Raw genomic sequence first — 57,671 nt, forward strand, 5'->3', positions numbered from 1 at the left:
TCAAGATTAGTCCCTCTTAAACGATAGTACTGATTATCACTCGCCACAAAGCTATAGCTCATAGAGTAGTACCCATCAGCATCAAGCTGCCAATCTTGTGCTACAAACGTTTTAACGACTTGAGTCGTATCGTTGGTTTCCTTGTGGTAGTAGCCGCTATCAGGCAGGGCTTTTGTGCCAACGCTCCCTGCTATCAAGTCAATATGGTGCACACCTGGGTTAAGGCCATTAAAGTTCTCATCACCAATATCCTGCTCTTTATTATTGGTTTCAGGACTCTTGAAGCGAATATCAATGGTCACCTTATCTCCAGCCTTCGCGGATAAAACACCGCCCATATATTCAGTGGTAGCCGTGCCGCTCATGGTAAAGTCCAGTTCATGGATCAAGTCACCATATACAGCAAATGTCTTACCACTTCTTAATCCATCGATAATTCCCTGCGGAGAGTTATCAAGCGCATAGGTATAGTTTTTTGCATATTCACCTGGAAAGTAGCTGCTGGAATAAGGTTCGCGAACTTTAAAGTGGATATCTGAATTCCCAACATTCCAAATTCTGCGCCCCTCACCAAGTAACGCATCCCACCAGCCACCAACTTCAGCAACGACAGGGTCAACACCACCATACACACCGCTACTTGCTTCGGCATAATCGCCTCGATTACCACTAAACTGACCACCGACCATCCCCTCAACTAAAAAGAATACGTCGGGTGCTGCGTCATGTAGATCTCTCACATCAGCAATACTGTAACTACTTAAATAACGCCTAGGATGATTTAACATGCCATAGCTCGTCGATGGGAAATGTTGCTGCAGCCAAGCCAAAGCGCTCACACCATCTTGATGGGTTTTATTCTGTCTAACTAGCCCTTGTGCGGTCCAGTTCGCGACATCTTTCGGATCAAAATCTTCAATGTCATTTTGATAGCTAAACAGGTATTCAAAGGTCTTAATCGCTTCAAGTGTTTCAGCTGAGTTCACCTCATCACCCAAAATACCGATATTGAAATGTTCATGAGTCGGCATATCCCACTCAAAAGTCGATATAACAGTTTGTTTCGGGTAGTGGCTGGCCTGCAACTCCGCAACCCCTGGCAGCTCATAATTCACTAGAGCATCATAAAATAAGATGCCCCCAAGGTCGTTATCATCATTATCCTGACTGCTATTGCGCATATGGTTTGATAGTGCGACATAATCCATCTCAAAGGTCTCAAAAGACCACTTTAAAACATCACTCAAGGTTTCTCTGGCATCAGACGAAATGGCCGTATGGACATGAAGGTCTCCCTTTAGCCATTGACCCTGCTTCTCCTCAGGTGTTTCTTCTGAAGAGTCAGAAGAACAGGCAGTAATGGCTAAACCAGCAAGACTCATAGCAAGAATAGGAACAGTTTTTTTAAACACAGCAGACTCCAAAGGATAAATTTCAGTGCTGCGAATCCTAGTGATGGCCTATTTCAGAAAGGTTGCTAAAGTGGATCAACTTGTATCAGCAACGTCGATATCACCTTTAATTATTTGATTTTATAAAACTAATAAAACCAACAGCAGTTTAAACAACTTAATCTTTATGTTTATCAGTGTGATAAGCTGTTAATTAAAACCCGTAATTGTTGACACCTTGAACCTATGAAAGCAATGAATTGGATTGTCGATTTTCTTGAATCTGAGTCTATTCCCTATTTTATGATTGGAGGGATTGCCGCCATTGCTTATGGAGCAAAACGTGAGATCTATGATATTGATTTGACCGTTCGTCAAAGGGACATAGAAAAAATAGCTAAGTTCGGCAAAGACTACCTCACCTTCGGGCCCCAGAGGTATAAAGATAACGAATGGGACGTGGTTGGGTTACAACTTATTTATCAGGGCATAAAGATTGAATTTAATACAGATGAAACGCCCAAAATTTATAGCCAGAAACAATCAAGATGGATTGAGCTCTCACCTGACTTTTCAGCCTCTTGTAGACGACAGGCTTTTGGACGTGAACTCTCTGTAATACCAATTAGCGAGCTTACACAATATAAAGCTCACCTTGCCAGAGAGGTCGATTTAGAAGATATTGCGCTTCTCAGCAAGACACCATAATCGGATAGGTAGAAATGCAGCCAACTATTGATATTTCATGGACTCAACTAGCTCTGTTTATGTTGGTTTTATCCATCCCCTTGCTCATCAATCGCTTTCTTAAATTAGCACTTGGCAAAGAGATAACCGTAGCGATTTTTCGCATGACGGCTCAATTAATCTTAGTAGGCCTCTATCTAGAGTTTTTATTTGAACTTAATAGTGTAGTGCTCAACTTGATTTGGCTTACTGTAATGCTGCTTATTGGTGCCAGCGCAATTATAGGAAGTGCTAAACTGCCAAAAAAACCACTGTTTTTACCAATAACCACTGGCCTTTTAGTTGGTATAACGCCATTAATGGCAATTCTATTATTAGTATTATTAAAACCTTCACCAGTTTATAGTGCGCAGTACCTGATCCCTATGGCTGGCATGCTTTTAGGGAATTGTCTTAGCGGTAATATTGTCGCTCTTCAGCGGCTCTTCAGTGCTTTTGATGAGAAGAGAGATCAATATGAAGGAGCCTTAGCCCTAGGAGTCACTCCCTACCAAGCCGCATTTCCTTTTATGCAGTCTGCATTAAAGCAATCTTTTGCACCTATACTCGCATCGATGACCACCACGGGCTTAGTTACCTTGCCCGGCATGATGACAGGCCAAATACTCGGTGGCAGTGACCCTATGGTGGCCATTAAATATCAATTAATTATATTAGTCGCCATATTTGTGATGTTGACTGTTTCAGTCGCTCTCTCATTAATACTGACCATTAAAACCTGTATTGAGCCAACTGGGCTTATTAGGATCAGCATAAAAAAGTAACGCCCTACAGTGCTTAATATAGCTAGCATCATATGGGCGTTATATCGATCACTATCACTTGGGCACTGGTTAACGCCACCAGGGTAAACGCCTCGCTTCGCACCAGCGTACCGGCCTCAAAACGCTCTGTGTCTATCTCAACCTCTCCATCGCTGACATACACCAGACTTGCTGTATTCTGTTCGAAGCCATGATCCGCTTCTAGGTTGGCGACACTAATCTGTGTATGACTATCGAACGTTTCATCTTGTCCAATTTCACCACCGTAGATCCGTGTTAACTCGCCAGTTTTGGGGCTATATAACTTGTAACCCGCCTTCTCTCCACTACGTTCGGGGAGAACCCAGAGTTGTATCATCTGGTTCTCTACATCGTCAGGATTGACCTCATTATGAGAGAACCCTTCTCCACCCGCCCTCTGGACTTGAGCTTGTTTAGCATTCATCATCTGACCATGCTCAAGGGAGCCTTCATGATTGATACGGCCTTTGACCATCACAGAGATAACATCGACCTCTTTATGCCCATGCATTAAGGTCTCACCTTTAGGCATAAATCTCGCGTCTGCTAGGTAGACAAAATTGCCTAACCCGCCCCAAGTCTGAGGGTTACGATTTGGACCGAAGGCTTTCTTGTCCATCACAAGTTGGTGCTCTTTTAATCCGGCAAAACCACCTTCGCGTAGATCTGATTTTGTTAATACTTCCATCTTGTGACTCCTTATCTTTTCCAGCCCTTAGTGACTGTTGATGGATTAATAATAGCCCTCGAATCAAATGGGATAAACATGACAAAATAGAAACAACTGTTCTGTTTTAGGTTACAATTGTTTTTGACGAATTGGCTAGTAGCAGAGGAGTGCTGAAGTGCAAAACATTAATGATATGTTGGTATTTGCCGAGGTGATTAAGGCAGGTAGCTTTACCAAGGCAGCCGAAGTGCTGAACTTACCTAAGTCCAACATCAGTCGTAAGCTCACTCGGCTAGAAACACATCTGGGGGTGAGACTTATCGAACGCACGACTCGTAGTATTCACCTTACCGAAGTAGGTCAAATATACCTGCAACATTGTCAACGTATTCAGGAAGAAGTTGAATCAGCCGAGTTATGCGTCGACCACTTAGTTGAAAGCCCGAGAGGCCAACTAAAAATCTGCGTCTCTGTCACCATAGGACAGCAGATCATCAGTAAATATCTGGATGAATATATTGAGCAATATCCGGATGTGGATGTGAGCCTCGAGCTGACAAATAGGCGTATCGACCTCGTTGAGGAAGGATTTGATCTGGCGATCCGAATTGGAGAGCTAGAGGATTCGAGCCTTATTGCTAAATACTTAGGTCAATTAGAGAGAAAGCTATGTGCAAGCCCATCACTCATAGATAAACATATGTTACCGCTTCACCCCATAGATTTAGCACAACTACCCAGCCTGTTTATGACCAGCGGTATGGCTAAAAATCAATGGCTATTACACCAAACAGATATCTTGGAGCAGATACAGGTAAAACCAAAAGTGGAAGTGAATGATTTTCTCTCACTGAGTCAGCTTTGCATTTCAGGCTGCGGCGTGACTATGTTGCCGTCTTACCTTTGTGATGAGGCTATTGATGAAGGAAACTTGTTACATATATTACCTGACTGGCAGTGCCCTCCTTCGAAAGTTTATGCCCTCTATCCCAACCATAAGAGCATAACGCCTAAGGTCCGTTCTATGTTGAGCTTCTTAGAGAAAGTATTCAAAGAATGACTGATTGAGGATTACGGATAAATAGAGGTAGAACCGATATAAATCAGGCAAATAACGCAATGACACTGCCAATAGATGCCGCTGCCTTTAAGTATTTTCCCACAGTGCAAGAACAATCATCTTCTGTACCTGCAGAATCATCAGCGTCATCAGGAAGAATTGAGTCCAATGCATCATCGAACCAAGATGAACTCTCCTTCACAGGAGCCACTGTGCTATTGGAGTTTGGCATTGTTGATGGTGACATTGCTTGAGCATTTAGCTGTTTAGCTTCTGGCGAAAGACGCACTTGTGAAGATTCAGTAACATGAGCAACGGCTGTGGCTCCCCCTTGACTGCTTGGAGGCAAGCTCACTGAATAGTTATTTAGCCCGCTGATTGGGGCTCCAACACTGGTTATGGTCATAATTACCACCGATACATTCATAGTACAGAGCGATAATACTATTTAACATCTACAGCAGTAAACAACCCACTTGATACAGTTTGTATCACCGCATGCCAACACCAGTTTAAAATCTATAGTCCAGGTATATCCCAAGCTGATCGAATCCATCTCCTTGTATTTCTAAGTGATGCCAGTCAAACCTTACATTCGCCTTATCTGATAATCGATATTTAACGCCTAAGCCTAGGTAAGGAGAAAGTCCATCTTCACTGCGGCTATCCGATATGCTGCTTGTCCTCTCATCTCGCCAACTATAGGCTCCTAGATAAACCTGACTTGAAATTGCAGACGATAGATCCAAGTTATAACCTAAGTTTGCTCCCCAGCCTGAGTATAATCGGGTTTGATAAGCGGGGGACGTGTAAGGGATATCACTGCTATTAACGAAAGTGTAACTATCCAGCGATGACCTGACTCCACCAACTTCAATTGATTCAAATGAAACTTGCCATTTTGGCGTGAATTTATAACCAATCTCTAAAGGGCTACGACCACCATTGAGTTTAAGATCTAAGGTCAACTTCTGCTGTTGGTCATTAGGCACGTCAGAAACTAGATATGGAGTCGATCCCAAAATAAACCTATTAACTCTTGTCTCATTGGCTGAGGTCTGAAAAATAAACAAACAACATAAGATCCCCAACCAAGCAAAGGGAAAGGATAACCATTTATTGCTTGGTGATTCTTTGGCAGCTTTCTTATTCAGAGCCATATTTCTACGGGTATGGTTGACTAGAATCAAACTAAGAACCGAGAGCCCCCTGACAATATAGTTAGGATTATCTCTGCTGATTATTGACGTTTTCATGATGCACTCCATTGGCAATATGCAGTTAGATAATACGTTGCAATAGCTAAGCCAACTCGGTAGCCCGTCCAATTTTCAATAGCTTACTTGTAAGGTAAATAAATCGACAAAATTCTTACACCTTATGGAGTGGCAAAATGCAAAATGAGGAGCCAGAAAGACTCCTCATAAAAATGTCAACCAACACTCTAAGTGTTAGGGTTGATGAACAGCTTGATTGAGTCCTCGACTAGCTTTAGACGCTAACTCAATATCTCTAATCTGATACTCTAATTTCCAGGCTCGGCCTTCACTGAGTTCACCGTTAATATCCACTGCCCGACTAACATTTAGAGATGTTAAATCAGCTAATGTGTCAACAAAATGCTTCTCTAGTCGCCCAGAGGTTAGGTTGCATCCATATAAGCTTAATTCGGTTCCTTGGTTGAAATATGTCGATACTTCACGCATTAGAGGTGCTTTCTCGATAATGTAATATTTATCGACCCACCTGCCGGCAAGTAAAAGAGCGCTCGTAGAAGCGTGGGAAATAATGGAGATACTTGACACTCGTCCAGTCTGTTCAACGGCAGTTAAAATCTGCTGCAGAGGTTCCAGACTTGGCTGAAGGAAAACAACTTTGGGGTAACTTATTATCCCCCGCTGCTGCTTAGCCTTAGTATCAAGCGCTGCGACTAACATCTGCGGATCATGCACTGCGAGATCGATAATAATAAGATCCCTTTCCAAGTACTCATGTTTCGCATGCTTCGAATCATCGACCGCCAACAGCGGCTGACTATAAAAAAAGCAGGTGGCAATCAAGAAAGTACAAGTAAAGAGTCCTATACCATGAGTATCTTGAGGAGGTGATTGAGTGAGAATCTTACGAGTGTCAGCAAAGATCACTCTAACTACATTCACTACTTTTAGGTGGATTAAGCTTGAAATGCATCTGAACCATTGACTCAACAGAGACTTCATAGTCAACTCCAATAATATTGTGTTATCTACTCCTCATTAATGTGCATAGACCATACCAAAATAACCAATTCAATAGTTTTCATTAACTTAGGCGAAACACCAATAATTAAAATTGGTATTCCGCAACAGAATGCACAGCAAATTGCAAAAAACGTCACCAATATTGGAATTTAGTAGACTCAACTCAGAAAGCGTACCAGCAGATGTCAGATCAGCTTAGCCACCTAAATAGTTAAAGTGGTGCGGCCTTATACTCTAGTGAAATGACCCAATCGCGCCTTTGCTCCTGTTCATTCACCCAAGTAAAGCAGTAGGTTTGATCTGATTGAGTATTAAAATGACTGCTTAGACTCGACTGCTCATCCTCATCAAAAGCGAGTAAAACCTCTTCGCCTTGGTGATAGTGCACGCTAAACAGTGTTACCTCAGCCGATGTGTAATTAAAACTTACTCTGTACAGGGAAGGAATTTCGACACACTTTTCAATCATGGTACCCGCCGACTTTCGCATTAGCAGCTCCACATGTGAACTAATTATTTGTCCTGTTTCCATGTCATGAGACGCTTCATGGGCATAGCCTTTCAATGCAAGCATACCCACACAAAGTGCACCAGATAAACTAAATAACGCTGACCCAGAAACTATTCTCATCATCATCCCTAATTTTCTTCTAATAACCATTCGCCTCTATATATGCCGTAAATCTAAAATAGAAATTGCATACCTGCACCGATCAAATCACGGCTCGTATCATCTAGTTCAACATGGCTCCATTGCACTGAGAAACGAATAGTTTTAGTTAATGCATACTCTAAACCTAGTCCTCCATAGAAAGAATTTCCATCCTGTTCACTTGTTGCAACCTGCTGAGTATCAATATCATAGGATTTATAATCTGCTTGCCAGCTCAGCAGTCCCCCGTGCAACAACACGCTAAAATCACTAGCAAACTGATATCTATAACCTAAATTAAGCCCTACTCCCTTTGCTGAGTTAGGGTAAAACTGACTCGCCGCGGCATAAAATGCTTGTGGGTTATCTGTTTCACCTTTAATTCTGACACTCACCTCACCTAAGTCGACATACTCCAACGTTGCAGACCAATTAGCAGTAAACGCATAACCTATACCTAACTTCCAACCTGTAGTAGAGCTATCTAATTCAATAACTTCAGCCGTCAACTCGGCATCGGCAAGCAAGGTATTAATGTCACTTGTCCCTTCAGATGTTTGAGACTGTCCATATAAGCCAGATATAAACCAGCCCACCAGCTCGTCATCCCCAGATTCATTGTCTGCGGCTGTGGCGTTTAGAGAAAATACGGAGACGAAGAAGAACAGGGGCAAATAGGCTAATCTGTGCAAATATTTATGCTTGTGAGTCAAAAGCTGTTTATTCAGTAGCAAGATTATGTTCAAGGTTTGATTTCTAAATAAGCCAGTTACCAGCAATAAATACAAAATAATGATCTGCATGCTTCCTCCAGATGAGGCTCCGCCTCCCTCGGTTAAAATTTCGACTTCAACACTGGTATCAGTTTCAGTGGTTACAGGCTCTGACTCCTCTTGGATCAAGCAACCAGTGATACTAACTGCACCATTAGCTATTTCATCGGCGTCATTAACACCACCATCCAGAATGATCAGCTGTAAACACCAATCTCCTTGATTAAGCCCTTCTGAATACTCATCCGAACCCGGCGGTGGACAATAACCTGCAGACCCAGGTGCAGACATAAGTTGGTTATCTCCATTAGTTTCAAAGGTAAACCAGCCTTTATCATGAATAAAGTGGCGATAACCTGAGTGCTCAGGCACTGGATTTCGCTGTGGAATAACAATACTCACGACTTGGCTATGCTCAGACAGTTCAATCGCTTCTATATTAAACACACCACCAACATCGACGAAGCCCCCGGGCGCTATACCTTGTAAGTTAGCTTGAATATCAGAGCCAGCCACTTGTGCCCCTAAGTAAACTCCCGACATGGCATATTGACCTAAACGACAATCGATACCCGATTCACACTCCACCAAATAGGATTCGGTATTGGCGATTCTTTCAGGTAACACATTTCCTGCGCTGATAGGATCTAAGTAATCGGGGATACCGTCGCCATCAGAGTCCACTAAACCTTCCTCAATATCAGTGACTCCATCACCATCAGAGTCCTCAGAAGTTAACACGGGTAATTGCTCTGAGACTCGAACTCTAAGCTCATTAAAATGGCTCAAATTAGGCACACCATCATCTGTTACTGTCACTCTCACGGTATAGACCCCCTCAACTAATCCACTGGGGTCAAAGTACCAAGTCTCTAACTTAGAACCGTTAACTCCTGATTGGGAAACGTTTTGTATAACGCCTTGGCCTTCAAAGAGTTGAACATCCTGTAGTTCACTGTCTGTCAAACTCCAATCCAGTGTATGGCTATTTAGGCTATTGGGATCGGTATAATTAGCCTTAATTTCAACGGCGCCATCCACTTGTGCCACCCAAGTCCTCTTCTCATCAAATTGGTAAGAGGAAAGCTGTACCTCTGGTGCCAGATTATCTAAGGTAATCGTGACATAGTGTTCTTTCTTACTGCCCAGATTGAATTGGTCATCCAGATGAATAGATACCTGCTCATTCTGTTCAATATCAAAAGTATTAAACTCTAAGGTCTGTGCAATTTGCCCCGACTCAAATACCACCACACCGCTATTTAGATCATGATGTAACCCCTCAACTGCATTTCCACCAACCTTGTAAGCAACCGTTAGAGGGTATTGGGGAGATAACCCATTGAGGTGAACTGAAACAGAGACTCGATTACCTTGGCTAACGATTTGATCTTGGGCTAAGGAGATAAGCGGACGAACATAGATATTCTGCAGCTGCTCACTCATATTTCCGGCAGCATCGATTGCAGTCCACAGCACTTGATAGCTACCAGGTTTAAGCAGAGGCTGATCACTTACCATGCTGTGACTTAAATCTTGGCAGCAAGCCTGCCTTACACCATCAATGTAGTCATATGCTTGCGCAGTCCCTAAGTCCACTTGAGTAAATAGACCTATTGCATCTAGCCAAATATCTGCAGGAGCAATTAACTCAGGCGCCACATCATCAATATACAGATCTGTACCTGCCAGCCACTCATCATAGTTACTCATGCCATCACCATCAGCATCTCCAGCAGCATCACTGCCGTCAAACGGATCGAGTCCAAGCTCAAGCTCGACTGCATCAGGTATGCCATCTCCATCAGAATCTAAGATTACAACTTCAATATAGAATGACTCCAGAGTGACAGTTTCCAGCCCATCAGTGACTGAGATCACTATCGGTCCATAATCTCCAACATCTTGATACTCAGGGCTACCTGACACCATGCCAGTTTCAGGGGTAAATGTGGCCCATACAGGTAAACCAGAGATGCTAAAGGCTAAAGTATCATTGTCTATATCTAGGCTTACGGGAACAAATTGATACCCCTCTCCTTGCAACACTTGAGTCGCTGGAGAACCCGATATTTCTGGTGAATCATTGACGGCGTTAACTTCAATGAAGACAAGTGCAGGAGATGAAATATCACCAGAGTCATCACTCACTTGATAGCTAAAACTATCACTGCCATTGAAGTTGCGGTTTGGTGTGTAATCAACACTTCCATCACTATTCACCTCAAGCTCACCGTAAGCAGGCATACTCAAGATAACGACACTGCTGATATCCAAACTACCGTCTAGGTCCGAATCATTAGCTAAAATGTTGATTGTTGCAGCACTGTCCTCATCAACCACAGCCAAGTCATCTTGGACTATAGGTTTATCATTGATGCTATCGATACTAATTTGGACTTGCGCTTGACTACTAGCAGCTTGATTATCTTCAATTTGATAACTAAAACTGTCTGGTCCATAGTAGTTTTCATCGGGGATGTACCTCAGCAGTCCGCTAGGCAACACGCTCACAGAACCATGCTCAGGCTCAGTAATGACTCTCAAGCTAGCAAGTACTAATTGACCATCAACATCACTGTCATTACCCAGTACATTGATATCATTCACGCCATCTTCAACCAGCTCAGCAATATCATCTTGCAGTCTCGGTGCATCGTTGACAGATGTAACGCTTATATTCACATTACCAGGTAAAGAGACGGCGCCTTCATTGTCTTTAACTGTGTAGCTAAAGCTATCATTACCAAAGAAATCAGCGCTTGGTGTATAGCTCACCTCACCCGCTTCAGAGATGCTCACGACACCATGAGCCGGCGCACTAAAGAGTACGACTGAGTCTGTATCGATTATCGAATCTAGATCTGTATCATTATCGGTGAGCGTGAAGCTAATGCTTTGATCTTCTTTGGTGGAAGTTGAATCTCCAACTGCAACAGGTGCATCATTGATGCCCTCAACATTGAGCGTGACATCGACGGCAGGGCTGATGGCACCAAGCATATCCGCAACGGTATAACTGAAGCTGTCAGGTCCAACATAGTTGCTATCAGGCTGATAACTGAGCACACCGTCATTATCAACTAGTTGCCCATGAAGCGGTGCTTGAACTATCGCGACGGAGTGAATATCTATCGAGGAGTTTTCGCTATCCGCATCATCAATATCGATATCGTTTTCCAGAACAGCAATATCTAAGATGATATCTTCATCGACGTTAGCAAAATCAGGCTGCGGCCTCGGCGCATCATTCACCGCTGCGACCGTGATACTCACTGAGGCGATATTAGACACCTCACCTTCGGCATCAGACACTTGATAGCTAAACATGTCACTACCGTTAAAATCGGCAATGGGAGTTAAGGTCACTACACCATTTTCCACACTTGCACTCATATGCTCAGGAGAGTCGATCAAAATTGCACTTGCTGGATTGAGGGAAAACTCAACATCACTATCATTGTGAAGCAGGTTAAACTGTAGGCTAGTATCCTCATTAACATTAATTAGATCATTTTCGGCAACAGGCTTATCGTTCACCGACACAATATCGATAGTGACGACCGCACTTGCTTGCCCGCCATTACCATCTTCAACATGGTAATTAATCGTATCACTGCCGTTATAGTTTACATCTGGGGTGTAGCGCACGCTTCCCCCACTCAGCTCAACCAGCTCGCCGTGTGCTCCCAGCTCTAGTATCAGAGTAAGCTCATCGTTATCCACATCGCTGTCATTGGCTAATAAATCGATGGTAACCGATAAGTCCTCCTCGACACTGACATAGTCATCCAGCGCAATAGGTAGGTCATTGATTGGCTCGACGGTAATGGATAGTTGAGCTTGCGCAGTGCCGCCATGACCGTCATCAAGGGTGTAAGTTAGGCTGTCGACTCCATAGAAATTCTGTTCAGGGATATAATGAATACTGCCATCTAGCCCAACAGACACCTGCCCATGAGCCGGTGATTGCGCCGATACCACCAGCAGATCGTTATCAAGGTCGCTATCATTTTGCAGGACTTGTACCGTCACACTCGTATCTTCATCCAGGGTTACGGCATCGTTTAGCGCAAGTGGAGCATCATTAATACTCGTCACTAAAACAGAGATAGTCGCACTTGCAGTGCCACCATTGCCGTCATCTATGCTGTAGCTGAAACTATCTGAACCATTAAAATTAGCATTTGGCGTGTATAGAACCAGATCAAATGCAGTCACAGAAACACTGCCACTTGAAGCGCCCTGTACCGTTACCGTTAAACTGTCACCGTCAATATCTGTATCATTGAGTAAAACGGGTATTGATACTGAAGCATCTTCATCTAGCGTTGCACTGTCATTCACCGCGATGGGGTTATCATTTACCGCATTCACTATCACGCTTAATAACGCCGAATCCTGCCCACCATGACCATCGTTTATGGTATAGGTTATAGCGTCACTACCATTGAAATCAGCATCCGGTACGTAGTTAATGCTGCCATCTGCTTCTACACTGGCTTGTCCGTGATCTGGTTGAGTAACCGATACCGTTAAAGGGTGGTTTTCTAAATCGCTATCATTGTCTAATACTGCATAATTTAGTGAACTATCCTCATCAACACTTGCTGTATCAGCATTAGCAATTGGAGCATCATTAACACTTAAAACCGTTAAACTGACGCTAGCTGTATCGCTGCCACCGAGCCCGTCACTGATGATATAACTAAATGAATCTGTGCCATAAAAATCTGCATTAGGCATATAGGTCACGATATTATTGACCAGACTCAACTGCCCAGAATTCGCTGCTGTCAATGTAATAGCCAAGGCATCGCCATCGGGCTCACTATCATTATCCAGTAAATCGAGAAGGGTAATAGTATCTTCATTAATATTGAAAGCGTCATCGACAGCTACTGGACTAGCATTCACTGTGACTAAAATATTGGCACTTGCCACCGAGCCGATGCCGTCGGAAATAACATAAGAGATAGTATCTAAACCACTGAAGTCCGTATCCGGTGTATAGGTGATAGTGCTATCCGCATTTAGCACTACAGTGCCATTAGGTGCATTATATTGGGTGATAGTTAGAGGGTCACCATCGGGATCTGAGTCATTAGATAACACATCTAAGGTTATCGCCTCGCCTTGCTGAGTAAATCCAGCATCGTCTTGTGCAATAGGTGCTTCATTGACGATAACTAAGTTAACTGAAGCTTCTGAGCTAATGCCATTGCTATCTTTGGCACTAAATATCACCGCATAAGCCTTACCTAACATCTCATCAGACGGTGTAAAGGTCACCTCAATAACACTGGTCCCAGTTGCAGGATCTTGGCTTACTATGCTGGTACTCCAGATAGCTGGATCGGTTGATGGCGGATTTAACACACTGAGCGTCGGGATATCAGGATCGCCATTTTCATCGACATCTGAGGCTGAAAGCGTAAAGCTAGTAGTTTGATGCAGTTGAATATATTGCGTGCCCGTTATTTCAGGACCAAGATTAAAACCAGGAGAAGCATTATCGGGATCGCTAATAACAAATACAAAATCCAGTGGCGCTTTAGACTTAACCACGCCATTGATATCAAGATCTTCTAAAACTATAGCCGCCTGCCAACGGTTGCTAGTCACTGTACTTGGGTTAGTGTGTTCCGTATAAGTAACAAGATCGCCATTGGCTTTATCAGCGGCTAAATCCCAAGTGATCAAGCCTTCAGCTGAAAGTTGCATCCCTGTGGGAATTTTGACCTGTGAGCCACTATTACCCGAATAAAATTCCCTCTTCTCCCCCCAGCGATACTGAATCTTATCACCATCTTGATCGACGCCAGACACTTGCATGGTAAACGGGTGGTCATCTCGTACATAAACCAATGCCGATACAGCTGTTACCGGCGAAGCATTGGTAACTTCACCATTGACGACAGAGGTTGTCAGCTCACCACGCCAATAGGAATTATCCTGACTCATGGCAGGACTTCTTGCATAGGAGTCCCAAGATAACGTGTAATCACCATCAGCCTGATATTGATGCACTATGCCGGGCTCATACCCATTAGCCCCTTGGCTGACAATCTCTACCAAAGAGTCATTAGTGGCACTGTCTTTAGAAAGTAACTGCACACAGATACTGGCTTCACCTTGTCCATCTCCCCAAGTAAAACCAGCCAAATAATTTTTATCACAATTGATTGTACCGACCGCTGAGTTCACCAACTTATTCATGATGTTGTGATCTAAAGTGTAACCAATCTGAACCTTCAGGCGCACCTTGCCGCTTTCTCCTGCTATAGGCTCCACAGCCATAGTACCGTAACGAAAGTGATTCAAGGTGGAAGAGTAGAAAGTAGGCAAGGCTTCAGAAAACAAGGAACGGGTATCTATGCTGCCAACCTGATACTCCAACTCCCAGTTATGACCTTGTTCGACTCCTCCGGTCGTATCGGTAGAAGCTGCGACATCCAGCTGAGTTAATTCAGCAACCCGGTTGATGAATTTTTTACCTGATCCGCCCGAAGCCAAATTACAACCATACAACTTAAGATCTGCCCCCTTTTTTAGGCTAATCCCAATCTCACTCATCAGTTGTGCTTGTTGATCGATATACTTCTTGTCTATCCATCTTCCCGAGAGAAACAGCGCACCGTTTGAGGCATGAGAGACGATGGATAATTGAGATAGATTAGTCCTGTCTTTAATCGCATTCCTTATCTGTAGCAAGGGTTCCATCCCCGGCTTAAGGAAGACAATTTCTGTTTTGTGATTCTGACCTAAATGCTGTTTAAATTTGGCATTTAACGCTTGATAAAGCATATAAGGATCATGAACTGCTGGATCTATGATGATCAGCTCTGTTTCAGCTTTATCAGGAGATATATAACCAGTATCACTCTCTGCCGCACTCGCCTGTTGCACAGCGAATAAACAGGTAATCATTACCACAAAACCGTTCAAAAAAGTGATCTTGTCACTATCCCGAACGATAAACTTGGATATGTATTTAAAGAGATGAGTTCGAATAAAAAGTACTGACCGGAAGGATCTGAAAGACCAGCGAGTTACCAGGAGAACAAATAAATATATGAGATCAAGTTTCATCGCTCACTCCAAGTTGAAGAGGATACTATCAACTTGGATGCATAGAACAGGCCATAAATTTTAGCCTTTATTTTCAGCAGGTTACTCCGGACTCATTCGGGATATTATTCAACTCAATCAAACTGCATAGCAAAATGCGAGAGTAGTCATTGGTTTATTACAGTAAAACCTTCTGATAAATATCAACAACACACTGAGCATGATCCTTAACATGCTCCCAGGCAATCTGCCCTGGTTTTTGCTGCAGGGTTAATCTATGGCTTTCATCACGTAGAAAAAAATAGGCCTGAGTAAGGGACTGTACATCCATCAATGGTAAAAGTTCGAGTTCACCTAAGGTTTCAAAAATTCTTAAATTATCGGACCAAGTTGATAGCTCACTGTATTCATGTGAATTCGCCAGAACTAAATACTGAGCAATAAACTCAATATCGGCTATGCCTCCTTCGCTTTGCTTAAGGTCGAACATGCCTTTGTCTACTTTTAGCAGGTGCTCCCGCATCTTAAGCCGCATTTCTCTGACCTCTTTCGCCAGTTGCTTCTTATCTCTTTGTGCTTCAATGACCTGTGATCTAAGATGGCTGAATCTGCTAGAAAGAGTATTTGAGCCAAACATAAACCTAGCTCTCACTAAAGCTTGATGCTCCCATGTCCACGCCTCTTCAGCCTGATATTGACCGAAATTTTCAATTTCACTCACCAACAAACCAGATGCTCCCGATGGACGCAAACGCATATCAACTTCATAAAGCTCTCCAGAAGTTGTTCGAGTAGAAAATAGGTGCAGTATTCGCTGAGCGAGCTTTAGATAGAAATGGCCGATCTCAATAGCCCGCTCGCCATTAGTCTCAGTGTTATTAGGAAATCGTTCGCGGGAGTAATTATGCAGAAACACCAGATCGAGATCTGAACCATAACCAAGTTCAGTACCACCCGCTTTACCGTAACCCACAACGGCAAAACCCATATCACCCGCTTCAAGATGAGTCGGTACACCATGACGGGCGCTCACTTGTAACCATGCCTGTGTAACAACTTGCTCAATAATGGCCTCTGATAACAAGGTGAGATGATCACTCACTTGCCTAACAGGCAATACGCCAGTGACATCCGCAGCAGCTATTTTCAGTTGCTGGGCTAATTTAAATTGGCGTAATACCTCCATCTGTTGCTCCATATCTTCTTCAGGAACCCGAAGGAGATACTGCCTCAACTCACTACCATAATCATCCAGTGAGGTCGTATCATATAGCTGAGTCGGATCGATTAACTCGTCGAGTAACATAGGAAATTTAGCTAACTGCTGTGCTATCCATGGACTCGCCTGACAAAGACTGACTAATTGTTGTCTGGCTCCTGGATTTTCATAGAGCAGTTCTAGATAGGTTGTCCGTGTCAGAATTTGATCTAACACCTTAGTCACTGACTCAAAGGCCTTAGATGGCGAGGATAAATGGGTAAACTCACGTAATAGCCAAGGCATTAGCTTGTCTAAGGTATCTCGACCACGTGGCCCGATACTGCGTTTTGATACTGTTTCACGCCATTGCTTGAGAATGGGCCAAAGCAGAGGATCATCAATAGACTGGTCAACGATTAATCCTTGAGCATGGTCATCTTCCTGAACGTTCCACAGATCTTGAGTCCATAGATCTGTGATCTCATCTTGCTCATGTCCACCGACCGTATCTTGAAAGTGGCGGTGGATCTTAGCCATAGCTGACTCGATATGGGTCCTAAGTTCAGCTTCAGAAGCCATGCCCAGACTGTGACATAGGCGATACCAGTCTACAGCATTATCAGGTAACGTCTGAGTCTGCTTATCTCCGATAGCTTGCAATAAGTTCTCAACTCTTCTTAACAACATATAACTTTGCTTAAGCTCATCCACTGCCAGGTATTCGAGCTGACCCAAGCTATACAAGGTATCGATTGCGGCAAAAAGGCTCTGTTGACGCAAAGCTGGTTCACGTCCGCCACGGATAAGTTGAAAGCTTTGAATAACAAACTCAACTTCGCGAATACCACCGGCACCTAACTTGATATTATCGGTTAACTGTCTGCGCCTGACCTCTTGAGTGATCAATTGTTTCATCTTACGCAAAGATTCAATGGCGGAAAAATCGATATAACGACGGTAAACAAAGGGTCTTAGCATAGAGTGCAGCTCGTCAGAATAGGCCGTCCAGGGGCCTAGTGCTCTAGCTTTCACCATGGCATAGCGTTCCCAATCTCTGCCCTGCTCTTGATAGTAATCCTCAAGACCACTGAAACTCACCACAAGGGGGCCACTTTCTCCATAGGGGCGCAGGCGCATATCGACGCGATATACAAAACCATCAACAGTCACCTGATGCAGTAAATTAATTAACCTTTGGCCCATACGAATAAAGAACTGTTGATTCTCAGTTTTTCTACGCCCACCTTGGGTTTCACCATGCTCTGGAAAGGTGAAGATAAGATCAATATCAGAGGAAAAGTTAAGCTCACGGCCACCCAGCTTTCCCATTCCTAGCACTAATAATGGCTGAGGATTCCCATCGGCATCACAAGGTGTTCCTAGTTGATTGCACATGTCGCGGTAAAGCCAGTCACGTCCGGCGATAATAAACGCTTCTGAAAGCGCAGAAAGATCGAGTAATGAATCTTCAAGACTGACATAACCGAAAAAATCCCGCCAAGCCAAACGCACCATTTGAAAGTTTCGGTAACATCTCAATGCGGATTTGACACTCTCTTCATTGGAGCATGTCTCGAGGAGTTCATGTAACTCTCGATCGAAACTCTGACGTTCAAGGCTCTCAAGCTTTCCGCTGAAAAGTGCAGGGACCCACTCGGGATGGCGACACAATTGCTCGGCGATATAATCACTCAGTCCCATGATGCGATAGAGTTCACCAGCCTGAGAGGTATTCAGTTCAGTTTCAAGCGTTGACCATACCTCATTAAGCCTTTGCCAGTAACGATCTGCGACTTCAGAGATAAAGGCAGATAAAGGCTTGTCACTGATATTTTCCATGGCAATAATAATCCCTAACAAATTTGGCTGTCGACATATTATGTCTTAGGTGATATAGATATGACGTAAATGATCCGCTTATGTCTCGAATGATATATATTAGTCACTGTCTTTAGTGAAAATGACCAGTTGACTGATATTAGAGACAAAATGACTATTTATAATCTCATTTCAGAGGTTACTATAACCTAAGCAAGCGATATCTTGTGTAGTGAATGACTGTACAAAGAATATAAATTCTAGTTAACACCAATTAATAATGGAGAAAACATGGCAGCGATGCTTATGCGTATTCTCACTCTAACATTGCTAATAACCTTAGTGGGTTGTGGCGATGACAGGCCAGACAAAATTGCTCAGTTCCAGCAACTAGCCGGCCAGAGAATCGACACATTGGGCAAAATGCTCAACGACGGTCAGATCCGCAATGCAATGTTACTGAAACAGTACACCGGCATTATGGAAAGACAAAACCCAGACATGGCCCCTTTATTTAGTGAATTAGCTAAAGATGCCACCACAAACGGACCTATGTACTCATCGCTTGTGAATCGGTATCAAGGTCTGAGTAATGCCAGTAATTATGTGGATCTAGATCAACAATTAGCCGAAGCTGAAAATATCTATCATGCAGCCGATCCAAGTCTGTATAACGATATGATCTCTGATCCGCTCAATGTTGTTGCTGATATGTCTAATGGCGCACTCGCAAGGGTAAACTCCATTAGCCGAGAAGCCGCAGCACTGGCCAACGGCGCCGATGATTTTGGTACGGGTAGTCAACTTGTGGGTAACCCAGGTTACGGTAACTGGCAGACCGGTTCGAACGGCATGTCTTTCTGGGCCTGGTATGGCATGTACTCCATGTTCTCCAATGTAATGCGTGGACCTATCGGTTACGATCGTTGGTCTAGCCGCAGAAATTACAGCTATTACAATGATGTTGGCCGCTCTCGCTATACCTCACCCAAGCAGGCTACGGCACAGAACAAAACCTTTGAACGCACCAAGAAGCAGTTCAATTCACAAGGTAGAAAGTTCGATAGCCCTTATGCTAAATCTCGTACAGGCTCAACTAGCCTATCGAGACAAAGCACCAGTACACCTAAGGCGAGCACGACAGGCACTCGCAGTAAAAGTGGCAGTAAGTTCCGTTCTAATTACTCTAAGAACAGTAACTTCCGTAATTCTAACAGTCGCACTACTCGCGGTGTACGCCGAGGCAAATAGGTAAGGAAATCACATGACATTTTTTCAAAACTTCGGCTTAACCACAGATCTCGCTATTATCTTAGTGATAGATCTGACCATTGCTATCATTCTGTTAACCTTGATGCGCTATCTACAAGGCTGGACAGCCAAAGTCGATAGCCGTGTCGAATTGGCTGAAAGAGATAACTTTGCCTTCGGTATCAGCACAGCTGGCGCCATAGCAGGTCTTGGTATCGTACTCACAGGTGCCATTTCAGGCGAGGCTGCTGACTCTTATCTTGTCGAAGCCATTGGTATGAGTATCTACGGTTTATTTGGATTGTTCCTGATTAAGCTTGGTAGATTCCTGCACGATAAGATTGCGCTTAATGAGTTCAATAAAGGTGAGCAGATCCTCAAGGGTAATATTTCGGTGGCCATTGTTGATGCAAGCGCTGCGATTGCTACCGCCATCATCATTCGCTCAGTGCTTATCTGGGCTGAAGATTTGACACTTGATACCTTCATCGCCATCTTCAGTGCTTTTGCGGTTTCACAACTAATGCTGGTCCTGCTAACCCGTTTTCGCGAACACAGATATGCTAAACGAAACCAAGAAGCTTCAATGCAAGATGCCCTAGTTCAAGGACATAAAGCGGTCGCCATTCGCCATAGCGGCTACATGCTTGCCATGGCTTTAAGCTTCAATGCGGCGAGTCATTTCATCGTCTATAACCCTGAAGCTTATATCGCGAACTTGGTTGGTTGGCTAGTCTTCTCTGTGATCATGCTGGTTGCACTGTCTGTACTCATTAAAATTGTAAAGAAACTAGTACTGTCAAATATCAACTTAGCTCAAGAAGTTGAGCAGCAGCATAATATTGGTATCGCGACCGTAGAGTTAGCGATCAGTGTGGCAGTGGCTCTCATTTTGACGAGCTTAATGTACTAGAAAAATTGATGTGCTAACCCTAAAAAATACGGTTAATCATTTGATTAGCCGTTTTATTTTATATTGAAGTAAGAGATATCAGTGACAAAAACTGCAGACACCACCGCGCCGAACTCAACAGAAAAGAAACTGAGCTGGTTTGACGATACTTTACTGCTTGGCATCATGGCTGTACTTGCTGGATGTGGATTAATTTATGAATATCTGCTGTCTCATTATGCCGGTCGTATTTTAGGAGCATTAGAAGCCGCCATATACACCATGATTGGTCTAATGATCGTCTCTATGGGTATCGGTGCCTTCGCCGCCAGAAAGATACGCTGTGCATTTACCGGCTTTGCAGTGCTAGAACTCAGTGTTGCCCTATGTGGCTCTCTAGCGATATTAATCACAGCTGCGGTTATCGGATTTGGTCAACAGCTGCCCCTCATCATTGCTAGCACCTTAGGTCTACCGCCTGATCAACTGCCTGAGGGCGGCTTTATCGGCTTGTTACAGCATCTGAGCGAATATCTACCCTACTTCTGGGGCGTATTACTCGGCTTGATGATCGGCATGGAGATCCCGCTCATTGCTCGTGTAAGGCAATCTCTGTGTGATGAGCACCTAATGCACAATGCTGGCACCATTTACGGAGCCGATTATGTCGGTGCAGGTATTGGCGCGGCCATTTGGGTGAGCTTTATGCTTGCCATAGATATACAGCTTGCAGCAGCCATGACTGCGAGTTTCAATCTCCTAGCAGGCTTTATCTTCATCTGGCGCTTCTGGGATCGTATTCGTTTCGTCAAAACCTTACTCATTGGCCATTTTGTCGCATCAGGCATCTTACTGTTACTTGCTTGGCATGGACCCGGCTGGGAGCAAAACTTCAATAACCTACTCTATAAAGATAACGTTATTTATGCTAAATCGACTCGCTTTCAGCAGCTCACGTTTACCGAGCGCTTGAGAGGCAGTGGTATTGATCCTGTATATTCACTCTATATTAATGGTCGACTACAGTTCTCTAGCCAAGATGAGCATATCTATCACGCCTTTTTGGTCCATCCAACCATGGAAGCATCAGCTCGCCACGATAAGGTGTTGATCATTGGCGGTGGCGATGGATTAGGGCTAAAACAAGTATTAAAGTGGCAACCTAAACACGTCACCTTAATGGATCTTGATAAAGATCTACTTGGCCTTTTCACCTCTCATGATGCGGATATGCCTAAGCGCCTAAGCCAAACGTTACTCAAACTAAACGGTGATGCTCTCAATGACCCTAGGGTCGATGTCGTCGTCGATGATGCGTTTAATGGGGTTGATAAACTACTGAAAAAAGGGGCTAAATATGATGTCATCATAGTCGATCTCCCCGATCCCAGTCATCCAGATCTTAACAAGCTATACTCAGATCTTTTTTATAAGAAACTAAAGGAACTCTTAAGTGCAGATGGGGCTCTAACGGTACAGTCTACCTCACCTTATCATGCGCCGAAGGCCTTTATTTCAGTGGGTAAAACCTTAGCTTTGGCCGGTTTTGAAGTCAGTCAATATCACCACAATGTCCCAAGTTTCGGTGAATGGGGCTGGAGTATCGCCACCGCATCGGGCAAAAATGCCAAGGCACGATTGAGTGACATCAAACAGCTATCTATAACAGATGACTGGCTAACACCAGGGTTGATCAAGGGGTCTTTCGAGTTCCCCGGGAACTTCTATCAAGAGATAGATAGCATTGAAGCCAACCGAATTGGCTCAATGCAGTTATATCAGTATCACCAACAAGCTTGGATCGAAAATCAGGGGGTCACACTCTTCTGAGCCAAAAGACTGAGCAATGAACCGAATTCAGGACAAATGAATTTTCTGAAAAAATAGCACTTGACATATTATGTCCTAGTGCTATCTTTAACCGCAGACATAATATGTCAAAGAGGACAAATATGAATATCCACAGTATTGCTAACCACCTCAATGATCTTTGTGACCAAAGTCATACAGGCCTTCAATTTGATTGTTATCCTATCGATGGCGATGTTGAAGTTTTACAGGTCAATGTCCTTGGACGTGAAGAGATCCCAGTATTTGTATCGGTAACTGAGAACCAAGTTTTGTGTATTAGTTATCTTTGGGGTGAGGAAGAAGTTAAGCAAGACAGTCGCATGGAGATGTTCGAAACCATGCTAGAGCTTAACATCCCAATGCCACTGTCATCATTTGCAAAAGTTGATGATAAATATGTGGTTTATGGCGCACTTTCAGTGCAATCAGATATGGAAGAGATAGAGCAAGAGTTATCCGTTCTATCTGACAACTGTTTGGAAGTTATCGACGAGATGTCTGACTTCCTCAAGTAATGCAAACGCATTTAATTAACTAAATTTGTAAGTAATGACGCAGATAGAAGTCAGTGTTATTACCTAATTAAAGGAGCCACATCATGGGCATACTAAACAAGATTTTAACCGCTTTCCGTGGCGGCGCTACCGAAGTTGGCCAAGGCATCGTTGATGCTAACTCTACACGTATTTTCGAACAAGAGATCCGTGATGCAGAGAAGCACCTAACCAAGGCTAAGCGTGAACTGACTGACGTAATGGCTAAAGAGATGCAAGCTAGCCGTGAAGTTGATCGCCTAAAGCGCTCTATTGCTGAGCACGAAGGTTTCGCGACCCAAGCACTTGAACAGGAAAATGAAGCTCTTGCCTTAGAAGTTGCTGAGAAGATTTCTCAACTTGACCAAGAGCTTGCTGAGCAGTTATCAGCTAATGATAACTTCAGTGCACATGCTGCACGTCTGAAAGAGCTAGTACGTAAAACGGAACGCCAACTAACAGACTACCAACGTCAACTTACTATGGTAAAGACCACTGAAAGCGTACAGAAAGCAACGGCGAGTATCACAGACTCTTTCGCTGGAAGTAATTCAAAACTACTTAATGCTAAAGACTCTTTAGAGCGCATAAAAGCACGTCAGCAGCAATTTGATGATCGCCTCGTCGCATCAGAGCAGCTAGCCGATGAAAATAGCGATAAGTCCTTGCATGCTAAACTTGCTGAAGCAGGCATTGGCGAGCAAAAGTCTAACGCTAATGCAGTACTTGATCGCCTTAAAGCGCGTAAGTAACCACCATTAGCTTTTACATGAAGTTAGCCACTAACCTTTCATGCATTGACTAAGAATAAAGCGCTTTTCTTATGACTAAGAAAGGCGTTTTTTCGTCAAAGCAAATCAACAACTCAGGAGTGATGATGAGTTTCTTAAAAGGTCTTTTTGGGAAAAAAGAAGTCCCCACACGTCAACTTGACCATCCCTCGAAGCTCCTCAAGGGAGATATGATATCTCTTGATGATAGCTTTGCCTTGCCCCCGCAGTTGCGCGGTCAACAACTTAGGGTTGAGTCTATCAGCACTTACGAATACCAACGTAAACAGCAAACAGAATGGGCACTAAAGGGACACGGTAGCGATACCTTATTTCTCTCTTTAGATGAAGATGATGAAACCTATCTCGCATTTTCAATCAAGATCAATCGCTCTATTGTGGAACAGATTTTCGATCTCGAACAATTCGGCGCTATTTTTGAAGAAAACGAGCAAGCCCTATTATCCACACAATCTTTACCAAAAGAGTTAGTCACTGAGTTTTCTCAATGGTTAGGTGAGACTTATCATCAGGTCAACTTCGCACAATTTGGTTATTTTCACCGTGAGGACTATCGAGACAAAAAGCCACCTCAGGATGCTGAAGGACCAACGGGTGATGAGTTCGAATCTTACCACTGCCTTGACGAAGATGAAAAATATGCCCTTGATGTTGAAGTCTATGCAGATGGAGATACCGATGTCATGTTAACCTTATACCGACCTCTTTCCGATATACGAGATTATTGGCCGGGGAAATAAGCTTTAGAGTTCCTAGAACCTCATTTTCAATCACCAAGGTACTAGGAACTCAGTTTCAAAAATATGATTCAATTTTTAAGGTAATACCGAATGACTAAGAAAAAGACCTCGCTTCCAGAGCAGTGGTTACAGAACCAGAAAGCTGCAAAAGCGACTCAGGTGGCTTTTGACTTAGATGAGAAATTTCAGTATTCCATCCGCAAAGCCGCACTAGACTCTGGTTTCAGTCCTTCAGATCAAATACGCACAATCCTAGGGCTTACAGTAACAAAGCGCCCTAAACGTCCACGTTTGACCGTTTCCCTCAGCCCAGAAGATTATGTACTGTTAGCTGAGAAATATGAACTGTCTCCTGAGTCACAGTTAGAAATAAAAAAACATGTTCTCGACGAACTCATCCACTTTAGTGATAAAAACTAGTACACTCAGTGAGATACAAATAGAAAAGTCTATCATTTAAGTAGGCTGATGAATGGATACAATCTTCTATGGTTAACATAAGCCGCTGGTTTCCAGAGACAGAAACCCACCCGACCCCCTTTCAGCTAGCCATGATGGTACTGTCTTTTTTATCGGTCATCGTAGTACTCGTACTAACTTTCGCCAAGACCGAACCTGAAACTCGTCGCTTACTCTTGATGATCGACTTTAGTATCTGCATGATTTTTCTGAGTTACTTCTTTGTTAACCTTTTTAAATCCGACAACAAACTTCTTTACCTACAACACAACTGGATAGACTTAGTCGCCAGTATTCCCGCCATAGAACCACTAAGACTAGCGCGTTTATTTCAGATCCTAAGAGTAATCCGACTTATTCGAATGACCCACTCGTTAATCGCTCCTTTAGTAAAACAACGAAGGCAAGCAACGTTAGCCAGCTTACTCGTGGCTATGGTCACTATCTTAACCATCTCTTCGGTATTAATGCTGATTGTAGAAAGTGGCGCACCCGATGCCAATATTCACACCGCTGAGAATGCAATTTGGTGGGCATTAGTGACTATTTCAACCGTTGGTTATGGTGACTTCTACCCCGTAACGACTGTAGGACATGTTATTGGCGCCATTGTCATCATCTGTGGAGTCAGTTTTTTTGGTGTGATCTCCGGTTATATGGCATCAATATTTATTGCTCCCGATGAAACCGAGAAGCTTGAAACTCAAAGTGAAGAGATAAAGTGTGAGCTCAAAATGGCTTTAGATAGAATGGAAAAAAATCAGGATCAACTCATGCAAGAGATCACTCTGCTGCATAAGGAGATTAAAGATATTAAGGAAGATAAGGATAGACCCTAGGCGCTAGAAACTAGGAGCTAGGTTGAAAAGCTGAGATGACGGCCTTTGGCCTATCGCTACGCGGATGGCTGCGCCTATTCGACGGGCTAGGCCCTGTTTGAAAAGGTGAAGCAGCAGATCTTGTGGCAGGATGGGGCTTAGCCCGAGGCTTACGATTATTCCGTTCCCGGCTAAAGCCGGTCCTACACTACAGCGAAGCGTAATCTGACCGCCATATATGGGGGAATGTCGGTTATGTAGGGAACAATAACCGACGCAGCCCCACCAGCGAAGCGTCATCTTGATTCTAGGTTCTAGGTCCTAGTTTCTAGCAACTAGGACCTAAAAGATTTTACCGCCAATACGGTTGATTTTTAAGTGCTGTCCGTCTCGACTGTTCCATGGCGAATATTAGGCTTGCCTCTTTATTTTGCAGCCAATCAGATATATCTACACCTAATGCCAAACTGATCTCCCTCAACTTTCTATAAGCTGCCAAAGTTCTTATCCCTAGTACAAGATCTTGCCAAGGTGCTCTGAATACATCCCGGCTTTCTTTAGCATAGAGCTCACCATAAGCCACACCGACGAAAATACTGTCATCCAATGCACGAGCTAAGGACTGGTACTCTTTACTCGTCAAATCGGATTCTGATGGCATTAAGCCAACAATTTTCTGCCAAGAGGCTTCCTGCATCCTATCGGCGAAAACCATAAGTTCAGTCTGAATATTCACAGAGACTTCACCATCTCTCACACCAAATAAGATTTCAACTAAACCAAGCTGAAGACTACCGTAACAAGTATCTGCTAACATTTTATTGAATAAACACGGAATAGCTAAGCTTGCTAGTGCCTTTCGAGTCTGGGACTCAAGCTGCTTCTTACAAGATAATTTAGCGATAAGTTGACTGTTCTGACTTAGAATTTCAGTCAGGCTCAATCCTATTTCAACAAAATCTAAGTGAGCCTCAATGCAATCAAATCTAGCAATATGTTGATCATTTAACAGGTTAAATTGCTCAAGTGTACATCTTAGTAATCGCACGCAAGCTCTAAGGCGGTAACAGAGAAAAGGCAATTGCTCAATATCATGAAGACAAGACTCTAAAATCATAGCTTCAAGTTGTTGCCAGCGCTCTATACCCGAGCTCAATAATGATATTAACGTCAGCTTAAGATCTTGTTCAGTTTCTAGCTCTATAAACTTCAATACATCTAAACTAAGTGGGCTTGACTGCGCCGCTAATCGATAGCCTCTTTGGGCTTTGCTCGCCTTGCCCAGACGAACTGCCACAGATTCAGCAACTTTACTACCCAGCTCAATCAGTGCTGCAGTCTTGCCAGCCATTAACTCGAATTCTAACTCACAAATTGGCTCAGATTTGGTTTCGCCATCTCTTGTCACACTCACCTGACCAATATCTAGAGCAACTTCGATTAGGCTCTCATCTACATAAATATGCCAGGTTCGTCTATCAAAATCAGTATCAAATAAACAGGTGAGCTGAGACTGCACTGCTGAAATATTAGCCGGTTGAGGCCAGATTTCTTTAGGAAATAAATGTAAATTAGGTACATCTTGTTCTATGTCAACATTGTATTCAGGACGTGAATGTATGCCACCAATCACACTTCCTGCGGTCTTTATCGTCTGCTCACGGTGGCCGTCATAGCCACGAACCCTTAGCCCCATGTCCCATTTTCTCAATTGCAGATCTGGGGTTTCAAAGTAGCCATTCGTTAACTTCCTACAGGCTTTCTGCTCACTGTTAGGCAAGCTATCGAGTAAGTTAACCAAGGTTTGTTGTTGTTCTAATTGAAAAAATAATTTAAGTTCTATCTCGGCATTCATTCGCCAATTGCTCGCTCTGTATTTTTTGTTATTGAGTGTTTTTCGATTACACTGTTTGAGCTGTCATCAAAAATTCATTAATATTTAATCATAATTTCACCTATTAGATGAAATGTAATATTACTGTCACAAACAAACCGTAGGATTGCGGTTTGCAGTTAAGATATAACTCGTTAGAATAAAAACTGTCTTTTTAAATGTAAATCACAGTTTCAATACGCGGTCGCTTGGGTTAACATGCGCCCGCTTTTTCCAACAGTGGAATAACCTAAATAGGTACACGGCAATGCCAGTAAACTCTATTTTGGGCGTGTTTGCAAAATCGCCAATTAAGCCTCTACAAGAGCATATAGATAAAGTGCACCAATGTGCATCGATACTTGTCCCATTTTTCGACGCAACAGCCGCCGGAGATTGGACTAGTGCAGTTGAACTACGTAAGCAGATCAGTGGCACGGAGCGAGAAGCTGACTCACTAAAACGTGAGATCCGTTTAACGCTACCGGGTGGTCTGTTTATGCCTGTCGAGCGTACTGATCTACTGGAGCTTTTAACCCAGCAAGATAAGATCGCTAATAAGGCAAAAGATATTTCTGGTCGTATCATCGGCCGTCAACTTGTTATCCCTCAAGAGATCCAAGCGCCCTTCAATGCTTATTTGATCCGCTGCCTCGATGCAGTAGCACTAGCCAAACAAGCAATCAACGAACTCGATGACCTATTAGAAACTGGTTTCCGTGGTCGTGAAGTCGATTTGGTCGCTAAGATGATCGCAGAACTCGATAAAATCGAGGAAGATACGGATGATCTTCAAATCAAGATCCGTCGTCAGTTGTTCGCTATCGAAAACGATATGAACCCTATCGATGTGATGTTCCTCTATAAAATTATTGAGTGGGTTGGCGACTTGGCAGATCTTGCCGAACGTGTCGGTTCTCGCTTAGAGCTTATGCTAGCTCGCGTCTAACAACAAAGTTATCAAGGTAACAACATGGTTGATGTATTAGTCACCAGCGGTCCTATGCTCATTGGAATAGCGGCTGCTTTTGGTTTTTTAATGGCATGGGGTATTGGCGCAAATGATGTAGCCAATGCAATGGGAACCTCAGTAGGTTCTAACGCTATTACGATTAAACAAGCGATCATCATAGCGATGATTTTCGAATTTGCTGGTGCTTATCTAGCAGGTGGTGAAGTTACAAGTACTATCCGTAAGGGGATTATAGACTCGGCTTACTTCGTCGACTCTCCAGAACTACTGGTATATGGCATGATCTCTGCGCTTTTAGCCGCAGGTATCTGGTTAATCGCGGCGTCAGCCTTAGGCTGGCCAGTATCGACTACGCACTCTATTATCGGTGCTATTGTTGGTTTCGCTGCGGTAGGTGTTGGCACTGAGGCCGTTGAATGGGCCAAGGTTGCTGGTATCGTAGGCTCCTGGGTGGTGACTCCGGCAATATCAGGCTTTATCGCCTTTATGATCTTCCAGAGTGTGCAGAAGCTTATCTTCAACACGGACAACCCACTAGAAAACGCTAAACGTTATGTGCCTTTCTACATGGCACTAGCAGGCTTTATGATGTCTCTGGTGACCATCCAGAAAGGTCTTAAGCATATCGGTCTACACTTCAGCACCGCAGAGGCATACGCATTAGCCACTGGTATAGCTGTTATTGTCGGTATCGGTGGTATGTTAGCGATTAAACGCCTAAAGATGGACAGTAAAGCCGATCGACAGACTCAGTTTGGTAACGTCGAGAAAGTCTTTGCTATCTTAATGGTTGTAACCGCATGTTGTATGGCATTCGCTCATGGTTCGAATGATGTTGCAAACGCCATTGGACCACTAGCAGCTGTTGTTTCTGTGGTTGAGAGTGGCGGTGACATTGGCGCATCCTCAGCACTCGTCTGGTGGATACTTCCCCTAGGTGCTGTCGGTATTGTTTTAGGTCTAGCTATCTTCGGTAAGCGTGTGATGAAGACCATAGGTAAAAACATTACCCACCTAACACCAAGTCGTGGCTTTGCCGCTGAACTCGCTGCAGCTTCTACCGTAGTGATAGCATCAGGTACTGGTCTACCTATCTCTACGACTCAAACCTTAGTGGGTGCAGTTTTAGGTGTCGGTATGGCTCGTGGTATCGCGGCGATTAACATAGGTGTGGTACGAAACATCGTTGTTTCTTGGGTTATTACTCTGCCTGCAGGTGCGGCGCTTTCAATCATGTTCTTCTTCATGATTAAAGGTATCTTCAGCTAAAGCATCAATTGAGTAAATAGATACAGATAAAAGGGAAGCTTAGGCTTCCCTTTTAAATACCTCAAAACTCTGCAGCAACACCTCTTCTTGTCCGCCATTTGCATGACTTTCACAATTAACTTTTGACATTAATTAACCTTCATCAAGTAATCTTCAGAACTCTTACGACTAGCCCTTGCAAAACGCCGAGCAAATCCCTAGCATGTTGCTATATTTCGTTGATGAGAATTCAAAGTGTTAAGATTCTTTGCTCTAGTGGGACTGTTATTACTCTCTCCAAGCCTTTTGGCCGCAGGTCAACCTGGATATATATCCGATAAAGTGTATCTCTACCTCCATGGTGGACCAGGCACTCAATTTCGTATTTTGGGTAGTATAGAAGCAGGCCAATCAATCTCATTATCAGGCGAGACCCAAGGTGACTACACCAAGATCATTGACCACAAAGGCCGTGAAGGCTGGGTAGAGTCAAAGATGGTCACTCGCCAAAAAAGTTTCCGCGAACTGTTACCCGAAGTACAAGCAGAGCTGGAAAAGACCAAGTCCGAGCTAGAGCAAGCGTTGAATACCAGTGATAATAGTACTCAGCAGTTGAGTAAACTCAAGTCAGACCTTGATCGTGCACAGCGCGATTTAGCGAAAGCCAGCAGTGAACGAGATAACGCGACCAGCAAGCTAGCCAATATAGAAAAGAATGAACGTTTCCAGATGTGGCAAGAGGGTGGCATCATCGCTGCTATTGGCCTACTTGTAGGCGTGATCTTAGTTTACCTACCTCGACCAAGACGTAAGAAAAAGAATCACTGGTAAAGCATCAGTTTTCTACAAGATTTCCAAGAAAGCCAGCATTTAACATGCTGGCTTTTTTGTTTTTACTTTTCATTTATAAATGAGCCAAGCCACATGAACAGTGACTTTGCACAGCATCCAGACCAGCAAGATCAAACAAACTTCACATAGAGAACCGCAATAGTGTTCCTCGTCACATTTTGATGATACTATCCGCCAAAGATGCCAGATTGTATACAAAATTAAGATGCATCTTATTCCTCTTATCTAGTCACGCTTTCAACGTTTCAATTAGATAAGATTTGTTCAAGCAAACTGTCCCTAACCGGCCCAGATGGAAGCGATTACTATGTTCAAAGCGAGTGAAGTTCTAGCAGGTCACTATGACTCAGCTAACCTCGATGAGCTGTTTAAAGCCATCACCAATAACTACATTGTCGATGAAGATGAATATCTATCTGAACTGATCAAACTTGTCCCCTCTAGTCACGATGAAATTCAACGTGTGACTAAAAGAGCCCATGATTTGGTTGCTAAAGTTCGCCAATATGACAAGAAAGGTTTAATGGTTGGCATTGATGCATTTCTGCAGCAATACAGCCTAGAGACGCAGGAAGGTATCATCCTGATGTGTCTAGCCGAAGCGCTATTGCGTATCCCTGATGCGGCAACTGCCGATGCCCTCATTCAAGATAAGCTATCAGGTGCAAAATGGGACAAGCATATGAGTCAAAGCGACTCTACGCTAGTCAATGCTTCTACTTGGGGCTTGATGCTAACAGGCAAGATTGTCACTCTCGATAAAAATATCGATGGTAAGCCTAGTAGCCTATTAAACCGTTTGGTTAACCGTATGGGTGAACCTGTGATCCGCCAAGCTATGCTTGCTGCAATGAAGATCATGGGGAAACAGTTTGTTTTGGGCACCTGTATCAAAGATGGCCTTAAAAACAGTGAAGCTAACCGTAAGATTGGCTATACACATAGTTACGACATGCTAGGTGAAGCGGCGTTAACGAAAACTGACGCTGACAAGTACTTCGATGAATACTCATCTGCCATCGCGGCTCTTGGTTCACAAAGCTACGATGAGAGCAAGGCTCCTCGTCCAACCATCTCTATCAAGCTATCAGCCCTTCATCCAAGATATGAAGTGGCCAATCAAGATCGTGTCCTTTCAGAACTCTATGACACACTCATCAAGTTAATTCAGCAGGGTCGCCAGCTTAATGTCGGTATCACTATCGATGCAGAAGAGATGGATAGACTCGAGCTTCACTTAAAACTATTCCAGAAGCTCTATAACTCAGATGCAGCAAAAGGCTGGGGATTATTAGGTATCGTGGTACAGACATACGCTAAGCGTGGTTTGCCGGTACTTTGCTGGTTAACTCGTCTGGCTAAAGATCAGGGTGATGAGATCCCCGTGCGTCTCGTTAAAGGCGCATACTGGGACAGCGAGCTCAAATGGGCTCAGCAAGCAGGCGAAGCGGGCTATTCCCTCTTTACCCGCAAAGCAGGAACTGATGTTTCTTATCTTGCATCGGCACGCTATCTACTGTCAGATGCCACTAGAGGTGCTATCTACCCACAGTTTGCAACACATAATGCTCAATCGGTTGCTGCGATAATGGATATTGCTGGCGATCGCCTGTATGAATTTCAACGTCTACATGGCATGGGACAGGAGCTTTACGACACCTTAATCGCTGAATGCCCAACGACGCGAATTCGTATCTACGCGCCCATTGGTGAACATAAAGAGTTACTCCCCTACCTAGTGCGCCGTTTATTAGAAAATGGGGCGAATACCTCATTTGTCCATAAGCTTGTCGATCCTAAGGTTGCGATTGAATCACTTGTGGTTCACCCAATCACAACCTTACAAAAGTATAAGACGCTCTCAAACAACAAGATCGTACAGCCAGCCGATATTTTTGGCTCATCGCGTAAAAACTCCAAGGGATTAAACATGAACATCATCTCTGAATCTGAGCCTTTCTTCGCTGCAATAGACAAATTCAAAGATACTACTTGGCATGCTGGTCCTCTGGTTAATGGTGAAGTACTCAGCGGCGAGACCAATGAAATTGTTAGCCCATTCGATACCACTCAAGTGGTTGGTAAGCTTGCTTTCGCTAACAATCAAGCGATTGAGCAAGCACTGTCTGGTGCAGAGAAAGCATTCCCAGCTTGGTGTAATACGCCTGTAGAAGAGCGAGCTTCGGCTCTACAAAAGCTCGCTGATCTGCTTGAAGAGAACCGCGAAGAGCTTATTGCACTTTGTACTCGTGAAGCGGGTAAAAGCATTCAAGATGGTATCGACGAAGTACGTGAAGCGGTAGATTTCTGTCGCTATTATGCCGTTCAAGCCAAAAAGATGATGGCGCAGCCTGAACTCCTCCCTGGCCCTACAGGTGAATTGAACGAGCTGTTTATTCAAGGCCGAGGCATCTTCGTCTGTATCAGCCCATGGAACTTCCCATTAGCTATCTTTATTGGTCAAGTGGCTGCAGCGCTCGCGGCGGGTAATACCGTTGTTGCTAAACCTGCAGAGCAAACCTCTATCGTCGGCTTCCGCGCGGTGCAACTTGCACATGAGGCTGGCATTCCTAAAGAGGTGCTACAGTTCCTACCTGGTACAGGTGCGACTGTCGGTGCAGCAATCACCTCAGATGAGCGAATTGGCGGTGTTTGCTTTACAGGCTCTACTGGAACGGCGAAGCTGATTAACCGTACTCTAGCAATGCGTGAAGGCGCTATCATCCCATTGATCGCTGAAACAGGTGGCCAAAATGCCATGGTGGTTGATTCAACATCACAACCTGAGCAAGTCGTCCATGATGTCATTGATTCATCGTTCACCAGTGCTGGTCAACGTTGCTCGGCGCTTCGTGTTCTTTTCCTTCAAGAAGATATCGCAGACCGAGTGCTTGAAGTGATGAAAGGTGCGATGGATGAGCTAACGATTGGTAACCCTAGCTCGGTGAAAACCGATGTCGGACCTGTCATCGATGCGGCTGCACAAGCTAATTTGAATGCACATATTGACCATATCAAACAAGTTGGCACTCTGCTTAAGCAGCTCGAACTGCCCGCGGGTACTGAGAACGGTTACTTCGTTGCACCGACCGCTGTAGAGATTGATTCTATCAAGGTACTTGAGAAGGAACATTTCGGTCCAATTCTACATGTTATCCGTTATAAAGCCGCCGATCTCTCCAAGGTAATCGATGAGATCAATTCAACTGGTTTTGGTCTGACTTTAGGTATTCACAGCCGTAACGAAGGCCATGCGCTTGAAATTGCTAGCAAGGTCAATGTAGGCAACGTCTATATCAATCGTAACCAGATTGGCGCTGTCGTCGGCGTGCAGCCATTTGGTGGTCAAGGTCTGTCGGGCACTGGTCCTAAAGCAGGTGGTCCTCACTACCTAACACGTTTTATCACCGAGAAAACCCGTACCAACAACATCACTGCGATCGGTGGCAATGCCACTCTGCTATCGCTTGGTGATAGTGACGACTAATTGAACCTATTGATTCATTCATAAATAAAAAGCCAGACCGAGTGTCTGGCTTTTTAATGTCGGCTCTTTTAAATATGTCTATACTTTGGTTATTCCAATCCATTAAAGGAGCCCGTATGAGTGACAAATTGTTAGACCTTGATGAAGTCAGTAAAATATTAGGTAAACCAGAAGCCACGATTAAACGTTACGCCAGAGAAAATTTACTCACTAATGTTGGCGAAGATGATGAGTTCAAATTTAAAGAAGATGAAGTTAATCGCTACCTAGAGTTTGCAAAACGTTTGGGATAATTACCATTCAAAACACAGCGAGTTCAAAATAAATTTCGTATGAGAGAGTTCGCTGTGAACTTCTCCCCCCTCCTCCACTTTCATGCCCCTTCTTACTAAGTTTTCTATCCTAGACACCTGTAACCCAGTATAATTAGCCGCCAAATATATAGCATGATGTTGATAATCAAGGATATTGCAACATATAGATTCACTGACGAATGCATGCGAATAACATAAACAACTTTTTAACTACAATTCATTCGAAAGTGATACCAGATGACCCTAACAATCAAACGAAAAATTCAGATAGCTATTTTAGTTATCTGTGCTGCGATCAGTATTATCCAAGCCAGCATTTCTATCTCGCAACTTCAAAATGAAACCACCAAGGCTATTTCAGCCAGCATCAACGAGAGCAGAAAGTCCACCAGCGACTTCATCAGTGGATGGCTCAAAACTCGTCAACAGATATTGCTCGCTAATGAGCCATTAATCAGACAAACAGCCGATGTTGAAAGAGAGATGTTAGTCACCTTACATGCCGGTGGGTTTATGTCTGTCTATGCCGGACTCGATTCTGGGGAAGTCATTTACGGTAATCAGGAGGAAGTCTGGCCTGACGATTACGATCCTAGGAGTCGTAACTGGTATCAACAGGCTCAAGGCTCACATCAAACTATCATCACTGAGCCTTATGTCGATTTCGATGGCAGCACAGTAGTCACCTTAGCCAAAGCGTTTAACGGTAGCTTGCGTGGAGTTATTGCAGCAGATTTGACTGTCGATCATATCGCCGAGCATGTGGAACAATTACAGTTCCCCAACCAAGGTTTTGCCTTTCTGCTCGATGAAAATAATAAGGTACTCGCTTACCATGACACTTCAAAGCTACAGCAGACGGCAAATCAAATAGATCCCAGCCTCACCGATAATATGATTGGTCAGCTTCGTCAGAATCAGAACCTAGCAAGCATCTCTTGGGGGAGGAGTGGTGAGAATAAGCTAGTACAACTCACTCCCATTGCCGGTACGGGCTGGACTTTAGGCATAGTCGTAGATAAAGCCCTGGCATACGCGTCTGTCGATCAACAAATTCAAAGCATGCTAGTCGCCATTTTTGTCCTATTTGTGCTCATATTTACCTTAGCAACCTTAGCTATAAATCGTATGCTTGTCCCCCTGTATAAATTAACTGAAGCAGTTGAAGCACTCTCACAAGGTAACGGCGATCTGACCCATAGATTCGAGGTTAAGCAACTCGATGAAATAGGCCAGTTATCTAAGCATATGAATGAGTTTTTGCAAACTTTGCAGACCATGATGACAGAGATAACCTCTGATGCGTCTATGCTTATCACGCAAGTAAAAACCTCATCGTCACTGGCAAATCAAGCCAGTAAAGGCGTGTCTGCGCAGCATCAAGATGTGCATCAAATCGCCACCGCTATCCATGAAATGTCAGCTACAGCTAACGAAGTAGCTAATCATGCCGAGATGACAGCCAACGCCTCACAAGAATCAGCTGCATCATGCCAACATGGAAAAGATATCATCATCCAGAGCAATACCTCTATTGCAGCACTGTCAGAGCAGTTACTTGCAACCTCAGAGGTGGTTAATCAGCTCGAACACAATGCCACAGAGATCAACCTGATTTTATCGACAATTCAATCTATCGCCGAACAAACTAACCTGCTTGCCCTCAATGCTGCCATTGAAGCCGCTCGCGCAGGAGAGCAAGGCCGTGGTTTTGCCGTTGTCGCCGATGAGGTCAGAGTGTTGAGTAGACGCACTCAAGATTCGACCGAAGAGATCCGTGCAATGATCTTAACCCTGCAAAACAATAGTCGCCTCGCGGTGAGTAACATGCAATCGAGCACCGAAATTGCAGTCCAAAGCGTCCAATACTCGGAAGACGCTCAACAGAGCTTAAGCTTGATCACTCGCTCAATCTCCGAGATCTCTGATATGGCGATGCAGATAGCCAGTGCAGCCGAGGAGCAAAGAGCTGTTTCAGAAGATATTAGTAAGAATACCCAAGCCATCAATGATGTTTCCGATGCACTAGCGGGACAGACACAGGAAGTGAGCAACAATGCTGACCAGATGCTGACTATCTCTGAACATCTTAGCCAACGTGTCGGTCAATTTAAGATCTAATACGATTTGATATAACCGTAGATATGAGTAATAAGAAATCCACCTATCAAGGTGGATTTTTTTATCTGCATACCGTCAACTTGAACAAAAGCTAGTTCAACTTATGATTTAGGCTCGCATAGTAATCATCTTGAGCGAGTAGCTCGTCATGACTACCCGATACTCTCAACTGGCCCTCTTCCATCAGGTGGATCATATCCATCTGCGCCATAGCTGTCAGCCTGTGACTTATCATCAAGACACTCTTCTCTTTAGCAAACTCGAACAGCAAGTGAAGGATCTCTCGCTCGGTGCGCTTATCTAAGCCTTCTGTTGGCTCATCAAGTAACAGCACTGGTGCATCTCGAAGTAGAACTCTAGCGACCCCAATACGGCGCTGCTCTCCACCTGACAGCTGTCTGCCCCCCTCTCCTATCCAAGCATCTAGTGGTGATTTACTTTGGATTAATGAACTAAGCCCGACGCGTTGTAGCACATCAATCAGCAGCTTATCGTTTACGTCTTTAGCCAACCTACGCTCGGCCCGTGTTGGCAGTTTAGCAACAGGCTTCTGTGCTAATGATAAGTTGTCTCTTAAAGTACCACTGAACAAGTAAATACGCTGACTAACAAGTGAGATCCCATCCGTTAAGGCTTGCTGACTATATTGGTCAGTCTCGATACCATCAAGTAAAATACGACCAGAGTTAGGCTGCCACTCCCGAGTAATTAATGACAACAAGCTCGACTTGCCACAACCCGTTTGCCCAAGTAAGGCCACCTTCTCACCCGGTTTAATGGATAAGGTTATCCCCTTAAGCACCTTGCTCTTTTCTCGCTCACCTTGCTCGTAGGAGAAGCTAATGTTTTCAAGCAACAGCTCACCTTGAGTCACACGGGCAGTATTTTGATCATTAAAACGGATGCCAGGCTCTTGCTCCACTAACTCATTGACCCTGCCGGCAGCCGAGACACACGCAGAAAGATGTTGAAAAGCGCCCGCTATCGGCATCAACATCTCGATACATGCCAAGGTCATAAACACTATCATAGCCAGCATAGGTCCTGGAGGCAGGTGCTCACCGACGCCGGATGCAGCCATATACAATATAAGTACCACCACAAGCCCATGACATAGAATTAATGCCCCTTGGCTCAAAGCGGTTACGTTTGCCATCGCCCGTTGATTGTCGAGTAAATTAGCTTCTGATTCAGCTAATCGAGCCCTAAAACGTTCATCAGCACCAAATAGCGAAATCTCAGCGAGTCCCTGAATAAACTCAAGCACTTCAATCCGATAAGCCCGCTTGCTTTCAAGTATTCCCACGCCAGGTTTACGGCCAAGGAAGTAGAATATCCAAGGCAATAACAGCCACACTAAGAGCAAGCTACCGCACAGGACTAAAGCTAAATCGGCATCAATCCAAGCCACAAACAAATACAGGCTTCCCAGCATCAACAAAGAAGCAGCCATTGGAGTGAGCAGCCTTAGATAAAGATGATCTAAGGTATCAATATCCGCAACTAGCCTGTTAAGCAAATCGCCTTGCCTAAGTCCCTGCATATTACTGGCACTCAATGGCAGCAGTTTACGCCAAGCCCAGCTGCGAAGCTGCGTCAGCAATTTAAACGTTGCTTCATGGGTAGCTAAACGTTCACCGTATCGGCTGGCCGTTCTGACAATTGACAGAAACCTTACCCCACCAGCTGGGGTAAAGTAGTTAAACATCATCGCTGTTGCCGCAGTTAAACCAGCAACCCCTGCTGCCGATAAGAACCAACCAGACAAAGAGAGTAAGCCTATGCCAGCCATTAACGTCGTAACGCTCAGCACCAAGCCTGTGAACATCATCAGCCACTGATGTTTAAACAGTTTAATAAAAGGCAGTAAGGCTCTCATGAGTGTGCCTCCTTATTGATACCGGTATCGACTTCGCACTCATCTTGTTGCATCAGCTTAAATAGACCAAGCTCTTGATTCAACTCGATGAAGCTGCCTTGCTGAACAATAACGCCTTTATCCAGCACCAAAATACGGTCCATTTGATCAAGCTGATCTAACCTATGGGTCACCATCAGACATGAAGATTGTGACATGGCATCTCGCAGCGCCGCTAACACCGCCTGCTCACTATGACTATCTAAGCTTGCAGTCGGTTCATCTAACACGTACAGGCTAGCATCTTGCCCTAAGGCCCTGGCTAACGCGATACGCTGTGCTTGGCCGACGGAGACGCCAGCCATCTGCTCACCGATGGGATGTAGCAAGCCTAAGGCTTGCTCATTAACAAAATCCAACACCTTAGCCTTAGACAGCAAGGTCTCAACCTCGGCATCACTCATTTCTGGATTAGCCATGGTGACATTATCCCGAACGCTACCGTGAAATAGCTGAGGATCTTGTCCAAGCCAAGCAAGATGTTTACGATATTGAGGCTTATCCAGTTGCTTAAACTCAACACCATTGATTTTTAACGAGCCTAGATACGGAAGAAAGCCAAGTAATGCATTAAGTAGACTGGTTTTACCTGAACCACTTGGCCCTACTAGCGCCATATGTTGGCCCTGCTTGAGATGAAAACTCAACGGGCCCACTAATTCACAGCCGTCATGACTCATCACAATTAAATCGGTAGCGATAACCTCGACACCACTTTGCCAATCTAATTGAGTGTCACCAACTTTGGTTTCACTTGCACTAAGCTGATGCTTATATTCCAACAATGCCATCAGCTCCTCAGCTGCACCTATCGCTTGCGCCTTAGCATGGTAATGTGTGCCCATATCTCTCAAAGGCTGGTAAAACTCAGGGGCGAGCATCAGCACAAACAAGCCGATAAAGAGGCTGATACCTTGGCCATAATCGCCAAAATTAAGATGACCCAGATAGCTAAATCCAAAATAGACCGCCAATACAGCAATCGACAAAGCCGCAAAAAATTCCAATACAGCTGAACTTAGAAAGGCCATTCGCAATACAGACATGGTTCTTTCACGGAACTCTTCTGAGGCTGACTCTATCGCCTTAGCTTCGGCTTCACCGCGATTAAATAGCTTTAACGTGTTTAGCCCTTTTAATCGATCCATAAAATGGCCACTAAGCTTAGCCAAGGCACTGAAGTTTTTCCGGTTCGCATCAGCCGCTCCCATTCCAACTAAGATCATAAACATGGGAATAAGTGGTGCAGTAGCCAACAATACAAAACCAGCGGCCCAGTTTAACGGAAAGACCACCACCAGAATGGTTAATGGAATAAAGCCAGCAAGAATGATTTGTGGCAGATAGCGGGCATAAAAGTCATGCAAATCTTCGACTTGCTCAAGCACAATACTGGCCCAGCTACCCACAGGTTTCCCTTTAACAAAGGCCGGACCTAACTCAGTAAGCTTATCGAGAACCGCGCGGCGGATCTGCACTCTGAGACGCTTACCCGACTCGAAGCTAGTCCGTTCTCGAGCGAAGGCCAACAGGGCACGAATAGGGATCAACGCCAGCAATGAGATAAATTCTTGAGTAAAGTCAGATTTCGGTAACTCTAGGATGATGATGCCATGGAGTATCGTCGACAGCATGTATGCCTGAACCACTAGGGACAGGCCTGTTAACAATCCAAATATCACGGTTAAATTAAGGTAGAAACCACAGGCTTGTTTTTGCAACCTTAACCATGTGATCAATTGTTTCTCTAGCGATTTGTCCATAAAATTCCTGCAAGCTGGAACGTTTGACGTTCATATAAAATGGGACTTGATGCAGTATCGCAGTCATTGGTTGTGGAATAAACTAGCAGGCTTGTAATTGTTAACAGATTCACAAAAATTGCGCTAGATCAAAAAAAGTGGGAACCTTTAGGTCAAATTTATATCACCGAACATTTTCTTAAAGCCACAAAAAAGGCCGGGGAGCATGCTGCTCTACCGACCTTTCGATTATTCATATTATGAAGCTTATGATGGCATCACCATCACTGCATACTATAAATTATTTTTCAGAAGCATTACTTATCAGAAGCGTAGTCATCACTATCTTCGTCAAAAGAATCAGAACCCTCTGACTCACCGTCTGCAACATCACGCGCTTCACGCCACGCATCAGCAGCCTGCTCTTTCGCTGCTGCAGCTTCAGTACGCTCTTCACGTTGCTTGGCTTTGCGCTCATTACGCTCCATCAAGTTGTCGAGGTATGATTTAAGCTCTTTCTCACCCCAAGCCGTAGCTTCAGCTTCGGTAGCAAAACCTGTCTTTCTTTTCGAAACGACGGTTTTTCTTGCTGTTTGGCGGCGAGTGATCTCAGCAGCCCAAACATCTTTGTCTTGTTTGATGCGAAAATCGAACTTCTTAGTTTGTGTCATATTACTTAATTCCTACAGATATAATCTTATCGCCTGGCATTTGAGCACGAGCGTTAAGTCAAAAATTTTCTAGCGATTTTACTCACTCACATCTTTCTCGGTCCCTAAATCACATTTTTTGCAATTCAGTTTATAACCAAGCATAGATGTTCTGCCTTCTACTGTTATCACCCAAGGGCGAACAACCCAAGGCGGCACATGCCTTACGTGTTGATGATGTCCACATTGAAGTATAGCAACCCAATGATTTTCATCATCTTTCAGATAATCAGCTATCGACTGTTTCATAAAACCTAAAGACTAATAGCTAAACAGCCTCAACAGAGATGGGCGTTTAGGGCGCGAGATTAACACGTACAGACTTTAAACAACATAATTAAACGAGCTATCTTTGCGAACAAACAAATATGACCGCCTGCAGCCAAAGCAAATCAGCAAGAATTTAATCCACTAATGAGACACTAGGTTTCAATTGAAAACAAAATCCTCAAAAGTAAAAAAAATTATTTCTCCTTTTTTAATATGGCCTGTTATCAGCATCTCATCATTCATCTCAAAACATCATTTGTATCATTTACTCGCCTCATAGCCAGAAGCAGCAGGATCAATGAATTTATTTACCATTATTTCAAGCGATTAAAAACAGCACTCCAGCCGGTAAAAATCCTCCTCTTGATACAAGTCAATGAGCTTACAAAAAGCAACATTCAGACATAAATAACAACACTTAAAGCTGTCATTTCTTAGCAATAAATCTGTAACTTAAACCCCGAACAATAGCGCAAACAAAAAATCGCTACATACTAATAATATTAAGGTTTACCATGTTTAAACGTACCCTAGTCGCCCTCACTATTGCCGCTACACTCTCAGCGTGTAACTCCAGCTCAGACTCTTCAAACCCACAACCTGAAAAACCAGGCATGCTTAAAGTCGGTATCTTGCCCGATACTCAAGGGGGCGGAGATAATATAGCTCTGCACCCTATGGAAGCCGTTCTAGCTAAGCACCAAGCTGAAGGGGTAAATTTAGTCATTCCGGTTGGCGATCTAACCGATAATGGCTCGACTAAAGAGTGGGCACAGTGGCGATCAATCGCAGAGAAGTATCAAGCAGAAGGCATGGAATTCCTACCCGTTATGGGTAACCACGAAACCAGCCATGCTTATACTGTTGAGTGGATTGAAAACATGCGTCATTACATACCAGAGGACGCAGTTCATATGCCAACTGCCGAATGGCTAAACTACTATGTAATACGTGAAAACGCCCTCGTCATTGGTCTGGCTTATTACAACTTACCTATCGCTTTTGGCTGGATTAAAGATGTTATCGCCGACAATGAGGGTAAGTTTGATCATGTGGTCATTGCCAGCCACGACGGTTTAGTCGGTGCCAAATATGGCCAAACCCGCGAGCAGATAGTGCAAGGCACTAAAGGCGACAACCGCTTATTCGATATTCATAAGGAGATCCGTGAACTCTTCGCCGAGCATGACGTCATCTGGGTACAGGGGCACGAGCATATGTACCAGAGATCTCAAATTCATGCGCGAGTATTAGGCTCAAACGATCCTGGCGGCATGAGTGATGTATTCGCCTCGACGCCCACTGGTGGTAATTACCGTATGCCATCATACACTCAAATTATTGGTGGAAACGCGTCCTACAAGGGCTATGAATACCGCTACGGCGAGCGCGAACTAATTCAAGATGTTATCCAGCATAAGATGGCAACCATGAATAATGGATCTCACTTCTATGATACCAATGCAGGCATATTGACCTTCAATGACCAGCAGGTTGACTACCACGCCTATTTTGCTCCGCACACCATCAAGAATAACGAAGAAGGTGCTAAAGAGTTGGCTAATCCAGCATGGAAGTTAATGGACAGCTTCACACGCACCACTAATCGTTGTGAGTCCCTTATCTATCCCAACTCTATCCCAGAGGGGCAGCGTCCGGTGTTAAATCATATAGTCGAGTACAAGACTAATCATTGTGTCGCCGATGACAGCTCCAAAGTCAGGTTGATTGGTGGCATAAACAATACCTTTAACCGAGTCGATACCACAGAAAGAACCATGGGCTACACCGCAGGTTTAAGTCGCGCCGAGAGCATGAACGATATGCTCAGATTGTCTCAACAGTTTATGTTTACCGAAAACAAGGCCTGGGACCCTAACCTTAACGCAGAAAACCGTGTGATTGCAGGGGAACGTGGTGAAGACGAACACGGCTCAGAGCAAGGCAATGTGGTTATACCGGCAACCACTATCGATATGAAGAAGCATGTAACGCTTAGCTGGTTACCCGCAGATGATGCGACCCAATCAGATATCGCTATTGTCAGCGGTATGGATAACCATACAGGTACCTACCAGAGTGCCTATGGTGCGATTAAGAATCTAAAGGTAGACGAAGGGCTGGATGACTCTCAGCCAGATGGCACCAAGAAACAACCACACAAAGCACTCCCTGCTGGCGCGTCACAAGAGTGGGATATTAACGAGAGTAAGGGCGATAGCTTTGGCTTAGAGTTCACCTCCAATGAGCCCTTAAATAACAGCAGCAGCTTGCTCGCTCATCAGGTTGACGGTCAATGGCAAACATTAGCCACAGCAGAATGTGTTATCGATGCGGCTTGGGATGAAGGCTTTCTTATTAATCCACCAGCGAGGAATCAACTTTGTACCGACCAAGCTCTCGTTGGTTATGACAGCCAGTTTGGTCATAGATGGTGGGTGATTCTAGACTCAGATCGTCAAATTGCGCTTATAGAACAGTAAAAGAATGTAGCGAGTATCTAGTTAAATAGATGCTAGTTACTCGCTCAAATTAGGATTGCGTTATGCTACGCCACCCCACTTTCATCCAGCTTGCCTTTACCAGGGTGAACCTCACCGCACTGCTTACAGGTTCTCGCATCCATATCGGCGTGAAAAACTTCATAAACTGCTGGTAGGTCTTTTACAATTGAGAGGATCTTCGCCTCAATTTGATGCACCATTGAATGACACTTAAGACAATGCCACTGTAACTTATCAAGCTCGCCTTCAGGCCTTGCTGGCTCAACCACTAAGCCAACACTGTCAGGATCCGGACGTTGAGGTGAATGCAAGGTGCCAGCAGGCAACATCAAGACTTCGCCTTCTTTTATGTGTATCTCACACGGCTGACCGTCATCATCAAACGAATTAAGGAAACAATCCCCCTTCAGTTGATAGAAAAACTCCTCTACGGGGTTGCAATGATAGTCCAAACGCTCATTAGGCCCGCCGACCATCATTACCATCATATCTGCATCTTTCCAGATCAACTCGTTGTTCACAGGCGGGCGTTTGAGCATATGTTGATTATCCTTGATCCACTTGTGTAGGTTCAGTGCTTTTGGTAATGCCATCTCGCTCTCCTTCAAGGCTACTGGTCAATGTTCTTTGTTATTATATTTTTGGTTTAAAACCACTATAGGGAGGTTTAGCTAGATAAAACTGACACAGATCAATTTTTAAACGAACCATTTATCGCCAATAAAACGTGATCTATATCACTTTCAATATACCTTTAATCCCGCTAACCAATCCAGTGACACTTTTCGTTAGCCTCAATCGAAAAATACCGATTGAATGACTAAGCACACGGATCGCCGACTACACTTAGCTAAGTGGCTTAATAAGTGCATCCTCATTGCTTAATAAATAGCGCTTTTAGTGGGGATCCTGTAAGCTGCACGCCCGCCAGAGCACCTGGCACCATGAAAGCCGCCGTTTTTAGCCGCGCCAAGAGACCAATCTATGAGTTTTACCTCCCTGGGTTTATCAGCTCCAATTTTAAAAGCCGTAGCCAATAAAGGCTATGAAACACCTTCACCTATTCAAGCTCAAGCAATTCCAGCAGTGCTTGAAGGTAAGGATGTAATGGCGGCAGCCCAGACAGGAACAGGTAAGACAGCAGGATTCACTTTGCCACTTTTAGAGTTATTAACTCGTGGCAATCGCGCTCAAGCAAAGAAAGTGCGCGCCTTAGTCTTAACACCGACTCGTGAACTAGCCGCTCAAGTCGCCGAGAGTGTCGATACCTATGGTAAGTATCTGCCTCTTAAATCTGCAGTCATCTTCGGTGGCGTAGGCATAGGTCCACAGATTTCTAAGCTAAGTAAAGGCGTCGACATTTTAGTTGCCACGCCAGGCCGTTTATTGGACCTATATAACCAAGGTGCGGTGAACTTCAGCCAACTTGAAGTTCTGGTTCTTGATGAAGCCGATCGCATGCTAGATATGGGCTTCATTCATGACATCAAAAAAATTCTTAGAGTATTGCCGGCTAAACGTCAGAACCTAATGTTCTCAGCCACCTTCTCCGACGATATTCGAAAACTGGCTAAAGGCTTAGTAAACAATCCTATCGAGATATCTGTTACACCACGTAACGCCACGGCAAAAAGCGTGGAGCAATATATCTACCCAGTGGATCAAAAGCAGAAAACTGCTGCACTAATACATCTAATTAAGCAAAATGATTGGAAACAGGTCTTAGTCTTTAGCCGCACTAAGCATGGTGCTAATCGCATAGCCAAGAACCTAGAAGCTAAAGATCTTACTGCTGCCGCCATCCATGGCAACAAGAGCCAAGGCGCACGTACCAAAGCGCTGGCTAATTTCAAGAGTGGTGCTGTTCGCGTACTAGTCGCAACCGATATCGCAGCTCGTGGTATCGATATCGACCAACTTCCTAACGTAGTGAACTTCGATCTACCGAATGTGCCGGAGGATTATGTTCATCGTATCGGCCGTACTGGTCGCGCCGGTGCTAATGGTCAAGCCGTCTCACTGGTAAGTGGTGACGAGAGTAAGCTTCTCAGGGACATTGAGCGTTTGATTAAGCAAACTATTCCTCGCAAAGAAGTGGAAGGTTTTGTGCCAACTCAAGTTGTAGCCGAAACTGATTTCAATGAAAGAAAACACGGTCAAAACCGTGGCCCACGCAATGCCAATGGCCGTGGTAATGGCCGTAACGGAAACTCTAACTCGCGTAGTAATGACTCACGCTCTGATTCTCGCAACTCGCGCAGCAGCGAAGGTAAGGTCGAGCATAAAGATGGCCAACGTAGTGGTGAAGCCGCACGCGGTCATAAGCCAACGGATAAAAACTCGAGTCATAGCCGCCGCAGATCGGGTTCTCAGTCACAGAACAGTGCCAGTGTAGGCGCATCAAAGCCTTCATCAAATAGCAGTATTTGGGGTAAGTAATTTAACTGTAACAGTTAAGAAAGGCTCTAGAATCTAGATTCTAGAGCCTTTTTTTATGCCAAAAATAAGAAACCCACAAAGGTAACTGAGGCTGCTATCAAGGCATAAGGTAGCTGAGTCACCGCATGACTCACCAAATTACAACCCGATCCCTGAGCCGCAAGCACTGTCGAGTCAGAATAGAAACACGCCTGACTGCCAAATGATGATGCTGATAATAGCGCGCCAATCACCAATGGAATATTTGCATCTACCGATTGCGCCAATGGCATAACAATCGGGATAGAAACTGCAAAGATCCCCCAACTCGATCCCGTTGCAAAGGCCAATATCGACATACTCAAGAACACTACTGCAGGCAGTAGTTCTGGCGTCATAAATGGGCTTAAGCTGCCAATAACGTACTGAGGCAACATCAATTTGTCACACACATCTTTAAAGATAAATGCCGCAATGACAGTACATATTGCCGGTAACATAGATTTGAAACCATCTATCATCTGCTCCATCATCTCAGACAATGGCATCAACTTTTGCACACCGTAATAAGGCAGAGTAATAGCTAATGTCGCCAATAATCCCTTCAATACATCGATGTCGAAATAGACTGTAAAGCCCACCAATAACAGGATAGGAACAAAGAAGTTATGCAACTTGCCAGAGTCATCGGCATGCTTGAACTCATCTTCAATGGCTTTAACAGCATACTCATCAGATGTTTGCACCTCATCAAGGTCCACCTGCTTAAGCGCGGGCACACCTTGCGCCGCAGCAAGCTGAGCTTTTTTCATCGGTCCAAACGCTGGCACAATTCCCAAAATGACCAAGACCACCATAGCGACGGCTAACCAGGCATAAAGCATGTAAGGAATCGCCTGCATATATACCGCAATACCTTGTCCCTGCTCAGCGACGCCGTTATCCACCAGCAAGCCACCAAAGAATACCGCCCAAGTAGATAATGGCACCAACACACAGATAGGTGCTGCAGTGGAATCAACCACATAGGCTAGCATTTCACGAGACACCCTGAACTTGTCAGTCACACGCTTCATGGTTGAGCCCACCGTTAGCGCATTGAGATAGTCATCAATAAAAATAACCACACCCAATAGAAATGTCATAAACAGTGATGATTTTGGCCCTTTTGCTAACTTAAGCGCATAACGCCCAAACGCCATAGAGCCGCCCGTCTTGACGAGCAAGGCGATCAAGGCACCGAAGCCACCACAGACTAAAATCAGCCAGCCGATAGTTTCATCAGCCATTACCGACAAAGAAATATCGGCAAATTGTGTCAGCACGCTCGCGGGCTCTAATAACAGTAAACCGACTAATGCACCTATGACTAACGAAAGAATAGGACGTCGTAGGACAATGGCTAACACTAAAACCACCGCAGGTGGGATAAGACTTAAAGCTGTCGGATCTGACATGCGTTAATGTCCTTCTAAAATAGTGCCAAAATGGCAAATTAAATTAAAAGACTCAAATTAGACGGGATTCTGTTACCCCTACTCATTGAGCTTATTGCTGCTTTTAGGGTGAGCACGCCACCAGCTGAATAGGGAAGCGCTGGTGTATGGCATGCTCGAGTTGAAAACATCGGGCGCAAAATAATCCCGTTTTACGTTTTAGTCAATAAAAATTATCATTTCAAATCTATAATTTTCATCTAAGTTTAAACATCAAGATTAACATACTGAAAACTCGTTGAATTCCCCCAGAGTTAAGCTCAAGAATGAAAGACCAAGCCGCCACTCCTGCACGCCTATATAAACAACAGTAAATGAGTTAAATTTAAACCAGATATAAACAAGCAGGGACAGCAATAAAATGGCTAACCAGCAAGAAAACGAAGCGCCGAGTAAGAAGGTTAATTTAGCCACTAAAATGGAAGGTGGCTGTTTATGTGGTGCCCTTAAATATCGCGTATCAGCCATGCCTTTCGATGCTGACCACTGCCACTGCCGCATGTGCCAAAGAAGTACTGGTGCAGTAGTCGGTAGCTGGATGGATTTTCTTGCTGAACAAGTAACTTGGCTTTGTGGCAAGCCGACCGAATATGCTTCATCTGACACTACAAGGCGAGGGTTTTGCTCAACCTGTGGATCGAGTATTAGCTTTCGCGATACTGGCTACCCCAAATATTACACATTAGCTATAGCATCTCTAGATGACCCAAATCTTGTATCTGTTAATTATCATATTCATACTGAAAGTCAGCTGAAATGGCTGTGTATCAAGGATGATTTACCAAAGTATTTGGGCTCTCGACAGCAATAGTTAACCGCATCGACAAGAGGTTATTTTCCCTCTTCGCCTGAGCTGTTAGGTGGAAGCAGATATAGCATACTCTTCCTTCCCCCCTTAGTTCATCCTCATACCTCTTAACTCACCCCTTTGCTGCACATTGCTTATTGTTAGTGAGCTGTTAGTATCGATTACAATAAAACAACTAGAATAAGATGCTGATACTATGAAGATTACTACACGTCTCTGGCCACAGAACTTAGCCATTTTATTAAGCTTATCGACCCCTTTAAGTGCTGCAGTGACAGGTGAGTCAACGCAAATCACAGTGATCAACAATTTGAATGGTTACACGGTAAACCAAGGTGAATTAGTTACCTTTACTGCTATCCAGTTTACTGGCAACAAAATAGATAAACTCTTCACGACTCAAGTACCCGAGCAGGTAGCTAAAAAGGCACGAGTTATCGATGCAGATGGTAAAACAATGCTACCAGGGCTAATCGATGCGCATGGTCATGTATTAGGCTGGGGTCTGAACTTGATGCGCACTAATCTTCGTGGCAGTCAATCTGAAGATGAAGCGGTGACTCGTACTGTTAAATTTCGCAAACTCAACCCTAAACTCAACTGGGTCCAGGGACGTGGATGGAATCAGGTGCTATGGCCAGAACAGACCTTTCCGACAGCTGCTGCATTAGATAAGCATTTTCCTGATACTCCCGTTTGGCTTAGACGTGTCGATGGTCACGCTGGCTGGGCCAACAGTGCGGCAATGAAACTGGCAGGCATAGATCGAGATACTAAATCCCCCAAGGGCGGTGAGATCATTCGCACCAAAGCAGGTATGCCAAGTGGCGTGTTTATCGACAACGCTATGTCACTTATTAGCAAAGCGATTCCAGACTTGAGTGTGGCAGAACAAGAGACGGTACTTAAAGCGGCGATGACAGACTTAGCCAGACTTGGTCTTACTAGCGTGCACGATGCAGGTGTCAGCAGCAATACCATTGCCGCCTATAAAAACTTAGCCAATAAAGACGAGATGCCAATCAGAGTCTATGGCATGGTTGCCGCAGGAGATCCTAACTTTGCCAGCATCATGGCCAGAGGCCCTTATCACCACGACTCAGGCATGCTGGATTTTAGCAGCGTAAAGATCTCATCAGATGGCGCGCTGGGCAGTCGCGGCGCAGCACTTATCGAGGACTACTCAGATCTTCACGGCCACAAAGGATTATTGCTTCATAGCGATAAGCAGCTTAAAAGCTACATGCTCACAGCCATGAAAGCCGGATTTCAGGTCAATACTCACGCCATTGGCGACCATGCTAACAAACTCGTATTAGACTCATATGAAGCGTTAATTAAGCAAACAGGCACCAAAGCGTTAAGACATAGAGTCGAGCATGCACAGATATTGCGTCTTGTCGATATTCCACGTTTCGCCGAACTCGGCGTTGTGGCATCGATGCAAGCGACTCATGCCACCAGCGATAAGAATATGGCAGAGGACAGAGTCGGCTCGAACCGTATTAAAGGTGCTTATGCCTGGCACAAGCTGCTGAAAGCCAATGCTGTGATTGCCGCAGGCTCAGACTTCCCGGTGGAATCTGCTAACCCCTTCTTTGGTTTGCATGCCTCAGTGACTCGCCAAGATCATCACAACCAACCAGCCCAAGGCTGGTATCCCGATGAGAAGATGACCATGACACAAGCACTTAACAGCTTCACTGTTGCGGCGGCTTATTCGGCTCACCAGGAAAACACTATCGGCCAGCTAGCCCCGGGCATGAATGCTGACTTTATTCTTATCGACCATGACTTGGTAAAAGACAACCCACAGACAATATGGCAAACCCGAGTATTAGAGACTTGGATTAACGGCACTAAAGTCTTTGATATAGAGCCATAACCAACGCTATCACCTTGCTCTATAATTATTCTCAGTTCATCGAATTAAATGTTCAATTATCAGGTCTTATTGCTGTGCCAGCATTAACGATACAAAAATAACTAAACCAGATAATAAAATAGAAAGAGCAGGAACCATTTTATGACTCACACACTCAGCAATAAGCTTTTCCAATCAATTAAAGCATTAATAGCCCCATTATTTATGGTGATAACAATGCTCACTGTCGCCACAACCCAAGCAGCCGAGACCCAAGTAAAAGGTGAACATAACGGCCAAGTCATGACAGTGAACGGGCAATCTAAGGTATGGGAAGCGTCGAGTCTGCAATGGATTAGCCTAGATAGCTTCTGGCAGAACTGGGCCGACAGTCGTGGCGGTATAACTTGGGGGCGCAGTAAAGATTACCCAGTTTATGAGCAGGTTAAAGAGCAAGATACATTCTTGATAGAGCTTGAGAATGGCGCCTGCATGATGGAGTTCTGGCACTCACGTTGGAGACGCGCTAACGATGTTCGCCGCTGGGATGACGCCTTCAATACGTATTCAGCATGCAACAAGGTATTCGACTAAATGGGTTAGTCGGTCACCTTATTTAGGGGTGATCTACTACTTATCTATAGCGAACTAGTGGCTGCCAAACGAAAAATAAACGTACTCGAACGGAAAATAGATACATTACTGAAAAATAACGGCATTTTGTACGATGATAACTTACACGTCTAAAAAGAGGTTTTATCGTCAATTGCCGCAGGACGTAAACTCAAAGCGATTAGATTGTACCAAGAAGAAACTGGAGTGGGTTTAAAGGCAGCCCAAGAGATCATCAGTAGACTTGCAAAATCTAGCTAACCCACCTTAAAACTGCACATCCATCAGTTGGAAATGACCTAGCTCGTGCTATGACTAATTAGGGCACTAAACGTGGTAACGCCATTAGCAGAGTTAAATCGAAGAAACAAATAACCTGGTGTGAACACGGCTGTGACCTTCGACATCAGGGATGATGTCGCAGAGCCCACAGGGATTGTGCTCGCGGCGTGTCGCAGAAGTGTTTGCACTTAAGCCCACGGCAGGTGATAGGTAAACACCAAGTAATGGTTTCAGATTAGTTTGATGAGATATACGAACGAGAGAACCCTAAGGGCTGAATGCTCCCATTGAGTTAATAGCAATAAAAAAGGGAGCGACATTAATTGCTCCCCTTCAAAAGTTGACACTTAGTCTCAACTAGCAGACTAGCGCATTTCCCATGCACGATACATGCGACCTTTAAGCTTGCCGTTGACGATCTTATGCAGCGCACGCTTGGCTACTTTACGGTCTACCGCGACATATGAGCGGAATTCGGTGATCTTAATCTTGCCGACTTCAGAGCCCTGAATACCATCTTCGCCAGTAAGTGCACCTAAGATATCGCCGGGACGAACCTTGTTCTTCTTACCACCTTCAATCTGTAAGGTAACCATCTTAGGCTGAGTCGGAAAGGTGTCTAACAAATTCTCTGGTGGTAAACCTTCACTGACAATATCACGATCCATATACTCTTCTAACAACTTGATTTTATAGTCATCATCATGGGTATAGAAGGTAAAGGCGGTGCCCTTGCTACCAGCGCGGCCTGTACGGCCGATTCGGTGAATGTGCACTTCGGTATCGAAAGCGAATTCGTAGTTAATCACCATATCCAATGCTTCGATATCCAAGCCTCGAGCAGCAACATCGGTTGCTACCATAACAGAGGCACTCTTATTGGCGAACTGCATCAAGGTGATGTCTCTGTCTCTCTGCTCTAGATCACCATGGAGTGCCACGACACTAAAGCCATCATTGGCTAATGTGGCGGCCACATCTTTGGTCTCACGCTTGGTATTACAAAAAACTACGGCGCTTTCAGGGCGGTGCTGCAACAGTAATAAGCGCAGCGCTTTTTGGCGGTCTTTATTACTGTCGATCTGATAAAAATGCTGATCGATACTGCTGCTATCATGAGTGGATGCGACCTTGACCATCACAGGCTCAAACATGATCTGTTCTGCGACCTTTTGGATCTGCTTAGGAAATGTGGCGCTAAATAATAAGGTCTGACGTTCACGTGGCATCTCGGCCATGATGTAATCTAGATCAGGCAAGAAGCCCATTTCTAACATACGGTCGGCTTCGTCGAGCACTAAGGTGTTGACGTTTTCTAGGTTTAAAAGCTCACGTGACAGGTGATCTATGATCCGACCTGGCGTACCCACTATGATGTGGGCTCCATGCTCTAGTGAGCCAATCTGCGGCCCCATAGGAACACCGCCACATAAGGTCAGTACCTTGATGTTGTGAATACCACGAGCCAGAGTACGGATCTCTTTCGCTACCTGATCGGCTAGCTCACGAGTCGGACATAAGACTAGCGACTGAATGCGAAAACGCTTCACATCTAACTTGTTCAACAGACCTAAGCCAAAAGCTGCAGTTTTACCTGAGCCTGTTTTACCTTGGCCAATCACATCTTCACCGTTCAAGATAGCCGGTAAGCTTTGCGCCTGAATGGCTGTCATCGAGTCGTAACCCATGGTTTTTAGGTTACTGACTAGCTCAGGTTTCAGGGTCAATGTTGAGAAAGACACACCACTCTCTTGTAGTGAAGGGGCTTTTGATGAAGCGTTTGATGTTGGGTTTGTTTGGCTCAAGGTCTATTCCTACTGCTGTCACTAAAATGTTCCTGAGAGAAAGTCCTTCAGTTACATTTATAAGACGAATCACATAACTAATTTGATCGCGTTTTCAAGATGTTATTTTGACCAATACCTCAGCGTTGATTCGCCATAAATAAAGACCAGACATCTGTTTGCGGGAGTATAGCAAGGATTGATCTGACTTGCTTGTTATTGGCAGTCACCACTCACTTTTCGTGAACTAAAACCTGTCATTATCACGCATAAAAAAGCCCCGATATTTCGGGGCTTAAAATAAGCACTGACATCTTGGGCTCTACTGAAGAGTCATTCCCCTATCAGGCAGTAACGAGCTCGGCTTGCTGCTCTTTTTTACCATCGAGTTTTCTAATAATTACCCCGTATATGATCAATGAGATAGCCGATACGGTGGCTACTGCAGCAAAGAAATACCAAATGTAATGAGCGTTAGCAGACGCTGCAACCCATTGCTCATGATTATCAAAGATCCTTGGATCTGGACAATAAGCCTGTAACAGGTAGCCTGACAGACCAAAACCTAACAAGGAGCTAATAAACGAATGAAGGTGTGAGAAACCAAGATAAAGTCCCTCTTCCCCTTTAGGAGCTTGCAGTGAAAAGTACTCGAGGAAACGCGGCGAGATGAAACACTCCGCTAAACCTTGGAACACAATACCAATAATCATCATAAAGGCGATAGGATGCATTCCCATGATACTTTCGCCTGACAGCATATTGCCTGAGGCCATTAATAATGCCGATATGGGCATGATAAGCATACCTACAGTCATAGATGACAGTGCGCTGCGCTTGCTCATCATTGCTGTTACTAGGCTTACAGAAAGGAAAACCACTAGTGGATTGACGTTGGCATACCAAGAAGGAGAAGCCCCCTCACCAGCCATACGTAATACATATTTTGGCATAGTCGCATACAGCTGATGCTGAACCATCCAAAAACCGCTGATAATAATTGTCAGCGAAATTAAACGACCATTGCGGACGACGCGAGTCAATGCAGACCAGATCTCAGCAAGTGACTTTCCTTCACTATTGGTTTCTGCGTTTTTAAAGAAAAAGTAGATACTGACAAAAGCAATCAGTGTCATCGTCGCAGCGAAGTAGTTGAGGTTAATTAACCCGAGATCTCCCATTGACTCTCGTAATGGCTTGACTACCGTCTTTCCCGAAAAGGCACCAATGTTCACCATCATATAGAAGATTGAAAAGCCTTTAGCACGATTGGCCGCAGTGGTGGACTTAGCAACTGTACCGGTGATCACGGCCTTGATAAAAGAGCCACCGATCATAATAACAATCAATATAGGGATAATCGCCCAACGAATATCAGCCTCTTTTAAGCCGTGATAGATGGCTTCTTTACCATACTCAACTAAGCCTTGTGACTCTAATAAGGCGGGGAAGAGGGCAAGACCAGAATAGCCTAAAGTTAATAGTCCAAACGCTAAGAGTAAAGCTCCCCTAAAGCCCATCTTATCGGCCAAAGCCCCACTAAATGTGGGAAGAAAGTATAGCCCAGCTGAGAATGAGCCCGCTAACCAAGCAGCTTCAATATCAGTAAAACCTAGAATACGAGACAGATATAAGGTGATCACGATGAACACCCCATAATACGCTGCGCGCTCTAACAGTTCGACACCGTTAGCGATCCAAAATATCCTAGGGAATTCTGGTTTTGTTGAAACTCTATCATTCATATTATTGTTATCCGGAGTTTAATTAAGAATTACAAGTTAAGGGCTAGAAATATTTGGTGCAATTGCAACAACATCTTTTCTATATCGATTATTTATCTATTTTGTAATTAACTTATTTATCAAAAAGTTAATTACAAAAAAATCATAATCAATCTAATAAAATTAGCGAGAAATACTAACACGCTTAGACTGATGAACACAGAAAATTAAGATTCAGTTAATCTAAGGTTTAGTAACGGTATGGTAGTGAATGCTATATTCGACAGCAGGCAAAACTCGACCCTATAAGCGAATACAGGTACTCTTTGCCATTATTGATATTCAACCCCTTTTAATGGCTTACCTATGACGAAACCTAATATCACCAAACAACAACTTCTTGATGTACTAAAGTCTTGGGGCGATAAGAAGATCACATCAGATCAGCTACAAGACTGGATGGTCACTAACTACGATCCAGATGACTTTGATATTGGCCTTGGAGAGCCTGAGTGGACTGTCGAAGCAATGAACATTGTGATGAATGAATATGAGATAGCTAAGCAAGAAAAATTTGTATTAACAAAACACCTTTTAGCCATAGATTTTATCACTACAGATGAATCTAGGTTTAACCAGACTAGGCATCTGTTTCTGCATGAAGGATTCTGCGACTAGCCACCATAAAATCCTTCGCTTATTTAGCGACTGTTACAACATGTTGCAGCTCACATATTCTACAATACGAAAGCTAAATTTCGTACAAAATCATATTCATCTCCTATACTTATCACAACATAGGAGAGTAAAAAATGTTGAAACTGAATATCCGGCGCAAGGTAGTGCTCACTACCTTGGCTTCTGTCGTTCTGTCTATCTTAATCATTAGCATCTATTCACTAAACACCAGTCGATCTATAATTTTAGAGAGCACTCTTGAGCGAGAGTTACCTGCGGTGCTAGGTGAAGTCGCGAACGACATTGATTCACAGCTACTTATGCCAATCACGATAGCTAAGGTTATGGCAAATAATATCGATTACCAAGCCATTATCAGAGATGGTGATAAACCAGAATCACATCAAAGTATCATCAATTACCTCAGCAATATAAATCGAGAATTCAACACAATTACAGCCTTTATCGTCTCAGCTGACAGCGGCCGCTACTTTACGCCAAACGGATTGTTTAAAACCATTTCTCAGTCAGACCCAAAAGATCAGTGGTTTTATAACTTTATGTCCAGTGGCGAAGAATATGGCCTAAGTTTAGATGTTGATGAAAGCAGCAAGATCCCCACTCTGTTTATCAACTACCTCATGAAAGTAGATGGTAGGCCGAGTGCTGTAGCTGGAGTAGGCTTATCGCTTGCTAGTTTGTCAGACAGCATCAAACAGTATCAGATAGGGACAAACGGTAAGGTGTTTCTGACTGATGGTGAAGGCAAGATAAAACTGCATCCAGATACAAGCTATATAGGTAAAAATCTTAATAATTTAGGTGACATTGACACCGGCACTCTACTGCAGAAGCAAGATTTTGCCACTTCAGAATATGAAGATTCAGGAACCGATATGTTAGTTGCGAGCCGTTATCTACCAGAAATCGGCTGGTACCTAGTAGCACAAGTGCCTCGTGATGAAATATTTGGCGCGCTAAATCGAGCAACCTGGTCTTTGGCTGTCATGGGGCTTGTTATCGCAATTCTATTTATGGTCATTAGCGCATGGCTGATTAACAAGCTTATCTCTCCCTTCGGTGAACTGGCCAAAATGTTAGAAGCGATTGGTGAAGGTGAAGGCGATCTGACTATACGTCTCGATGACTCAAGAGATGATGAAGTTGGCAACATGGCCAAAGGTTATAACAAGTTTGTCAGTTACCTTAGTAGCACACTTAGAAGTGTTTCAGCCACAGGTAGCGATCTCTTCGAAGCAGTAGAGAGAATTGATAATCAAGCCAAACATATGGAAGGTGACATCACAGATCAAGTAAGCAAAATTGAACAGATAGCAACTGCAATTCATGAAATGGGCATGACCGCAGAGGAGATTGCTGGCAGCGCTAATAATGCAGCCGAAAATGCTCAGGTTGCTGAAGAGGCTGTTATACAAGGTAACAATTCAGTACAGAAAACAATCTCAAGCGTATCGAGCATGAGTGAACAGCTCACTAAAACGAGTCAAACTATTAGTCAGCTTGCCGAAGATGCTGATTCTATTGATACCGTATTAGAAGTTATTCGTGCAGTATCAGAACAAACTAACTTACTGGCACTCAATGCAGCAATCGAAGCCGCACGTGCTGGAGAGCAAGGCAGAGGCTTTGCAGTCGTTGCAGATGAAGTTCGGACACTTGCATCACGAAGTCATGCATCTACCGAAGAGATCCGTGCCATTATCGAGAAATTGCAGTCTAAAACTCGAGAAGCGGTAGAGGCGATTGAACGCAGTACAGAACTCAGCACTGAAAGCCAAGCTGAAGCGACTATTTCAGGTGAGCACTTACACACCATCTCAGAAAACATCAAGGTGATGAATGAGATGAGTGTTCAGATTGCTACAGCTACAGGGGAGCAGTCAAATGTGGTTGGAGAGATAAACCCACATGTCACAGCGATCGCTGATATATCGAGTACTAGCAGTCAAGTCGTACAGCAAACATCTGTAGACTGTAGTGACCTGCGTGAGATGGCTGTACAGCTCAACGAACTAGTATCCAGGTTCAAGATATAGGACTAGAATAAGCATGCCAGCCACCCTACAAGGGGTGGCTTCTTCCTTTCAAATACAGACTTCTTCCAATTCGGATATACATAATACTAACCCTAGCCCAAACTCATGGGACGGAGAAGCAGTGCTTTGGATGCGAAGCATTCAGCTACTTTGCAGTGAGAGACGACGTAGTCGTCGAACTGGAGAGCCTAAT

Annotated in this window: 41 protein-coding genes (1 of these 41 cut by a window edge); 24 read left to right on the plus strand and 17 right to left on the minus strand. The window is 44.2% G+C overall.

The genetic code is table 11. The features are described 5' to 3' along the window. Positions 1-1,412: the 5' portion of a CehA/McbA family metallohydrolase domain-containing protein gene (locus FM038_RS20965; RefSeq protein WP_223292935.1), read on the minus strand. The gene continues 163 nt to the left of window position 1, outside the view; the window shows 1,412 of its 1,575 coding nt (coding positions 1-1,412); it begins with the start codon at positions 1,410-1,412; its stop codon lies beyond the left edge, outside the window. 234 nt (positions 1,413-1,646) lie between these two features. Here FM038_RS20965 and FM038_RS20970 point away from each other — a divergent pair, with 234 nt between their 5' ends. Together FM038_RS20970 and FM038_RS20975 are read left to right on the plus strand one after the other, a co-directional pair. Further along, complete coding sequence (locus FM038_RS20970) at positions 1,647-2,099, plus strand: MazG-related protein (RefSeq protein WP_142871345.1); 453 nt, start codon at positions 1,647-1,649, stop codon at positions 2,097-2,099. A 14-nt stretch (positions 2,100-2,113) separates the two neighbouring features. Further along, positions 2,114-2,902 (plus strand): ABC transporter permease, encoded by a 789-nt coding sequence (locus tag FM038_RS20975; RefSeq protein WP_142871344.1) that lies wholly within the window; start codon positions 2,114-2,116, stop codon positions 2,900-2,902. A gap of 28 nt (positions 2,903-2,930) precedes the next feature. Here FM038_RS20975 and FM038_RS20980 read toward each other — a convergent pair whose 3' ends face one another. Next, positions 2,931-3,611 (minus strand): pirin family protein, encoded by a 681-nt coding sequence (locus FM038_RS20980; RefSeq protein ID WP_142871343.1) that lies wholly within the window; start codon positions 3,609-3,611, stop codon positions 2,931-2,933. Between the two features lie 157 nt (positions 3,612-3,768). Between FM038_RS20980 and FM038_RS20985 the strand changes: the two genes are divergently transcribed. Further along, positions 3,769-4,653, plus strand: a complete 885-nt coding sequence (locus tag FM038_RS20985) for a LysR family transcriptional regulator (RefSeq protein WP_142871342.1) — start codon at positions 3,769-3,771, stop codon at positions 4,651-4,653. A 43-nt stretch (positions 4,654-4,696) separates the two neighbouring features. Here the strand turns inward: FM038_RS20985 and FM038_RS20990 are convergent, their stop codons facing one another. The 6 genes from FM038_RS20990 to glnE form a co-directional block, all read right to left on the minus strand. Next, positions 4,697-5,059, minus strand: a complete 363-nt coding sequence (locus FM038_RS20990; protein WP_142871341.1) for a hypothetical protein — start codon at positions 5,057-5,059, stop codon at positions 4,697-4,699. A 106-nt stretch (positions 5,060-5,165) separates the two neighbouring features. Further along, positions 5,166-5,909, minus strand: a complete 744-nt coding sequence (locus FM038_RS20995; protein ID WP_185965710.1) for a porin family protein — start codon at positions 5,907-5,909, stop codon at positions 5,166-5,168. 195 nt (positions 5,910-6,104) lie between these two features. Continuing rightward, on the minus strand, positions 6,105-6,872 hold the full coding sequence (locus tag FM038_RS21000) for a DUF4347 domain-containing protein (protein WP_142871339.1): 768 nt from the start codon (positions 6,870-6,872) through the stop codon (positions 6,105-6,107). 232 nt (positions 6,873-7,104) lie between these two features. Further along, complete coding sequence (locus FM038_RS21005; protein WP_223292936.1) at positions 7,105-7,524, minus strand: hypothetical protein; 420 nt, start codon at positions 7,522-7,524, stop codon at positions 7,105-7,107. A gap of 53 nt (positions 7,525-7,577) precedes the next feature. Continuing rightward, complete coding sequence (locus FM038_RS21010) at positions 7,578-15,248, minus strand: Ig-like domain-containing protein (RefSeq protein ID WP_185965709.1); 7,671 nt, start codon at positions 15,246-15,248, stop codon at positions 7,578-7,580. 319 nt (positions 15,249-15,567) lie between these two features. Then, on the minus strand, positions 15,568-18,429 hold the full coding sequence (gene glnE, locus FM038_RS21015) for a bifunctional [glutamate--ammonia ligase]-adenylyl-L-tyrosine phosphorylase/[glutamate--ammonia-ligase] adenylyltransferase (protein ID WP_419555605.1): 2,862 nt from the start codon (positions 18,427-18,429) through the stop codon (positions 15,568-15,570). A gap of 270 nt (positions 18,430-18,699) precedes the next feature. On the opposite strand from glnE, the gene FM038_RS21020 reads away from it, so the two are divergent. From FM038_RS21020 to FM038_RS21055, 8 genes are all read left to right on the plus strand, one after another. Then, positions 18,700-19,659, plus strand: a complete 960-nt coding sequence (locus tag FM038_RS21020) for a hypothetical protein (protein WP_142871336.1) — start codon at positions 18,700-18,702, stop codon at positions 19,657-19,659. Between the two features lie 13 nt (positions 19,660-19,672). After that, positions 19,673-20,572 carry a DUF350 domain-containing protein gene (locus FM038_RS21025; protein ID WP_142871335.1) on the plus strand — a complete coding sequence of 300 codons (900 nt, stop codon included), beginning with the start codon at positions 19,673-19,675 and terminating at the stop codon, positions 20,570-20,572. An 81-nt stretch (positions 20,573-20,653) separates the two neighbouring features. Beyond that, complete coding sequence (locus tag FM038_RS21030; protein ID WP_142871334.1) at positions 20,654-22,381, plus strand: polyamine aminopropyltransferase; 1,728 nt, start codon at positions 20,654-20,656, stop codon at positions 22,379-22,381. A 122-nt stretch (positions 22,382-22,503) separates the two neighbouring features. Further along, on the plus strand, positions 22,504-22,917 hold the full coding sequence (locus tag FM038_RS21035; RefSeq protein WP_142871333.1) for a YjfI family protein: 414 nt from the start codon (positions 22,504-22,506) through the stop codon (positions 22,915-22,917). Between the two features lie 83 nt (positions 22,918-23,000). Continuing rightward, positions 23,001-23,687 (plus strand): PspA/IM30 family protein, encoded by a 687-nt coding sequence (locus FM038_RS21040; protein WP_142871332.1) that lies wholly within the window; start codon positions 23,001-23,003, stop codon positions 23,685-23,687. A gap of 125 nt (positions 23,688-23,812) precedes the next feature. Then, on the plus strand, positions 23,813-24,466 hold the full coding sequence (locus tag FM038_RS21045; protein ID WP_142871331.1) for a DUF4178 domain-containing protein: 654 nt from the start codon (positions 23,813-23,815) through the stop codon (positions 24,464-24,466). Positions 24,467-24,556: 90 nt separating this feature from the next. Beyond that, positions 24,557-24,886 (plus strand): hypothetical protein, encoded by a 330-nt coding sequence (locus FM038_RS21050; RefSeq protein ID WP_142871330.1) that lies wholly within the window; start codon positions 24,557-24,559, stop codon positions 24,884-24,886. Between the two features lie 68 nt (positions 24,887-24,954). Further along, positions 24,955-25,764, plus strand: coding sequence for an ion transporter (locus FM038_RS21055; protein WP_142871329.1), 810 nt, complete (start codon positions 24,955-24,957; stop codon positions 25,762-25,764). Between the two features lie 331 nt (positions 25,765-26,095). On the opposite strand, the gene FM038_RS21060 is transcribed toward FM038_RS21055, so the two are convergent. Continuing rightward, positions 26,096-27,598 (minus strand): CYTH domain-containing protein, encoded by a 1,503-nt coding sequence (locus tag FM038_RS21060; RefSeq protein WP_142871328.1) that lies wholly within the window; start codon positions 27,596-27,598, stop codon positions 26,096-26,098. A gap of 286 nt (positions 27,599-27,884) precedes the next feature. On the opposite strand from FM038_RS21060, the gene FM038_RS21065 reads away from it, so the two are divergent. From FM038_RS21065 to FM038_RS21090, 6 genes are all read left to right on the plus strand, one after another. Then, positions 27,885-28,565, plus strand: coding sequence for a TIGR00153 family protein (locus FM038_RS21065; RefSeq protein WP_142871327.1), 681 nt, complete (start codon positions 27,885-27,887; stop codon positions 28,563-28,565). A 24-nt stretch (positions 28,566-28,589) separates the two neighbouring features. Then, on the plus strand, positions 28,590-29,858 hold the full coding sequence (locus FM038_RS21070; RefSeq protein ID WP_142871326.1) for an inorganic phosphate transporter: 1,269 nt from the start codon (positions 28,590-28,592) through the stop codon (positions 29,856-29,858). A 234-nt stretch (positions 29,859-30,092) separates the two neighbouring features. Next, on the plus strand, positions 30,093-30,668 hold the full coding sequence (locus FM038_RS21075) for a TIGR04211 family SH3 domain-containing protein (RefSeq protein WP_142871325.1): 576 nt from the start codon (positions 30,093-30,095) through the stop codon (positions 30,666-30,668). Between the two features lie 313 nt (positions 30,669-30,981). Continuing rightward, positions 30,982-34,176, plus strand: a complete 3,195-nt coding sequence (gene putA, locus FM038_RS21080; RefSeq protein WP_185965708.1) for a bifunctional proline dehydrogenase/L-glutamate gamma-semialdehyde dehydrogenase PutA — start codon at positions 30,982-30,984, stop codon at positions 34,174-34,176. A 116-nt stretch (positions 34,177-34,292) separates the two neighbouring features. Continuing rightward, positions 34,293-34,469, plus strand: a complete 177-nt coding sequence (locus tag FM038_RS21085; RefSeq protein ID WP_142871323.1) for a helix-turn-helix domain-containing protein — start codon at positions 34,293-34,295, stop codon at positions 34,467-34,469. Between the two features lie 258 nt (positions 34,470-34,727). Next, entirely contained in the window at positions 34,728-36,611 is a 1,884-nt protein-coding gene (locus FM038_RS21090; protein WP_142871322.1) for a methyl-accepting chemotaxis protein, read from the plus strand. Between the two features lie 91 nt (positions 36,612-36,702). Here the strand turns inward: FM038_RS21090 and cydC are convergent, their stop codons facing one another. From cydC to FM038_RS21110, 4 genes are all read right to left on the minus strand, one after another. Beyond that, positions 36,703-38,490: a heme ABC transporter ATP-binding protein/permease CydC gene (gene cydC, locus FM038_RS21095; protein ID WP_142871321.1), complete on the minus strand. Its 1,788-nt coding sequence runs from the start codon at positions 38,488-38,490 to the stop codon at positions 36,703-36,705. Further along, positions 38,487-40,292: a heme ABC transporter permease/ATP-binding protein CydD gene (cydD, locus tag FM038_RS21100; RefSeq protein WP_142871320.1), complete on the minus strand. Its 1,806-nt coding sequence runs from the start codon at positions 40,290-40,292 to the stop codon at positions 38,487-38,489. Before cydD ends, cydC begins: the two co-directional genes overlap by 4 nt. A 296-nt stretch (positions 40,293-40,588) precedes the next feature. Next, entirely contained in the window at positions 40,589-40,942 is a 354-nt protein-coding gene (locus FM038_RS21105; RefSeq protein ID WP_142871319.1) for a DUF3622 domain-containing protein, read from the minus strand. A 78-nt stretch (positions 40,943-41,020) separates the two neighbouring features. Further along, positions 41,021-41,230 carry a DUF3565 domain-containing protein gene (locus tag FM038_RS21110; RefSeq protein ID WP_142871318.1) on the minus strand — a complete coding sequence of 70 codons (210 nt, stop codon included), beginning with the start codon at positions 41,228-41,230 and terminating at the stop codon, positions 41,021-41,023. Between the two features lie 536 nt (positions 41,231-41,766). On the opposite strand from FM038_RS21110, the gene FM038_RS21115 reads away from it, so the two are divergent. Further along, complete coding sequence (locus tag FM038_RS21115; RefSeq protein ID WP_142871317.1) at positions 41,767-43,734, plus strand: metallophosphoesterase family protein; 1,968 nt, start codon at positions 41,767-41,769, stop codon at positions 43,732-43,734. A gap of 65 nt (positions 43,735-43,799) precedes the next feature. Here FM038_RS21115 and FM038_RS21120 read toward each other — a convergent pair whose 3' ends face one another. After that, a complete protein-coding gene (locus FM038_RS21120) occupies positions 43,800-44,348 on the minus strand; it encodes a 3-hydroxyanthranilate 3,4-dioxygenase (protein WP_142871316.1) in 549 nt (182 codons plus the stop codon). A 391-nt stretch (positions 44,349-44,739) separates the two neighbouring features. Here FM038_RS21120 and FM038_RS21125 point away from each other — a divergent pair, with 391 nt between their 5' ends. Further along, positions 44,740-46,194, plus strand: a complete 1,455-nt coding sequence (locus FM038_RS21125; protein WP_142871315.1) for a DEAD/DEAH box helicase — start codon at positions 44,740-44,742, stop codon at positions 46,192-46,194. Positions 46,195-46,247: 53 nt separating this feature from the next. Here FM038_RS21125 and FM038_RS21130 read toward each other — a convergent pair whose 3' ends face one another. Then, positions 46,248-47,630, minus strand: coding sequence for a Na+/H+ antiporter NhaC family protein (locus FM038_RS21130; protein ID WP_142871314.1), 1,383 nt, complete (start codon positions 47,628-47,630; stop codon positions 46,248-46,250). Between the two features lie 400 nt (positions 47,631-48,030). On the opposite strand from FM038_RS21130, the gene FM038_RS21135 reads away from it, so the two are divergent. The 3 genes from FM038_RS21135 to FM038_RS21145 all read left to right on the plus strand — a co-directional run bounded on the left by FM038_RS21135 (position 48,031) and on the right by FM038_RS21145 (position 50,935). Further along, positions 48,031-48,480 (plus strand): GFA family protein, encoded by a 450-nt coding sequence (locus FM038_RS21135; protein ID WP_223292937.1) that lies wholly within the window; start codon positions 48,031-48,033, stop codon positions 48,478-48,480. A 193-nt stretch (positions 48,481-48,673) separates the two neighbouring features. Continuing rightward, positions 48,674-50,362 (plus strand): amidohydrolase, encoded by a 1,689-nt coding sequence (locus FM038_RS21140; RefSeq protein ID WP_142871313.1) that lies wholly within the window; start codon positions 48,674-48,676, stop codon positions 50,360-50,362. 141 nt (positions 50,363-50,503) lie between these two features. Then, positions 50,504-50,935 carry a hypothetical protein gene (locus FM038_RS21145; protein ID WP_185965707.1) on the plus strand — a complete coding sequence of 144 codons (432 nt, stop codon included), beginning with the start codon at positions 50,504-50,506 and terminating at the stop codon, positions 50,933-50,935. Between the two features lie 665 nt (positions 50,936-51,600). Here the strand turns inward: FM038_RS21145 and dbpA are convergent. Further along, a complete protein-coding gene (gene dbpA, locus FM038_RS21150; RefSeq protein ID WP_142871659.1) occupies positions 51,601-52,977 on the minus strand; it encodes an ATP-dependent RNA helicase DbpA in 1,377 nt (458 codons plus the stop codon). A 386-nt stretch (positions 52,978-53,363) separates the two neighbouring features. Further along, positions 53,364-54,764, minus strand: a complete 1,401-nt coding sequence (locus FM038_RS21155) for an MFS transporter (protein WP_142871312.1) — start codon at positions 54,762-54,764, stop codon at positions 53,364-53,366. A 345-nt stretch (positions 54,765-55,109) separates the two neighbouring features. Here FM038_RS21155 and FM038_RS21160 point away from each other — a divergent pair, with 345 nt between their 5' ends. Both FM038_RS21160 and FM038_RS21165 read left to right on the plus strand, forming a co-directional pair. Further along, positions 55,110-55,421: a hypothetical protein gene (locus FM038_RS21160; RefSeq protein ID WP_142871311.1), complete on the plus strand. Its 312-nt coding sequence runs from the start codon at positions 55,110-55,112 to the stop codon at positions 55,419-55,421. Between the two features lie 134 nt (positions 55,422-55,555). Continuing rightward, entirely contained in the window at positions 55,556-57,478 is a 1,923-nt protein-coding gene (locus FM038_RS21165) for a methyl-accepting chemotaxis protein (RefSeq protein ID WP_142871310.1), read from the plus strand. Positions 57,479-57,671: the final 193 nt, after the last annotated feature.

It is taken from the genome of Shewanella eurypsychrophilus (genome assembly GCF_007004545.3).
Lineage (GTDB): Bacteria > Pseudomonadota > Gammaproteobacteria > Enterobacterales > Shewanellaceae > Shewanella > Shewanella eurypsychrophilus.

What these genes read in the sequence shown, in the direction of transcription:
- FM038_RS20970 (WP_142871345.1), top strand. Translation starts at nt 1,647, where the DNA reads ATGAATTGGATTGTCGATTTTCTTGAATCTGAGTCTATTCCCTATTTT.
- FM038_RS20975 (WP_142871344.1), top strand. Translation starts at nt 2,114, where the DNA reads ATGCAGCCAACTATTGATATTTCATGGACTCAACTAGCTCTGTTTATG.
- FM038_RS20980 (WP_142871343.1), bottom strand. Translation starts at nt 3,611, where the DNA reads ATGGAAGTATTAACAAAATCAGATCTACGCGAAGGTGGTTTTGCCGGA.
- FM038_RS20990 (WP_142871341.1), bottom strand. Translation starts at nt 5,059, where the DNA reads ATGACCATAACCAGTGTTGGAGCCCCAATCAGCGGGCTAAATAACTAT.
- FM038_RS20995 (WP_185965710.1), bottom strand. Translation starts at nt 5,909, where the DNA reads ATGAAAACGTCAATAATCAGCAGAGATAATCCTAACTATATTGTCAGG.
- FM038_RS21000 (WP_142871339.1), bottom strand. Translation starts at nt 6,872, where the DNA reads ATGAAGTCTCTGTTGAGTCAATGGTTCAGATGCATTTCAAGCTTAATC.
- FM038_RS21005 (WP_223292936.1), bottom strand. Translation starts at nt 7,524, where the DNA reads ATGAGAATAGTTTCTGGGTCAGCGTTATTTAGTTTATCTGGTGCACTT.
- FM038_RS21010 (WP_185965709.1), bottom strand. Translation starts at nt 15,248, where the DNA reads ATGATTACCTGTTTATTCGCTGTGCAACAGGCGAGTGCGGCAGAGAGT.
- glnE (WP_419555605.1), bottom strand. Translation starts at nt 18,429, where the DNA reads ATGGAAAATATCAGTGACAAGCCTTTATCTGCCTTTATCTCTGAAGTC.
- FM038_RS21020 (WP_142871336.1), top strand. Translation starts at nt 18,700, where the DNA reads ATGGCAGCGATGCTTATGCGTATTCTCACTCTAACATTGCTAATAACC.
- FM038_RS21025 (WP_142871335.1), top strand. Translation starts at nt 19,673, where the DNA reads ATGACATTTTTTCAAAACTTCGGCTTAACCACAGATCTCGCTATTATC.
- FM038_RS21035 (WP_142871333.1), top strand. Translation starts at nt 22,504, where the DNA reads ATGAATATCCACAGTATTGCTAACCACCTCAATGATCTTTGTGACCAA.
- FM038_RS21040 (WP_142871332.1), top strand. Translation starts at nt 23,001, where the DNA reads ATGGGCATACTAAACAAGATTTTAACCGCTTTCCGTGGCGGCGCTACC.
- FM038_RS21045 (WP_142871331.1), top strand. Translation starts at nt 23,813, where the DNA reads ATGAGTTTCTTAAAAGGTCTTTTTGGGAAAAAAGAAGTCCCCACACGT.
- FM038_RS21050 (WP_142871330.1), top strand. Translation starts at nt 24,557, where the DNA reads ATGACTAAGAAAAAGACCTCGCTTCCAGAGCAGTGGTTACAGAACCAG.
- FM038_RS21055 (WP_142871329.1), top strand. Translation starts at nt 24,955, where the DNA reads ATGGTTAACATAAGCCGCTGGTTTCCAGAGACAGAAACCCACCCGACC.
- FM038_RS21060 (WP_142871328.1), bottom strand. Translation starts at nt 27,598, where the DNA reads ATGAATGCCGAGATAGAACTTAAATTATTTTTTCAATTAGAACAACAA.
- FM038_RS21065 (WP_142871327.1), top strand. Translation starts at nt 27,885, where the DNA reads ATGCCAGTAAACTCTATTTTGGGCGTGTTTGCAAAATCGCCAATTAAG.
- FM038_RS21070 (WP_142871326.1), top strand. Translation starts at nt 28,590, where the DNA reads ATGGTTGATGTATTAGTCACCAGCGGTCCTATGCTCATTGGAATAGCG.
- putA (WP_185965708.1), top strand. Translation starts at nt 30,982, where the DNA reads ATGGAAGCGATTACTATGTTCAAAGCGAGTGAAGTTCTAGCAGGTCAC.
- FM038_RS21085 (WP_142871323.1), top strand. Translation starts at nt 34,293, where the DNA reads ATGAGTGACAAATTGTTAGACCTTGATGAAGTCAGTAAAATATTAGGT.
- FM038_RS21090 (WP_142871322.1), top strand. Translation starts at nt 34,728, where the DNA reads ATGACCCTAACAATCAAACGAAAAATTCAGATAGCTATTTTAGTTATC.
- cydC (WP_142871321.1), bottom strand. Translation starts at nt 38,490, where the DNA reads ATGAGAGCCTTACTGCCTTTTATTAAACTGTTTAAACATCAGTGGCTG.
- cydD (WP_142871320.1), bottom strand. Translation starts at nt 40,292, where the DNA reads ATGGACAAATCGCTAGAGAAACAATTGATCACATGGTTAAGGTTGCAA.
- FM038_RS21105 (WP_142871319.1), bottom strand. Translation starts at nt 40,942, where the DNA reads ATGACACAAACTAAGAAGTTCGATTTTCGCATCAAACAAGACAAAGAT.
- FM038_RS21110 (WP_142871318.1), bottom strand. Translation starts at nt 41,230, where the DNA reads ATGAAACAGTCGATAGCTGATTATCTGAAAGATGATGAAAATCATTGG.
- FM038_RS21115 (WP_142871317.1), top strand. Translation starts at nt 41,767, where the DNA reads ATGTTTAAACGTACCCTAGTCGCCCTCACTATTGCCGCTACACTCTCA.
- FM038_RS21120 (WP_142871316.1), bottom strand. Translation starts at nt 44,348, where the DNA reads ATGGCATTACCAAAAGCACTGAACCTACACAAGTGGATCAAGGATAAT.
- FM038_RS21125 (WP_142871315.1), top strand. Translation starts at nt 44,740, where the DNA reads ATGAGTTTTACCTCCCTGGGTTTATCAGCTCCAATTTTAAAAGCCGTA.
- FM038_RS21130 (WP_142871314.1), bottom strand. Translation starts at nt 47,630, where the DNA reads ATGTCAGATCCGACAGCTTTAAGTCTTATCCCACCTGCGGTGGTTTTA.
- FM038_RS21135 (WP_223292937.1), top strand. Translation starts at nt 48,031, where the DNA reads ATGGCTAACCAGCAAGAAAACGAAGCGCCGAGTAAGAAGGTTAATTTA.
- FM038_RS21140 (WP_142871313.1), top strand. Translation starts at nt 48,674, where the DNA reads ATGAAGATTACTACACGTCTCTGGCCACAGAACTTAGCCATTTTATTA.
- FM038_RS21145 (WP_185965707.1), top strand. Translation starts at nt 50,504, where the DNA reads ATGACTCACACACTCAGCAATAAGCTTTTCCAATCAATTAAAGCATTA.
- FM038_RS21155 (WP_142871312.1), bottom strand. Translation starts at nt 54,764, where the DNA reads ATGAATGATAGAGTTTCAACAAAACCAGAATTCCCTAGGATATTTTGG.
- FM038_RS21160 (WP_142871311.1), top strand. Translation starts at nt 55,110, where the DNA reads ATGACGAAACCTAATATCACCAAACAACAACTTCTTGATGTACTAAAG.
- FM038_RS21165 (WP_142871310.1), top strand. Translation starts at nt 55,556, where the DNA reads ATGTTGAAACTGAATATCCGGCGCAAGGTAGTGCTCACTACCTTGGCT.